57 protein-coding genes and 1 tRNA gene (2 of these 58 running past the window's edge) are annotated in these 55299 nt (G+C 64.3%); 37 read left to right on the top strand and 21 right to left on the bottom strand.

All coding sequences use genetic code 11. The features are described 5' to 3' along the window. Positions 1-487: the end of a 3-deoxy-7-phosphoheptulonate synthase gene (locus AC1DE1_RS14210; protein ID WP_477176328.1), read on the top strand. 611 nt of this gene lie to the left of the window's left edge; the window shows 487 of its 1098 coding nt (coding positions 612-1098); the start codon falls outside the window, past its left edge; the stop codon is at positions 485-487. 15 nt (positions 488-502) lie between these two features. Here AC1DE1_RS14210 and AC1DE1_RS14215 read toward each other — a convergent pair whose 3' ends face one another. After that, the gene (locus tag AC1DE1_RS14215) at positions 503-928 is read right to left on the bottom strand and encodes an OsmC family protein (RefSeq protein ID WP_477176329.1); all 426 of its coding nucleotides are present in this window, start codon (positions 926-928) and stop codon (positions 503-505) included. Between AC1DE1_RS14215 and AC1DE1_RS14220 the strand changes: the two genes are divergently transcribed. Beyond that, positions 927-1355 (top strand): GNAT family N-acetyltransferase, encoded by a 429-nt coding sequence (locus AC1DE1_RS14220; protein ID WP_441605099.1) that lies wholly within the window; start codon positions 927-929, stop codon positions 1353-1355. The genes AC1DE1_RS14215 and AC1DE1_RS14220 overlap by 2 nt on opposite strands. A gap of 122 nt (positions 1356-1477) precedes the next feature. After that, positions 1478-2167 carry a DUF1345 domain-containing protein gene (locus AC1DE1_RS14225; RefSeq protein ID WP_441605100.1) on the top strand — a complete coding sequence of 230 codons (690 nt, stop codon included), beginning with the start codon at positions 1478-1480 and terminating at the stop codon, positions 2165-2167. Between the two features lie 106 nt (positions 2168-2273). Here AC1DE1_RS14225 and AC1DE1_RS14230 read toward each other — a convergent pair whose 3' ends face one another. After that, entirely contained in the window at positions 2274-2756 is a 483-nt protein-coding gene (locus AC1DE1_RS14230; RefSeq protein ID WP_477176330.1) for a YajQ family cyclic di-GMP-binding protein, read from the bottom strand. A gap of 106 nt (positions 2757-2862) precedes the next feature. Between AC1DE1_RS14230 and AC1DE1_RS14235 the strand changes: the two genes are divergently transcribed. Together AC1DE1_RS14235 and AC1DE1_RS14240 are read left to right on the top strand one after the other, a co-directional pair. Next, complete coding sequence (locus AC1DE1_RS14235) at positions 2863-4041, top strand: BaiN/RdsA family NAD(P)/FAD-dependent oxidoreductase (RefSeq protein WP_477176331.1); 1179 nt, start codon at positions 2863-2865, stop codon at positions 4039-4041. 64 nt (positions 4042-4105) lie between these two features. After that, positions 4106-4993, top strand: a complete 888-nt coding sequence (locus AC1DE1_RS14240) for an NAD(P)-dependent oxidoreductase (RefSeq protein WP_441605103.1) — start codon at positions 4106-4108, stop codon at positions 4991-4993. A gap of 96 nt (positions 4994-5089) precedes the next feature. Here the strand turns inward: AC1DE1_RS14240 and AC1DE1_RS14245 are convergent, their stop codons facing one another. Beyond that, entirely contained in the window at positions 5090-5557 is a 468-nt protein-coding gene (locus AC1DE1_RS14245) for a YaiI/YqxD family protein (protein WP_477176332.1), read from the bottom strand. Beyond that, complete coding sequence (locus AC1DE1_RS14250; protein WP_477176333.1) at positions 5554-6435, bottom strand: PhzF family phenazine biosynthesis protein; 882 nt, start codon at positions 6433-6435, stop codon at positions 5554-5556. The genes AC1DE1_RS14245 and AC1DE1_RS14250 overlap by 4 nt, the downstream gene beginning before the upstream one ends. Before the next feature lie 163 nt (positions 6436-6598). Between AC1DE1_RS14250 and AC1DE1_RS14255 the strand changes: the two genes are divergently transcribed. The 4 genes from AC1DE1_RS14255 (at position 6599) to AC1DE1_RS14270 (ending at position 9758) form a co-directional block, all read left to right on the top strand. After that, positions 6599-7201, top strand: a complete 603-nt coding sequence (locus AC1DE1_RS14255; protein ID WP_441605106.1) for a rhomboid family intramembrane serine protease — start codon at positions 6599-6601, stop codon at positions 7199-7201. Between the two features lie 123 nt (positions 7202-7324). Then, positions 7325-8101: a hypothetical protein gene (locus AC1DE1_RS14260; protein WP_477176334.1), complete on the top strand. Its 777-nt coding sequence runs from the start codon at positions 7325-7327 to the stop codon at positions 8099-8101. Positions 8102-8232: 131 nt separating this feature from the next. Beyond that, positions 8233-8634: a hypothetical protein gene (locus AC1DE1_RS14265; RefSeq protein WP_441605108.1), complete on the top strand. Its 402-nt coding sequence runs from the start codon at positions 8233-8235 to the stop codon at positions 8632-8634. Positions 8635-8654: 20 nt separating this feature from the next. Next, entirely contained in the window at positions 8655-9758 is a 1104-nt protein-coding gene (locus AC1DE1_RS14270) for an aminopeptidase (protein ID WP_441605109.1), read from the top strand. On the opposite strand, the gene AC1DE1_RS14275 is transcribed toward AC1DE1_RS14270, so the two are convergent. Continuing rightward, complete coding sequence (locus AC1DE1_RS14275) at positions 9755-10570, bottom strand: cytochrome c (RefSeq protein ID WP_477176335.1); 816 nt, start codon at positions 10568-10570, stop codon at positions 9755-9757. The genes AC1DE1_RS14270 and AC1DE1_RS14275 overlap by 4 nt on opposite strands. Before the next feature lie 334 nt (positions 10571-10904). Between AC1DE1_RS14275 and pncB the strand changes: the two genes are divergently transcribed. Further along, the gene (gene pncB / locus AC1DE1_RS14280; protein WP_477176336.1) at positions 10905-12101 is read left to right on the top strand and encodes a nicotinate phosphoribosyltransferase; all 1197 of its coding nucleotides are present in this window, start codon (positions 10905-10907) and stop codon (positions 12099-12101) included. Positions 12102-12204: 103 nt separating this feature from the next. Here pncB and AC1DE1_RS14285 read toward each other — a convergent pair whose 3' ends face one another. The 3 genes from AC1DE1_RS14285 to AC1DE1_RS14295 form a co-directional block, all read right to left on the bottom strand. Further along, a complete protein-coding gene (locus AC1DE1_RS14285) occupies positions 12205-13008 on the bottom strand; it encodes a MetQ/NlpA family ABC transporter substrate-binding protein (RefSeq protein ID WP_477176337.1) in 804 nt (267 codons plus the stop codon). 76 nt (positions 13009-13084) lie between these two features. Next, entirely contained in the window at positions 13085-13768 is a 684-nt protein-coding gene (locus AC1DE1_RS14290; protein ID WP_477179117.1) for a methionine ABC transporter permease, read from the bottom strand. After that, on the bottom strand, positions 13765-14793 hold the full coding sequence (locus AC1DE1_RS14295; protein WP_477176339.1) for a methionine ABC transporter ATP-binding protein: 1029 nt from the start codon (positions 14791-14793) through the stop codon (positions 13765-13767). The genes AC1DE1_RS14290 and AC1DE1_RS14295 overlap by 4 nt, the downstream gene beginning before the upstream one ends. 132 nt (positions 14794-14925) lie before the next feature. Here AC1DE1_RS14295 and AC1DE1_RS14300 point away from each other — a divergent pair, with 132 nt between their 5' ends. Further along, the gene (locus tag AC1DE1_RS14300; protein ID WP_441605115.1) at positions 14926-15411 is read left to right on the top strand and encodes a glutathione peroxidase; all 486 of its coding nucleotides are present in this window, start codon (positions 14926-14928) and stop codon (positions 15409-15411) included. On the opposite strand, the gene dacB is transcribed toward AC1DE1_RS14300, so the two are convergent. Continuing rightward, entirely contained in the window at positions 15396-17006 is a 1611-nt protein-coding gene (dacB, locus tag AC1DE1_RS14305) for a D-alanyl-D-alanine carboxypeptidase/D-alanyl-D-alanine endopeptidase (protein WP_477176340.1), read from the bottom strand. The genes AC1DE1_RS14300 and dacB overlap by 16 nt on opposite strands. A gap of 118 nt (positions 17007-17124) precedes the next feature. Between dacB and AC1DE1_RS14310 the strand changes: the two genes are divergently transcribed. Beyond that, positions 17125-17607 carry an FKBP-type peptidyl-prolyl cis-trans isomerase gene (locus AC1DE1_RS14310; protein WP_441605117.1) on the top strand — a complete coding sequence of 161 codons (483 nt, stop codon included), beginning with the start codon at positions 17125-17127 and terminating at the stop codon, positions 17605-17607. A gap of 79 nt (positions 17608-17686) precedes the next feature. Here AC1DE1_RS14310 and AC1DE1_RS14315 read toward each other — a convergent pair whose 3' ends face one another. Further along, positions 17687-18829, bottom strand: coding sequence for a phospholipase A (locus tag AC1DE1_RS14315; RefSeq protein ID WP_477176341.1), 1143 nt, complete (start codon positions 18827-18829; stop codon positions 17687-17689). 136 nt (positions 18830-18965) lie between these two features. Then, positions 18966-19610, bottom strand: a complete 645-nt coding sequence (locus tag AC1DE1_RS14320; RefSeq protein WP_477179118.1) for a hypothetical protein — start codon at positions 19608-19610, stop codon at positions 18966-18968. 11 nt (positions 19611-19621) lie between these two features. Between AC1DE1_RS14320 and AC1DE1_RS14325 the strand changes: the two genes are divergently transcribed. Then, on the top strand, positions 19622-20851 hold the full coding sequence (locus tag AC1DE1_RS14325; RefSeq protein ID WP_477176343.1) for a winged helix-turn-helix domain-containing protein: 1230 nt from the start codon (positions 19622-19624) through the stop codon (positions 20849-20851). A 3-nt stretch (positions 20852-20854) separates the two neighbouring features. Here the strand turns inward: AC1DE1_RS14325 and AC1DE1_RS14330 are convergent, their stop codons facing one another. Continuing rightward, positions 20855-21334, bottom strand: coding sequence for a hypothetical protein (locus AC1DE1_RS14330; protein WP_477176344.1), 480 nt, complete (start codon positions 21332-21334; stop codon positions 20855-20857). Positions 21335-21672: 338 nt separating this feature from the next. Here AC1DE1_RS14330 and AC1DE1_RS14335 point away from each other — a divergent pair, with 338 nt between their 5' ends. The 6 genes from AC1DE1_RS14335 to AC1DE1_RS14360 all read left to right on the top strand — a co-directional run bounded on the left by AC1DE1_RS14335 (position 21673) and on the right by AC1DE1_RS14360 (position 25790). After that, positions 21673-21882, top strand: coding sequence for a cold-shock protein (locus tag AC1DE1_RS14335; RefSeq protein WP_038616297.1), 210 nt, complete (start codon positions 21673-21675; stop codon positions 21880-21882). 302 nt (positions 21883-22184) lie between these two features. Next, positions 22185-22394: a cold-shock protein gene (locus AC1DE1_RS14340; RefSeq protein ID WP_019465668.1), complete on the top strand. Its 210-nt coding sequence runs from the start codon at positions 22185-22187 to the stop codon at positions 22392-22394. Positions 22395-22517: 123 nt separating this feature from the next. Then, positions 22518-23414, top strand: a complete 897-nt coding sequence (locus AC1DE1_RS14345; protein WP_477176345.1) for an alpha/beta hydrolase family protein — start codon at positions 22518-22520, stop codon at positions 23412-23414. Positions 23415-23467: 53 nt separating this feature from the next. Further along, the gene (locus AC1DE1_RS14350; protein WP_477179119.1) at positions 23468-24526 is read left to right on the top strand and encodes an NADH:flavin oxidoreductase/NADH oxidase; all 1059 of its coding nucleotides are present in this window, start codon (positions 23468-23470) and stop codon (positions 24524-24526) included. 9 nt (positions 24527-24535) lie between these two features. Then, positions 24536-25408: a pirin family protein gene (locus AC1DE1_RS14355; RefSeq protein ID WP_477176346.1), complete on the top strand. Its 873-nt coding sequence runs from the start codon at positions 24536-24538 to the stop codon at positions 25406-25408. A 79-nt stretch (positions 25409-25487) separates the two neighbouring features. Then, a complete protein-coding gene (locus AC1DE1_RS14360; RefSeq protein WP_477176347.1) occupies positions 25488-25790 on the top strand; it encodes an Mpo1-like protein in 303 nt (100 codons plus the stop codon). 111 nt (positions 25791-25901) lie between these two features. Here the strand turns inward: AC1DE1_RS14360 and AC1DE1_RS14365 are convergent, their stop codons facing one another. After that, positions 25902-26291: a cytochrome c gene (locus tag AC1DE1_RS14365; RefSeq protein ID WP_477176348.1), complete on the bottom strand. Its 390-nt coding sequence runs from the start codon at positions 26289-26291 to the stop codon at positions 25902-25904. A 112-nt stretch (positions 26292-26403) separates the two neighbouring features. Between AC1DE1_RS14365 and AC1DE1_RS14370 the strand changes: the two genes are divergently transcribed. Continuing rightward, entirely contained in the window at positions 26404-27252 is an 849-nt protein-coding gene (locus AC1DE1_RS14370) for a tRNA threonylcarbamoyladenosine dehydratase (protein ID WP_441605130.1), read from the top strand. Between the two features lie 583 nt (positions 27253-27835). On the opposite strand, the gene phbB is transcribed toward AC1DE1_RS14370, so the two are convergent. Both phbB and gluQRS read right to left on the bottom strand, forming a co-directional pair. Continuing rightward, the gene (gene phbB, locus AC1DE1_RS14375; protein WP_441605131.1) at positions 27836-28576 is read right to left on the bottom strand and encodes an acetoacetyl-CoA reductase; all 741 of its coding nucleotides are present in this window, start codon (positions 28574-28576) and stop codon (positions 27836-27838) included. A gap of 155 nt (positions 28577-28731) precedes the next feature. Further along, the gene (gene gluQRS, locus AC1DE1_RS14380; RefSeq protein ID WP_477176349.1) at positions 28732-29592 is read right to left on the bottom strand and encodes a tRNA glutamyl-Q(34) synthetase GluQRS; all 861 of its coding nucleotides are present in this window, start codon (positions 29590-29592) and stop codon (positions 28732-28734) included. Positions 29593-29796: 204 nt separating this feature from the next. On the opposite strand from gluQRS, the gene htpX reads away from it, so the two are divergent. The 6 genes from htpX (at position 29797) to AC1DE1_RS14410 (ending at position 35482) form a co-directional block, all read left to right on the top strand. Further along, positions 29797-30696 carry a protease HtpX gene (htpX, locus tag AC1DE1_RS14385; protein WP_441605133.1) on the top strand — a complete coding sequence of 300 codons (900 nt, stop codon included), beginning with the start codon at positions 29797-29799 and terminating at the stop codon, positions 30694-30696. Positions 30697-30797: 101 nt separating this feature from the next. Further along, the gene (gene htpG / locus AC1DE1_RS14390) at positions 30798-32669 is read left to right on the top strand and encodes a molecular chaperone HtpG (RefSeq protein WP_477176350.1); all 1872 of its coding nucleotides are present in this window, start codon (positions 30798-30800) and stop codon (positions 32667-32669) included. A 126-nt stretch (positions 32670-32795) separates the two neighbouring features. Then, positions 32796-33698 (top strand): AEC family transporter, encoded by a 903-nt coding sequence (locus AC1DE1_RS14395; protein ID WP_477176351.1) that lies wholly within the window; start codon positions 32796-32798, stop codon positions 33696-33698. A gap of 9 nt (positions 33699-33707) precedes the next feature. Continuing rightward, positions 33708-34064 carry a nuclear transport factor 2 family protein gene (locus tag AC1DE1_RS14400; protein WP_477176352.1) on the top strand — a complete coding sequence of 119 codons (357 nt, stop codon included), beginning with the start codon at positions 33708-33710 and terminating at the stop codon, positions 34062-34064. A gap of 332 nt (positions 34065-34396) precedes the next feature. Beyond that, on the top strand, positions 34397-34795 hold the full coding sequence (locus AC1DE1_RS14405) for an RNA-binding S4 domain-containing protein (protein ID WP_441605192.1): 399 nt from the start codon (positions 34397-34399) through the stop codon (positions 34793-34795). Positions 34796-34909: 114 nt separating this feature from the next. Beyond that, positions 34910-35482 carry a response regulator gene (locus AC1DE1_RS14410; protein ID WP_477176353.1) on the top strand — a complete coding sequence of 191 codons (573 nt, stop codon included), beginning with the start codon at positions 34910-34912 and terminating at the stop codon, positions 35480-35482. 69 nt (positions 35483-35551) lie between these two features. Here the strand turns inward: AC1DE1_RS14410 and AC1DE1_RS14415 are convergent, their stop codons facing one another. After that, entirely contained in the window at positions 35552-36994 is a 1443-nt protein-coding gene (locus tag AC1DE1_RS14415) for a catalase (protein WP_477176354.1), read from the bottom strand. A gap of 245 nt (positions 36995-37239) precedes the next feature. On the opposite strand from AC1DE1_RS14415, the gene AC1DE1_RS14420 reads away from it, so the two are divergent. After that, a complete protein-coding gene (locus AC1DE1_RS14420) occupies positions 37240-37491 on the top strand; it encodes a hypothetical protein (protein WP_441605139.1) in 252 nt (83 codons plus the stop codon). Between the two features lie 53 nt (positions 37492-37544). On the opposite strand, the gene mutS is transcribed toward AC1DE1_RS14420, so the two are convergent. Continuing rightward, entirely contained in the window at positions 37545-40124 is a 2580-nt protein-coding gene (gene mutS, locus AC1DE1_RS14425) for a DNA mismatch repair protein MutS (protein WP_477176355.1), read from the bottom strand. A gap of 206 nt (positions 40125-40330) precedes the next feature. Between mutS and AC1DE1_RS14430 the strand changes: the two genes are divergently transcribed. From AC1DE1_RS14430 to AC1DE1_RS14475, 10 genes are all read left to right on the top strand, one after another. After that, positions 40331-41728, top strand: coding sequence for an amidohydrolase family protein (locus AC1DE1_RS14430; protein WP_477176356.1), 1398 nt, complete (start codon positions 40331-40333; stop codon positions 41726-41728). After that, positions 41715-42857: a dipeptidase gene (locus AC1DE1_RS14435; RefSeq protein WP_477179120.1), complete on the top strand. Its 1143-nt coding sequence runs from the start codon at positions 41715-41717 to the stop codon at positions 42855-42857. The genes AC1DE1_RS14430 and AC1DE1_RS14435 overlap by 14 nt, the downstream gene beginning before the upstream one ends. Positions 42858-42964: 107 nt before the next feature. Then, complete coding sequence (locus AC1DE1_RS14440; protein WP_441605143.1) at positions 42965-43471, top strand: CinA family protein; 507 nt, start codon at positions 42965-42967, stop codon at positions 43469-43471. Between the two features lie 122 nt (positions 43472-43593). Further along, positions 43594-44625 carry a recombinase RecA gene (gene recA, locus AC1DE1_RS14445; protein ID WP_441605144.1) on the top strand — a complete coding sequence of 344 codons (1032 nt, stop codon included), beginning with the start codon at positions 43594-43596 and terminating at the stop codon, positions 44623-44625. 116 nt (positions 44626-44741) lie between these two features. Beyond that, complete coding sequence (locus AC1DE1_RS14450) at positions 44742-45227, top strand: regulatory protein RecX (RefSeq protein ID WP_441605145.1); 486 nt, start codon at positions 44742-44744, stop codon at positions 45225-45227. 81 nt (positions 45228-45308) lie between these two features. Next, positions 45309-47945 (top strand): alanine--tRNA ligase, encoded by a 2637-nt coding sequence (gene alaS / locus AC1DE1_RS14455; protein ID WP_477176357.1) that lies wholly within the window; start codon positions 45309-45311, stop codon positions 47943-47945. 260 nt (positions 47946-48205) lie between these two features. Continuing rightward, the gene (gene csrA / locus AC1DE1_RS14460) at positions 48206-48412 is read left to right on the top strand and encodes a carbon storage regulator CsrA (RefSeq protein WP_046971859.1); all 207 of its coding nucleotides are present in this window, start codon (positions 48206-48208) and stop codon (positions 48410-48412) included. Between the two features lie 74 nt (positions 48413-48486). Next, positions 48487-48579: transfer RNA gene (locus AC1DE1_RS14465), tRNA-Ser, on the top strand. 369 nt (positions 48580-48948) lie between these two features. Next, the gene (locus AC1DE1_RS14470) at positions 48949-50058 is read left to right on the top strand and encodes a YXWGXW repeat-containing protein (RefSeq protein WP_477176358.1); all 1110 of its coding nucleotides are present in this window, start codon (positions 48949-48951) and stop codon (positions 50056-50058) included. 181 nt (positions 50059-50239) lie between these two features. Beyond that, positions 50240-50827 (top strand): hypothetical protein, encoded by a 588-nt coding sequence (locus AC1DE1_RS14475; RefSeq protein WP_477176359.1) that lies wholly within the window; start codon positions 50240-50242, stop codon positions 50825-50827. 51 nt (positions 50828-50878) lie between these two features. On the opposite strand, the gene AC1DE1_RS14480 is transcribed toward AC1DE1_RS14475, so the two are convergent. The 4 genes from AC1DE1_RS14480 to ppk1 form a co-directional block, all read right to left on the bottom strand. Beyond that, entirely contained in the window at positions 50879-51607 is a 729-nt protein-coding gene (locus tag AC1DE1_RS14480) for a UDP-2,3-diacylglucosamine diphosphatase (RefSeq protein ID WP_477176360.1), read from the bottom strand. 6 nt (positions 51608-51613) lie between these two features. Then, positions 51614-52303 carry a peptidylprolyl isomerase gene (locus tag AC1DE1_RS14485; RefSeq protein WP_477176361.1) on the bottom strand — a complete coding sequence of 230 codons (690 nt, stop codon included), beginning with the start codon at positions 52301-52303 and terminating at the stop codon, positions 51614-51616. Positions 52304-52392: 89 nt separating this feature from the next. After that, on the bottom strand, positions 52393-53910 hold the full coding sequence (locus AC1DE1_RS14490) for a Ppx/GppA phosphatase family protein (protein WP_441605151.1): 1518 nt from the start codon (positions 53908-53910) through the stop codon (positions 52393-52395). A gap of 76 nt (positions 53911-53986) precedes the next feature. After that, positions 53987-55299, bottom strand: the 3' portion of a protein-coding gene (gene ppk1, locus AC1DE1_RS14495; RefSeq protein ID WP_477176363.1) for a polyphosphate kinase 1. The gene runs 790 nt beyond the window's last position; the window shows 1313 of its 2103 coding nt (coding positions 791-2103); its start codon lies beyond the right edge, outside the window — the gene reads right to left on this strand; its stop codon occupies positions 53987-53989.

Below are 55299 nucleotides of genomic sequence, written 5' to 3' on the forward strand. Positions count from 1 at the left end.
GCAACCGCACCATTTCATGGCCGTGACAAAGGAAGGCCACACCGCCATCGCTGCCACCACCGGCAACGAGGACTGTCACGTGATTCTGCGCGGCGGCAAGACGCCCAACTACGACGCCGCAAGCGTAGACGCAGCGTGTGCGGCCATCGTCAAGGGCGGCCAGCCGGCGCGGGTGATGGTCGACGCCAGCCATGCCAACAGCCTCAAGCTACCGGAGAACCAGCCCCGCGTGATCGACGATCTTGCGACGCAGCTTTCTTCCGGCGAGCAGCGCATCGTCGGCGTGATGGTCGAAAGCCATCTCGTGGGCGGTCGCCAGGATCTGATCCAGGGCCAGCCGCTGCGTTACGGCCAGAGCATCACCGATGGCTGCATCGACTGGGAGGCCTCGCTGCAAGTGCTCGATCGTCTCGCCCAGGCCGTACGCGCTCGGCGCGCCGCGCTGGCGGCGACGCCGCGGCCAGCGCGCGCGAGTTGCGCGGGTTGACGTGCGCGACGGACCTCAGCTGGTGAGTTGGGCGTCGAGATTGATCGTCGCCTTGAGCACCTTCGACACGGGGCAGCCTTCCTTGGTGGCCTTGGCGATCTTGTCGAAGGTGGCGGCATCGATGCCGTCCACTTTCGCGCGGCAGGTGAGATCGACCGTGGTGATGGAAAAGCCGTCGCCATCCTTGTCCAGCGTCACCACCGCCTTGGTCTCGATATGCGTGGCCGCATGGCCGGCCTGTTCCAGGCCCAGCGCCAACGCCATCGTGTAGCAGCCGGCATGAGCCGCACCGAGCAATTCTTCGGGATTGGTGCCCGGTCCATCCGCGAATCGCGACTGGAAGCCGTAGCGCGCTTCATGCAGCACGCCTGAGGCGGTGGAGATGGTGCCGGTACCTTCCTTGAGCCCGCCCGACCAGACGGCGGATGCGTTTCGTTTCATGTTCAGCTCCCTGGAGCAGGCGATGGTGTCCGGGAAGCTTGCCGAAAGAGTCATGCACGAAATGCGAACGCTAGCGCCCGAGGTCTTCACGCGTGGTTCGCTGCCACTTGCTTTACTCTCCGCGCCGTTCACCCCGACGAGGGCGCGTTTCATGTTCGCCGAGATCAACCACAACGCCAGGACGCACCGCTTCGAAACAAAAGTGGACGGCGTGCCCTGCGTGCTCGACTACACGCTGGAAAATGGTGTGATGACCATCACCCACACCATCGTTCCGTCAGCGGTGGGTGGTCGCGGCATCGCGTCCCATCTGGTGCGCACGGCCCTGGACATGGCGCGGGAAGAACACTGGCGAGTGGATCCCGCCTGCTCGTATTCAGAGATCTGGATGACCCGCCATCCGGAGTATCAGGACCTGCACGTCTGAACTGCGGCATTGCGCCGGGCGTCGAGAACGCGTTGCACAAGCTCTAAGATGCGCCATGCCCGCCACCGGGTCATGGAGAGTGTGTTTGCGATGAAGAGCTGGCTGAGCGCAGGAACGTGCGCATGAGCACCGCGTCCGGAAAGACCCGTCCCCGCAAGAATGGCTTCGTCCCTTTCCGCATCCTGCGCGCCCGTCCGCGCCTGATGATCTCGGGCGCCGTCGCGCTCATCGTCGGCGTGGGGCTGTGGTACTGCCTCCGGCTGACGCCTGCGGAGGCGCTGCTGCTGGGCTTTGATCTGGGCGTTGCGGTTTACCTCACGGCCCTGACCATCCTGTTCTGCCGCACGACCTCGCCCGACCTCATGCGCGGGCAGGCGCGCAAGCAGGACACCGGCCGCTGGGGCGTGCTGTGGACCTCGCTGATCCTCACCGGCTTCGTGTCGCTGGCGCTGACCACGGAAATGGGTGGCGCCAAGGGTGGCGATGCGAAAGCGCTGATCGTCGCCGCCGCGAGCATCGTGCTGTCGTGGCTGTTCTTCAATGTGATGTTCGGCATGCATTACGCGCACGGCTTCTACGGCGATTTCGGCAAGAAGCATGAAGGGCTGGATTTCCCCGGCACCGAGCAACCCGATTACTGGGACTTCATGTATTTCGCCATCGTCATCGGCATGACCTTCCAGGTCTCCGATGTGCAGATCAGCAGCCGTTACCTGCGGCGCGTGGCCTTGCTGCACAGCGTGATCGCGTTCTTCTTCAATGTGTTCATCATTGCGATCAGCGTGAATATTGCGGCCGGGTTGGCGGGGTAACACCCCTGTGGGAGCGCACCCTGTGCGCGACTGCAACGTGCCATGACTTCGCATCCTGGGCGCCAGTCGCGCACAGGGTGCGCTCCCACAAGATCAAGGCATCGCCTTAATCGCGGAAATTATCGAACTGCAGCGGCAGCTCCACGTCGGCCTTGCGCAGCACGGCCATGGCCTCCTGCAGGTCGTCGCGTTTCTTGCCCGTCACGCGCAGCTTGTCGCCGTTGATCTGTGCCTCGACCTTGAGCTTGGCCGCCTTCAGCGAGGCCACCAGCTTCTTGGCAATCGGTTGCTCGATGCCTTGCTTGACGGTGACCTTCTGGCGCGAACCGCCAAGATTCGTCTCGGCATCGCCCACGTCCAACGCGCGGATATCGATTTTGCGCGAGGTGAGGCGGCCGCGCAGGATGTCCAGCATCTGCTCAAGCTGGAACTCGCTGGGGGCCGACTGGGTGATCACGAACTCGTCCAGCTCGAACTTCGCGTCGGTGCCCTTGAAGTCGAAACGGCTCGAGAGCTCCCGATTGGCCTGATCGACGGCATTGGTCAGTTCGTGCTTGTCGACTTCGGAAACGACGTCAAAAGAAGGCATGGTGGCGGTCCGGTCTGGGAAAAAGGCGAGTTTAAGCGATCTGGCGCATCCTGTCGGATAATGTCGGGTCAATGGATCGGGAGCAGGGCATGGCGGCGGTGCGCGCGTGAAAGTGGATGTACTGGTCATCGGCGGCGGCGCGGCCGGACTGATGTGCGCCATCGTGGCCGGCCAGCGTGGGCGCAGCGTGCTGGTGGTGGACCATGCCAACAAGGTCGGCAAGAAGATCCTCATGTCCGGCGGCGGGCGCTGCAATTTCACCAACCTGGGCGTGACGCCGAACGCTTACCTGTCCGCCAATCCGCACTTTCCTAAATCCGCCTTGGCTCGCTATACGCCGTGGGATTTCATCGCGATGGTGGAGAAACATCGCATCGCCTACCACGAGAAGGAACTGGGGCAGCTGTTCTGCGATGACTCCTCCAAGCTGATCGTGCGCATGTTGCTGGACGAGTGCGCCCAGGCCGGCGTTCGCATCGAAACCAGCTGCGGCGTGCAGCGCGTGCGCAAGACCGACGAGGGTTTCAACGTGGTCACCGCACACGGCGAAGTGCACGCGCAATCCTTGGTGATCGCCTCCGGCGGCTTGTCGATTCCCAGCATGGGCGCCACCGGTTTTGGCTACGAACTGGCGCGACAGTTCGGTCATGGGGTGTTGCCCACACGGGCCGGCCTGGTGCCGCTCACGTTGAGCGGCAAGCATCAGGAGCGTTATCAGGATCTTGCGGGCGTGGCCTTGCCATCGGTGGACGCAAGCGTGGGCAAGCGATCATTCCGCGCCGGCCTGTTGTTCACGCATCGCGGCATCAGCGGGCCATCCATCCTGCAGATTTCCTCGTACTGGCAGCCCGGTGACGACCTGCGCATCAACTTGCTGCCGGAGCTCGATCTTGGCCAGTGGCTGCAGGAACAGCGCACCGCGCGTCCCGCGGCGGAGCTGAAGAATGTGCTGGGCGATGTACTGCCTCGCCGCCTCGCGCAGCGCTTGTGCGAGCTGTGGTTCGAGAGCCGGCCGATGCGGCAATACCGCGAGGCCGAACTGAGCAAGATCGGCGAACAACTGCACGACTGGCCGATGGTTGCCAGCGGCACGGAAGGTTATCGCACAGCCGAAGTAACCCTGGGCGGTGTGGATACCGATGGACTTTCATCGACCACGATGCAATCGAAGCTAGTGCCGGGCCTGTACTTCATCGGCGAGGTTGTCGACGTGACCGGCTGGCTCGGCGGCTACAACTTCCAGTGGGCATGGGCTTCGGCGCACGCGGCCGGCGAAGTGGTGTGATTTCGCACAAGGTGAACATGCCGCGTGATCCACTACGCGGATTATTCTGTGTGGAGACCATCGCATGAAAGTGGGTTTTATCGGTCTCGGTGCCATGGGCAGCGCCATGGCGAGCAACCTGATCAAGGCCGGGCACGAGGTCACCGTATGGAATCGTTCGCCGGGCCCCACCGAGCCCCTGGCGTCGCTGGGCGCCAAAGTGGTGAAGACGGCCGACCGCGCGGCGCAGGGCGAGGTGCTCTTCAGCATGCTGGCCAACGACCAGGCCGTGCGCAGTGTGTTTGTCGACGGCCGCCTGCTCGATGGCATGGACCAGGGCACGGTGCACGTGAATCACGCCACGATTTCCGTCGCCTTGGCGCGCGAACTGGCGGAGGAACACACGCAGCGTGGCCTGGATTACCTGGCCGCTCCCGTGTTCGGTCGTCCTGATGTGGCAGCAGCGGGCAAGCTCAATATCCTGGTGGCCGGCAAGCCGCACGTGATCGAGCGCGTGCGCCCCTTGCTCGAGGTCATGGGCAGTCGCATCTGGCCGCTGGGCGAGTCGCCCGAGCGGGCGAACGTGGTGAAGATCGCCGGCAATTTCATGATCGGCGCCGCCATCGAAAGCATGGCCGAAGCTTCGGCGTTGACGCGGGCGCATGGCGTGAGCGCGGCGGATTTCCTCGAGGTGATGACCAACTCGCTGTTCGCCACGCCCGCTTACCAGGGCTACGCCAGGCTCATCGCCGAATCGCGCTATACGCCGGCCGGCTTTGCTCTGCCGCTCGGCTACAAGGACATCGGCCTTGCGCTGGCAGCAGCGGATGCGACGCGCGTGCCCTTGCCGCTGGCAGGCGTGCTGCGCGACAGCCTGCTCGAGGCCTTGTCCACCGGCGACGAAGACGTCGACTGGTCGATCATGGCGCAGGTGGCAGCGCGCCGTGCGCATCTGGATGAGCGCAAGCTCTGACTGTGGGAGCGCACCCTGTGCGCGACGGCCCAACGAAGAGGCGACCGTCCGCTCCGCGGTCGCGCACAGGGTGCGCTCCTACAAGGTGGGCGGTGCTCAACGCGTCTTGCGAAACTGCACCAGCCACCGATCCAGCTGATTGGCAAACGCCTGCTTGTCGCGCGCATGAAACGCCGCCGGTCCGCCAGTGTCGACGCCCGAGCCGCGCAACTCATCCATGAAATTGCGCATGGAAAGTCGCTGCGCAATCGTGTCGGGCGTATACAGCTCACCGCGCGGATGCACCGCAAGCGCGCCTTTTTCAATCACCAGGGCTGCCAGCGGAATATCCTGCGTCACCACCAGGTCGCCCGCGCTCACGCGCTCCACGATCTCCGCATCCGCCACATCGAAACCGCCCGGCACCTGGATGGCGCGCACGAAACGTGACGGCGGCGTGCGCAGCCATTGATTGGCGACCAGGGTCACCTGCACCTGCTCGCGTTCCGCCGCACGGAACAGCACTTCCTTGATCGGCGCAGGGCAGGCGTCGGCATCGACCCAGATCTGCGGCCGCGTGCTCACTCGTGGCCGCTCCAGTGCAACGCGCCATCGATGATGGTGTTGGTGTGACCGCCGATCCAGACGGTCTTGCCGTCGATGCGCACGCAGAGGCTGGCATCGTGGCCGATCTCGCGGCCCTGGCTTACCACGTAGCCGCGCGCCAGCAGGCCGTCGGGTTCGGCATGGGCGATATAGGCGGCGATCAGGCCGTTGGCGGCGCCCGAGGCCGGGTCTTCCACCAGGCCAACGCCGGCCGGCAGCGCACGCACCACCAGCTGATAGTCGGGGTGCGAGCTGCGCGCAAACACGCACAAGCCCATGCTGTCGGTGGCCTTGGCCAGGGCGCCGATGGCGGCGTGGTCGGGCTTCCACTGGCGCAGCGATGCTTCGTCGGCGCATTCGGCCAGCCACCAGTGGCGTCCGCCCGATACATAGGCCGGAGGCAGCGTGCCCGGATCGATGCCGGCCAGCGCGGCGTCGAGTAGCGGATGGGCGTCGCGGCCGGTTTTCTCGACAGTGGATGGCGGCGATTTCAACAGCAGCTGGCGTGAGCCGTCGCTGCCTTCCACGCGGATGGGCAAGACGCCCGCACCGCATTCCTGCCACAGCACACCGTCCACCGGCTCGGCCAGGCCGCACAGCAGGACGGCGTGCGCGCTGCCGATGCTTGGATGACCGGCAAAGGGAATTTCCTTGTGCGGCGTGAAAATGCGCACACGGTAGCTGGCGCCGGGCTGGCTGGGCGGCAACAGGAAAGTGGTTTCGACCAGATTGGTCCAGCGGGCGAAGGCTTGCATGCGGGCATCGCTCCAGCCGGTGGCGTCGGTGACGACGCCCAGGTGGTTGCCGCCGCCGGGCGCGGCGGCAAAGACGTCCAGATGCAGGTAACGGATCGACATGGGGAGTGCCTGGGGCGTGGGGAAACGCTTGAAGCCGGGCATGATAGTGCGGAATGCCGCTCTGCGCTTGGACTTTCCGGGGGCTGCAGTGTCGACAATCGCCCGCGCCGCCGCCAAGATGCGGATTCTTTGTCACCGCCTCCTGCCCGTCACGGAAGTACGCATGATCACCCTGATCATCATCGCCATCACCTCCATCGTGTCCTTCATGGCGTTCAAGAACGCCCGCCTGATGAATGATCTGATCCTGTGGCCGCCCGCCATCACCCGCAGCCGCGAATACCACCGGCTGGTGACCTACGGCCTGGTGCATGCCGATTTCGGCCACCTGCTGTTCAACATGATCACGCTGTACTTTTTCGGCCGCAGCATGGAAGGGTTTTTCACGGCGACGCTGGGCACGCTGGGTTTTGCGCTGTTCTACATCCTGGCGCTGCTGGTCTCGATCCTGCCCACCTATCTGAACAACAGGAACAACCCCAATTACCGCAGCCTTGGCGCGTCGGGCGCCGTATCGGCCGTGCTTTTTGCCTATGTCCTGCTGTCGCCGTGGTCGCGCATCATCGTATTCGTGATACCGCTGCCGGCGATCGTCTATGCCGTGCTCTACGTGGGCTACTCCATCTACATGGACCGGCGCGGGCAGGGCAACGTCAACCACAGCGCGCACCTGTGGGGCGCCGCGTTTGGCGTCGCGTTCACCGTGGTGGTTCGACCGGAAGTGATCTCGCATTTCCTGGCGGCACTCTCGCAGCCGAGGTTTTGATCACGGGCATGACTTCGAATTGCGGTTTTGCTCACCCCTGATACATGTTGTTGGTGTTACTTGTCGGTTAGTCCGGCGTGATGGGGCGTCGGGCATTCTCGACCACCGCAGGAGTGAAGACGCATGGCAACGAAGCGCAAGCCGGCCGCGAAGAAATCCTCGGCCAAGAAAGCAGCCACCCGCAAATCCACTGCCAAGAAAACCACCGCACGCAAGCGCGCCACCGTCAAGCGCGCCGTCCGCAAGACGGCAGCCAAGAAAGCGACACGCAAGACCGCCGCCAAGAAGGCAACGCGCAAGACCGTAGCGAAAAAGGCCACGCGCAAGACCGTAGCCAAGAAGGCAACCCGCAAGACGGCAGCCAAGAAGGCAGCGCGCAAATCACCCGCGCGCAAGACAGCGACACGCAAAGCCGCCGCGCGCAAATCGACGCGCAAGACCGCGACCAGGAAGGCCGCGCCGCGCAAGACCGCGGTAAAGAAGACCGCCGCCAAAAAGACCACCCGTAAACGCGCCACCGCCAAGAAGGCGGCCAAGAAAACCGCCACACGCAAGGCGGCGGCTCCCAAGCGCGCAGCACCTCGCAAGGCCGCCGCCGCACCGCGCAAGACAGCCGCCAAGGCCGCACCGGCGGCGGGACGCAGTCGCACCACGTCTACGACGCGGCCACGCCGTCCCGCACGCAAGCACCTGACCCCGCAAGAGGCCGCCGAGCATATCCAGGCACTGCTTGAGGCCAAGCAGGAGCGGGTACGCCAGGGGCCGACCTGGCCAGGCGCCGATGAACACCCTGGCGGCAACAACGGCCACCTGGATACGGGCACCAGCAACGGTGGCGTTTCCAGCGAGGCGGTTTACGGGCATATCCGCCAGCCGCCCGAGCGCAGCGGCAATAACTGAACCGACGACGCAAGGTCGGTCCCCGGCATGGCTGGCAGGTAAATATCTGCCAGTCATGTCGGAAGCGTTCAGTGCGCACTTACCAGCACAGGTTCAAAGTGAGGCTGTCTTCCCCCTGAAGGCCTTACGTCATGAAACGCGTGCTTGCCGGTCTCGCCTTGGCGGTTGCCACCGCAGCGCTATCCGGTTGTTACTACGATCCTGGCTACAGCTACACACGTCCAGTCGCTACCGGCGGCGGCGACGCCTACTACGGTACCGGCGTCACCTATAGCAACGGCTACTACCCCGGTTACTACTACCCGAGCTATGGCTACTACGGTTACGGCTGCTGTTATGGCCCGGCCGTGAGCATCGGCATTGGTGGCTACTACGGCGGCTACCGCGGAGGCTATTACCGCGGCGGTGGGTACTATCGCGGCGGCGGTTATTACCGCGGCGGCAACGGCTATTACCGCGGAGGCCGAGGCAACTGGAGCGGTGGCCACGGCAATGGCGGCCACGGCGGCTGGAACGGCGGTCACGGCCACTGAAATAGCGGCACAATCGCGGCATGACGTTGCCACGCTTCGTGCCGATCATCCCCGCCATCCTCAGGCCCATCGTCACCGTGACGATGGGCTTGTTGCTTTGTGCCTGCAGCACCGTCGATTACTACGCGCACGTGGCCAAGGGCCAGAGCGAGCTGGTGATGAGCCGCCGCGACGTGCGCGAGGTGCTGCGCGATCCCTCGACCGATGCCGAAATCCGCAAGCGTCTGCAGCTGGCCCAGCAGGCGCGCCAATTTGCTACCGATCGCCTGGATCTGCCGGATAACCGCAGCTACACCAGCTACGTGAAGCTCAACCGTTCCTATGTGGTCTGGAACGTGTTCGCGACGCCGCGCTTTTCCATCTCGCCGATCCAGCACTGCTTTCCCTTTGCCGGTTGCGTGGCCTATCGCGGCTATTTTTCCAAGGACAAGGCCAAGGCTGAATCGTTGCGACTGGAGGCACAGGGCGACGACGTCTACGTGGGCGGCGTGCCGGCGTATTCCACGCTGGGCTGGTTCTCCGATCCCATCCTCAGCAGCATGATGCGCTGGGATGACGACGAGCTGGCGGGCACCATCTTCCATGAGCTCGCGCACCAGCTGATCTACGTGAAGGACGACAGTTCGTTCAACGAGTCCTTTGCCAGCTTCGTGCAGGAGGAGGGCCTGCGCCAATGGCGCCAGTCACGCGGATTGCCCGCGCAGAACGCCCGCGAGAAGACCATGGACGACGGCTTCACCTGGCTGGTGATGGATCTGCGCGACCGCCTGAAGGCGCTCTACGCCAGCGGCGTGGACGAGAAGGCCATGGCGGCGGGCAAGCAGCAGACCATCGACGACTTCCGCGTGCGCTACGCGCAGTGGCGCGACCTGGACTGGCCGGGCGACCATCGCTACGACGCCTGGGTGAATGGCCCGATCAATAACGCGCGGCTGTTGCCGTTCGGCATTTACGATCGCTGGACGCCGGTGTTCCTCGCGCTGTTCCGTCATGCGGAAGGGCAGTGGCCGGCGTTCTACGCCAGCGTGCGCGAGTTTGCCCGGCAACCGTACCAACAGCGGCAACGTTCGCTGCAGCAGTGGCTGGATTCGACCGGGCAGCCATCGATTGCGCCTTCCCCTTAGGGGTGCGACTTGCGCCCAGCCATGTGTTGCAGATAGGCCAGCAAGTCGTCCAGATCCTGATCGGACAGCGCCTTGCGATCAAAACCGGGCATGCGCGCCTGCGGCCAGCGACGCAGCGATTGCGGGTCGCGGATATACGCGCGGAACAGATCCTCGCGCAGGTATTCCGTCGGGCTATGGGGAATATTGAGATCCGGCCCCAGCTTGGCATCGCCCTGGCCGTTGAGCGTGTGACATGCAAAGCAGGTGTGCTGGAACACCACGAAGCCGCGCTGTACCGGGCTGCCGGGCTTAAGGGCGGGATCGGGCCGGATCGCGGGGAAGCGTTCGGCCACGGGCGGCTGGCGGCGGATGGAGGCCAGCTGGAACGGCCACTGCTCCGGTCCGATCTTCATGGCGTCCGGATGGGTCCACACGACGTAGAAGGGTCCCGCATCGCCCTTGATCTCGGCCAGCGTCGGCCACGGGTGGGCGGGGTCCTCGACCGCCAGCCAGGCCTCCGAACCGTGGGCGCCGATGATCAGCGCCGCTGAGATTTGCGCGGCGAATCCGTCGGAGGCGGTGAATTGCAGGGTGTCGTCAGGCGATACGCCTTCCAGCAGCGCTTTCAGCGGTACGGCGCGATAGCGCATGGGGCGTTTGAAGGCGACATCAGCCGGAATGGCCACGTCGCGGGCATCGCTGCGCGCCAGCAGCTGGGCGGTGCTGTAGGTCTTGCTGCCATGGCCCAGGTCGACCGTGAGTTCGGCGGCATGTAGGGGCAGGGCGGCGGCCAGGGCAAGCAGGCACAGGCGTTGTAGCAGGCGAACCATCGGGCGATGCTCCCTCGGAATAAGCCGCCGATGGTAGGCGGGCGCGCCCAGCTTGCCAAAAGCTGAACGAAACTGACGAGGCGCTTGAACTAGCGCCGAGCCGGCCACACTAAGCATACGTATCGCCGTGACGGCGACAAGAAGTGGTGCAGCTGTATCGCGCCACTGAGGGGTCGGTCCTTTTCCCCTCTTTGTTATGGACCGGCCTGACAAAACCTCGGTAGCCCCTCCCCTGGCTACCGGGGTTTTTATTTGCCCGCGGTTCGCCGCCGACTCGCCGCGACCACCATCGGGCGAGGATAATCCAGCTCTCCCCGCGCCGCGTGAGCGACTGATGATCGTTTCCTCCCTGCTCGACACCGATCTGTACAAGTTCTCCATGATGCAGGTCGTGCTGCATCACTATCCCGCGGCGCAGGTCGAATACAAATTCAAGTGCCGCAACCCCGGCATCGACCTCACGCCTTATATCGACGAGATCCGCCAGGAGTTGGAAGCGCTGTGCTCGCTGCGCTTCACGCCGGCGGAACTGGAATACCTGCGCACCTGGCGTTTCATCAAGAGCGATTTCGTCGACTTCCTGGGGCTGTTCCAGCTCAATGCGAAGTATGTGGAGATCGTTCCGGCGCAGGACGGACCCGGCGAGATCGAGATCCATATCCGCGGCCCATGGCTGCACACCATCCTGTTCGAAGTGCCCTTGCTGGCGATCGTCAACGAAGTCTATTTCCGCCATACGCAGCCCGGCCTTTCGCTGGACGAAGGACGCCGCCGCCTGCGCGAAAAGATTGCGTTGTTGCGCGATACCGAAGGCTTTCAGGATTGCCGTATCGCCGACTACGGCACGCGTCGCCGCTTCTCACGCGCATGGCAGGAGGAAGTGGTCACTACCTTGCGCGATGGACTGGGGCGGCAGCTCACCGGCACCAGCAATGTGTGGCTCGCCTGGAAGCTCGGCCTGACGCCGCTGGGCACGCTGGCCCATGAATACCTGCAGGCCCACCAGGCGCTGGGTCCACGGCTGCGCGATTCGCAGGTGGCGGCGCTGGAAACCTGGGCGAGGGAGTATCGAGGCGATCTGGGCATCGCCCTGTCCGACGTCTACGGACTGAGCGCCTTCCTGCGCGACTTCGACATGTATTTCTGCAAGCTGTTCGACGGCACGCGCCACGACTCGGGTGATCCGTTTGCCTGGGGCGAGCGCGTGCTGGCGCACTACCGCGCCAATCGTGTCGACCCGCGCACCAAGGTGCTGGTCTTCAGCGATGGGCTGGATATCCCCAAGGTGATGCAGTTGTACGAGCACTTCCACGGCCGCTGCCAGCTGGCCTTCGGCGTGGGCACCAACCTGACCAACGATGTGGGACCTGAGCCGCTGCAGATCGTGATCAAGATGATCCGCTGCAACGGCCAGCCGGTGGCCAAGCTCAGCGATACGCCCGGCAAGAACATGTGCGAGGACAGCGCCTATGTAGCGTATCTGCGCAGGGTGTTTGAGATTCCGGCCGATCCGGAAGCAGTGACCTGCTAAAGGCCTTCCGTACTGTGTGGGAGCGCACCCTGTGCGCGACTGCCGCCACCCTTGTTCGGGCGAGGCCAGTCGCGCACAGGGTGCGCTCCCACAGGGGAGCTTTTCAGAACGCCGGCAACACCGCGCCCTGGTACTTCTGCTCAATAAACGCCTTGATCTCGGGGCTGGTGAGCGCCTTGGCCAGTGCCTGCACGCGCGGGTCGTCCTTGTTGTCCGGACGGGCGACCAGGTAGTTCACGTACGGCGAGTCCTTGTCCTCGATCAGCAACGCGTCCTTGGTCGGGTTGAGTCCCGCTGCGAGCGCGTAGTTGGTGTTGATCAGGGCGAGGTCCACTTCGTCCAACGTGCGCGGCAACATGGCGGCTTCCAGCTCGCGGAACTTCAGGTGCTTGGGATTGGCCGTGATGTCCTTCTGCGTGGACAGCTCGTTGCTCGGATCATTCAGCGTGATCAGGCCGTGCTTGGCGAGCAGCAGCAGCGCACGGCTATTGTTGCTGGGATCGTTGGGCAGGGTGACCGAGGCGCCATCAGGCAACTGGTCGATCGACTTGAGCTTGCGCGAATAAGCGCCAAACGGCTCGATGTGCACGCCCGTCACGATGGTGAGGTTGGTACCACGCTCGCGATTGAACGCATCCAGGTAGGGCTTGGTCTGGAAATAATTTGCATCGACCGACTTCTCCAGCACCTGCGTATTGGGCTGGACGTAATCGGCGAACACTTTGATTTCCAGGTCGATGCCTTGCTTGGCCAGGATCGGCTTGACCTGCTTGAGGATCTCGGCGTGCGGCACTGCCGTGGCGGCCACCACCAGCTTCTGGCTGGTCGAGGCGTCGCCGCCTGAATTGGGCGACGAGCAGCCCGCCAGCATGAGCAGGGCGGAAAGGACGGCTATGAGCTTATTCATCTTCGTTATATGGTGAGAACGCGTGATGCGGTGCAACACCATAGCCGTCCATACCGCCGAATGCAAAACCGCCCGATCAACGCCGCGTATAGCGCGCCACGATGCGGTCGCCGGCCATCTGCAACAGTTGTACCAGCACGATCAGCAGCACGACGGTGACCACCATATAGTCCGATTTGTAGCTGAGATAGCCGTAGCGGTAGGCCAGATCGCCCAGGCCACCCGCGCCGATGGCGCCGCCCATGGCCGTGTAACCGACCAGCGCAATCGCCGTCACGGTGATGCCGGCGATCAGTCCGCCGCGCGCTTCGGGCAGCAGCACATGCCGCACGATTTGCCAGGTGCTGGCGCCCATCGCCTGGCTCGCTTCGATCACGCCGCGCTGCACTTCACGCAGCGCCGTTTCCACCAGGCGCGCGAAGAACGGCGCCGCGCCAATCACCAGCGGCGGGATCGCGCCGCGGATGCCTAGCTTGGTGCCCACCAGCACATAGGTGAGCGGCATCAGCACGATCATCAGGATGATGAAGGGGATCGAACGCAGGATATTCACCAGCAGCGACAACACCGCATAGAGCTTGGGCATCGCGCGCAGCTGACCTTTGCCGGTGACATACAGCAGCACGCCCAGCGGCAATCCAACCGCGATCGTCAGCAGCAACGAGCCGCCAAGCATCAACAACGTATCGATGCAGGCATGACCGATTTCGCCCCAGTCGTCGATATGCGGAAACAGGGTTTGCAGCAGTGGAGCGCTCATGCGCGATTCTCCAGCGATGAGGTGATTTCTTCGATTTCGATGCCGGACTCGCGAAGAATGGCCAGTGCGTCATCCACGCGTTCGCCCTGCATGGCCAGCGTGAGCTGTCCGTAGGGCAGGTCTTTGATACGGTCGATGCGCCCGGCCAGGATATTGAAATCGACGCCGGTTTCGCGGGCGACGCGTCCCAGCGCCGGTGTCCAGGTCGCCTCGCCGCGGAACGACAGGCGCAGGATGCGGCCGGGCACATGCGCGAACGGCATCTGTTCGCCGGCGGCTTCCTCCGGCAAGGCCTCGTTGACGAAACGGCGCGTGGTGGCGTGTTGCGGATGCAGGAAGACATCGGCGACGGCGCCACTTTCCACGATGCGCCCGGCATCGAGTACGGCTACGCGATCGCAGACGCGACGCACCACGTCCATCTCGTGCGTGATCAGCACGATGGTGAGCTTGAGCTCGCGATTGATCTCGGCGAGCAACTCGAGCACGGAGGCCGTGGTCTGCGGATCGAGCGCACTAGTGGCCTCGTCGCACAGCAGGATGGACGGCCGGTTGGCCAAGGCGCGCGCAATGCCCACGCGCTGCTTCTGGCCGCCCGAAAGCTGCGAGGGATACTTGTCGGCATGCGCGGTCAGGCCCACGCGTGCCAGCAGTTCGTCCACGCGCTGGCGGATCGCCGCGATGTCGTGCTCGCCGGCCAGGCGCAGCGGGAAGGCCACGTTCTCGGCCACGGTCTGCGACGACAGCAGGTTGAAGTGCTGGAAGATCATGCCGATGCGCTGGCGTTGCTGACGCAGCTGCGATTCCGTTAGCGCTGTCATTTCCGTGTCGCCGATCTGGATGCGGCCGCCGCTGGGCCGCTCCAACAGGTTGATCAGACGTATAAGCGTCGATTTGCCCGCACCGGAGTGGCCGATGATGCCGAACACTTCGCCATCGGCGATGTCCAGACTGAAGGGTTGCAGCGCGGGAACGTCCCTTCCGTCGACACGGTAGGACTTATGGACATCCAGAAATCTGATCACGGAATACCTTCGGGGAAACCGGGGAGGCGAGAGCCTCGGGCAGCTGCCCGGGGGTCCCGGCGGTGGCAAGCATAAGGCACCGTGACGCTGCATGGGGCTAGACTGGCCTCCTTTCAACGAGGAAAGCCTGCCATGACCTCCGTCTATGACTTCTCCGCCCGCGATATCGACGGCAACGAGCGTTCGCTCGCCGACTATCGAGGCAAGACGCTGCTGATCGTCAACGTGGCGTCCAAGTGCGGATTCACCCCGCAATACACCGGGCTGGAAGCGCTGTGGCGCGCCGATCGCGAGAGGGGCCTGATGGTGCTGGGCTTTCCCTGCGACCAGTTCGGCCATCAGGAGCCGGGCGACGAAGCGGAAATCCGCAACTTCTGCTCCACCAGCTACGACGTGAGCTTCCCGCTGTTCGCCAAGGTCGAGGTCAATGGCGACGGCGCACATCCGCTCTACAAGTGGCTCAAGAGCGAGGGCAAGGGCATCCTGGGCAGCGAATCGATCAAGTGGAATTTCACCAAGTTCCTGGTCAACAGCGACGGACAGGTGGTAAAGCGCTACGCCCCCACCGATACGCCGGAGAAGATCGGCAAGGAACTCGAGCGTCAGTTGGCGGGCTGAGTCGCCACCGCCGGCGCAGAGCTGGCAGTGCTGGCCGGATGGCGCGAGCCGGCCAGCAGCACGGCGATCTGGTCGATGTCGCGGGTGGCATTGGGTGCCCCCGCCGGCGGATCGTAGTTGTTGAGCATGATGGCGAATGCCAGCCGTTCGCCATCGCCGCTGGTGACGTAGCCGGCCAGGCAATGCACAAAGCTCATGCTGCCGGTTTTCGCGTGCACGTTGTTTTCGGCTGGCGTGTTGCGCATGCGCCACTGCAAGGTGCCATCCACCCCGGCAATGGGCAGCGCTTCCACCAGCGCCGGTCCGTACGGCTGCCTGGCGAGGAAGGCCAGCAGATAGGCCATCGCATTGGGCGTGGCCAGATTGCGGCGGGACAGCCCGGTGCCTTCCTCGATCGAGCTCGCCGCTGGCGTGATGCCGATCTGCTCCAGCAGCTGATGCAACGCGCGTATGCCCCAGCGTTCGCTGGTGACGAAGCCCATGCTGCCCTCGCGCTGCTCCGTATCGGCCTGCGCCTTCACGCCCGCCAGCAGCAACAGGTTTTGCAGGTAGAGATTCTGCGAGCGCTTCAGGCCGCGCTCGAGGATCTCGCTGACGGGCGGCGACAGCACTTCGGCCAGCGTGCGAGGTTGCGCTGGCAGGAAGGTATCGCGGCGCGGCCAGTGCACCGTGAGCAACTTGCCATCGAGTTGGATGCCACGGCGCACCAGCGCCTCCTGCAGCAGCCGGCCCGCGTATTGGGCCGGGTCGGGCAGGGCGAGTTTGTAATTCTGCGCGGGCGATTTCGCCGCGATATTGCCGAACGCGTACAACACGCCATCGCCCGGCGCCCGATACAGATTCACGTCGTTGTGCGTGCGCTGGGCGCTGGTGATCACCTCGTTGGCCACGCTGGGAATCGCGTTGGCGGGATCGAAGCGCAGTTCGGCTGGCGCACCGGCGCCGATGCCTGCGGTCACCGTCACGTCGACCTGATTTTCGCCCACGCTCAGCGCAGTGGCTGGCACGGCGAACCAGCTCTGCAGGTCGATCGCTTCCCAGCCAGTGCCCATCATGGGGCTCGCGAAATAAGTCGAATCGGCGATCAGGTCGCCATGGACGTGACGCAGACCCTGCGCCGCCAGTTGCTCGGCGAGCTGATCGGCCCAGTGCAGCGTGGCGGCGTCGACACCGAGCGTGGGATCGCCCATGCCGTAGAGAATCAACGGCCCGTCCAATCGTCCGTTGCGGATCTCGCCGCCCGTCACCACGCGGGTGGGAATGCGATAGTCGGGCCCCAGCTCGCTCAGCGTCACGGCCGCCGTGAACAGCTTGGCGGTCGAGGCGGGCTGGAACAGTTGATCGGCGTGGTGGCTGTAGACGCTGCGGCCGTTGCTGAGCGAAATCACGGCGATGCCCCAGTCGGCGCCGGCAAAACGCGGCTGGCTGATCAGCCCATCGATCTGCTCGCTGAGCGTTGGCTGGACGGTGGCTGGCGCCGTGGGGGCGACCTGGTTTTGCACCGCGGCGAACACCGGGCTGGCCAGCGACAAGGCCGCCACGGTCAGCCCGAAAAGGGCAGACCAGCGGCCCGCAGCGTGTTTCTCGAAAACCATGGACGCAGTATCGCCAATCCGGTGGCCTTGCGCCTAGCCAGCATCGTCACAAGGGGTCTGTTAATCTTGCAGTTTCGTGCCGGTCTCTGCCGGCGCCACTCCCCACTCAGAGAACATCATGCAGATCGCCAACCATTCCGTCGTTTCCTTCCATTACACGCTGACCGACGACACCGGCCAGGTCCTCGACAGCTCGCAGGGTCGCGAGCCGCTCGTGTACCTCCAGGGCGTGGGCCAGATCGTCCCGGGCCTGGAAAAGGCGATGGAAGGCCGTCAGGTCGGCGATCAGTTCAAGGTCGACGTGGTGCCGGAAGAAGGCTACGGCGTGCACCACGCCGAGCTCGTGCAGGAAGTGCCGCGCGAGGCATTCCAGGGCGTGGACGATATCCAGCCGGGCATGCAGTTCCAGGGCCGCGGCCCGCAAGGCGCCATCAACGTCACCGTGACCAAGGTCGAGAACGACAAGGTGCACATCGACGGCAACCACCCGCTCGCCGGCCAGACGTTGCATTTCGACGTGGAAGTGACCGACGTGCGCGAAGCCAGCGAGGAAGAGCTCTCGCACGGCCACGTGCACGGTGAAGGTGGCCACCACCACTAAAACAGTGACATGGGGCGCTGTAGCGTCGCCCCATGGCATGCGGAAAGCCGCGCACCCACCGTGCGCGGCTTTTTTGTTTTTAGTACCAGTCCAGCAGCGATACGCCGATGCCGAGGTAAGTGGCATTGTGGTTGTAGTCGATCATGCTTTCGCCGTAGCCCTTGAACAGTTCCATGTAGCCGCGCAGATTGCCGGCCACCGGGAAGGACCAGGTGAACTGCGCCGCGCCGTGGCTCTCGCTGCCGGCGCGCAAGGAATGGCGCAGCATCAGGCCGAATTCCTGGCCCTGCCATTCGTGGATGATCTGCATATCCGCGCGACCCATGTAGTTGTCGATGTCCGGGTTGTTGTCGTCCGGACCGCCTTCGGGGATGCGCCACCATGGCCGGAACATGATGGTCCAGCCGGGCCGCTCGAATCCGGCGTAGCCCATCACGCGATTCCAGCTGCGCGACAGCGGATCGGATTGTCCGTTGGATTGATGATCGAGGCCGATGCCGAGCAGTCTGCCGTCCCACCCGGCGAGCTGGTAGTTCGTGTTGAACATCAGCATGACTTCGGGTTCGTAATCGGTCTCGCGGAAGGGGCGCGATTCCTTTTCGTTGTAGACCTGCCAACGCGAGGACTGGGTAAACGCGGCCCACACATCGCCTTGGTCACCGAACACACCCTGCCAGATCTTGGTCTTCAGGCTGATCTGGAACTTGCTCTCGATGTTGTCCACCTGCTGAGGCTCGGTGACCGTGTTGAGCGGATTGGGGCTGCTCGGTTCCCTGTTCTGGTTGCTGCTGGCGAAGAAGGGCAGCACCACGATTGGTTTGTAGCCGCGCAGATTGAAGGTGCCGAGCTTGCTCTCGGGCGACAGCTCCCAGCGGCTGTCGAGCAGCGAGAGCGGCTTTACGTCCGAGGCGGCCTGTGCGCTGTCGGCGCCCGCGGCCTGGGGATTAGTGCTCGCCACGCGCGCCGCTTCATGACCGAAAGCATTGTTCGAGGGGCTCGTCGACGTGGCCGGCGCCGGTGCCTGTGCAGCAGCGTCGCTCTTCTTCTGCGCGGCCGGAAGATTGTCGCGTCCGGTGGCGCGGTCGTAGCAAGCCAGTCGCTGTGCATCCGTCTCGATGGCGGTGCAGGCGCGGATGTCCATCGGACTGGGATTCTGCGCATGCGCAGCGAGGGAAGGCAGGCCAAGCGTGAGCGAGACGGCTGCCAGGGAAGTGAGTCGCATCGTGAGGCTCCATCCTGGGCGGGCATGCGATCAGGAGCGCAGCGCCGGGGGAGTGCCTGAATACCAGCGGCTTCCTGTATCGCATATGACGACGCGGGCCGCCGTTGCCGACGACCCGCGTCCGAACTGCCTCATCTTACCGGTTGTTGCTTAACCAAGCCTCGTACTGAGCTTTGCTCACGCGGCCGGCGTGGCCCTTGTCCACATAGATCCAGTCATTGGCCAGCAGCGGATAGGCCGAAGCATCGCTTTCGGAAATGTACTTCTTGCCATTGGCCAGCTGCTCAAAGCTCGGCGCCGGACCTGCGTTCACCGGCGGAACGCTGGAGTTGATTGTCACCGGCTGATTACCGCTGGCGGTCTGGGCCTGCGTACCGCCCGGCGGTGGCGGAGGCGTCGGCTGCGTTGCAGGTATGACCTGCGTCGGCGGCGGAGGCGTCGGTTGTGTGGGCATCGGTTGCGCAGGCATCGTTTGTGCCGGCGATGGCGGCGGGGGCGGAGGCGTCGGCATGGTCTGGTCTTGCGCCAACACCGTGCCCGCCAGCATCAGCGAACCGGCGGTAACAAGAGCGATCAGAGGTGTGCGGGATTTCATCGTCGTGACTCCATGCCAGAATGCGTGGCTCGTGAACGGATGCGCGCGATGGGGCAGTGATGGATTGCAATGTCGCGCTGCATGTCCTTCGCGCTGCATACAAACTAACAAAGCACGGCTAAATGCCGCCTCAACACAGGCATCGTGATCACGTGAAGTCATCGTTACCGTTGTCGGTTCCTTCATCCGCCTCACACATGGCGTTGAATCTGACGCAGGCAAGGCGTCTTCACCTGGCGGCGCAGGGTCTGCTCAGCAAGCCGAAATCGCGGGCCAAGCCCATGCATGTGGTCGATGCGATAACGCGCATGCGTCTGCTGCAGATCGACAGCATCCATGTCGTCGCTCGCAGTCCTTATCTCGTGCTGCATTCGCGCCTGGGTGACTACGACCCGCAATGGCTGGAAGATGCGCTCGATAACGGACGTATTGCCGAATGCTGGGCGCACGAAGCGTGCTTCGTGCCGTCGGCGGATCTCGCACTTCATCAGGCCTGGCGCAGGCAGCGCGCGATGCATTGGGCTTACAAGCACGCCGATCGCATGCATCGCGAACATCGCGAGGGCATGGATGCGCTGTTGGCGCGCATACGCGACAACGGTGCCGCGCGCGCGGCGGATTTCGAAAGCGAGACCAAGGGCGCTGGCGGCTGGTGGTCGTGGAAACCTGAAAAGCGCTGGCTGGAAGCGTGGTTTGCGCTGGGCGACTTGATGGTGACGCGACGGGAGCGTTTCCAGCGTGTCTATGATCTTGAGGAACGCGTGCTGGCGAAACTCGATCCGCCATTGGATCGCGCGCTGCTAGCACTCGATCACGAGGCCTTGCGTCGCCGCTTCATCCTCGACAGCGTGCGCGCGCTGGGCGTGACGCAGGCGCGCTGGATCGCGGATTACTACCGCTTGAAACCCGCGGTGACGGACAAGGAGCTTGCGCCGCTGGTGGCCGAAGGCGAGCTGTTGATGGTCCAGGTGGCCGATTGGAATGTGCCTGCCTACGTGCATCCCGATCATGCTGCCGCGCTCGCGCAGGCAGCGGCGGGCCAGCTGCGCGCGACGCACACGACGTTGCTGTCGCCGTTCGATCCGGTGGTATGGGATCGTGCGCGTGCCGAGGCCTTGTTCGGTTTCGAATACACCATCGAGTGTTATGTGCCGGCGCCCAAGCGGCGCTATGGCTACTACGTGCTGCCCATTCTTCATCGCGGCCAATTGATCGGCCGGCTGGATGCGAAGGCACATCGTCGCGAGGGCGTGTTCGAGGTCAAGGCCTTATTCCTTGAGCCCGATGTCGAGGCGACCCCACGCTTGCTTGAGGAAGTCGCCAACGCCATCCGGGCCATGGCCCAGTGGCACGCCACGCCCAAGGTAAAAATCGCACGCAGTCGGCCGGCTTCTGTCGCTGCCGCACTGCGTGCGCTTTTGCGCTAAAGCTCAGTGCGCGCTGCTGCCCGCCGCCGGAGAGACCGGTGCGCACGCCTTGCCTTGCAGCGTTTCGCGCAGCTGCTTGGCCAGCGCCGTGCACCGAGCGCCCAGTTGCGGACGCGTATTGGGGTCTACCGAATCCTGCAGCAGGCTGGTGCGCATGTCCTGATAGCGCGACTGCAACTGGTCGGGCGTATAGACGCCGGCGACGGCATGGCAGGAGACATAGCTGGCCAGGTAGTCGTCACAGGCAGGAATACCCGTGCTGTTGGGCAGCGGTTTGCCACCGGAGGTGGTCACAGTGCCAGTACGGGGTTTAGTCGTGCCCGTCGTCGCGCCAGCCGTTCCCGTTGCGTGGCTGGCCGGTTGGGCCGTCGTGGTGTGGGTGGAGGTCGTGGCGCGCGTCTGGGGCTTATCGGAACAGCCGCCGAGTATCACGCCGCCGGCGACAAGGGCGAGCAGGGCGAGGCGGTGGTGGCGAAACATCATGGAGCTACTCCTGCGCGAGGGATGCGGGTTGAGCGGGTCGCTCTGCCCATCCAAGGGACGAGATGAAATGCGAAGATGGCGTGAAAATCAAACACCGTTTTGTAAGACCTAACGGTTATTCATTCAGGTTTTGAGGCATGGAACCAGTCGCAATACAGCCTGGGAGCGGTTATGATGCACTCACTGTGTTTGCTGGGGTCACCAGAGTTTTGTGACCCGATGCCGCTGATCTCGATCTAGCCTCATCGCCTCACCCCTAGGGTTTCCTTGCACACCAGTAAGCCGGCCTGCACATGTCGTGCGGGCTGAGTCTGTTCAAATCCTACGGAGTGATTTACATGTCTGATCGTCAGATCGGTACCGTCAAGTGGTTCAACGACGCCAAGGGCTTCGGCTTCATCAGCCGTGACAACGGCCCGGACGTCTTCGTGCATTTCCGCGCGATCCAGGGCAATGGCTTCAAGAGCCTGCAGGAAGGCCAGAAGGTCTCCTTCAAGGTCGTGCAGGGTCAGAAGGGCCTGCAGGCCGACGAAGTGATCCCGCAGTAATAAGCTAGCGGTATTAGGCGGTTTCAAACGCCAAAGAAAAAGCCAGGCAGCAATGCCTGGCTTTTTTGTTTTATTCGCAAATGTCATTGAAATGTGAAAATCAAAAGCAGTGATTAAAGCCATTCACTTGCATTAAAGAAATCCGTTATGCTGGATTCACTGTGGTTGCTCGGTCACGTGCGTGCCCGATGCGCGACTCTTGATGAGTCCACATCGCTACACCCCGATCCCTGCATGCGCAGTAAGCCGTCGGCCAAAGGGGGGGCTGACTTGTCTCAGCATCGAGTTGATCGGAGTGAGTCATGTCGGATCGTGAAGTTGGCACTGTGAAATGGTTCAACGACGCCAAGGGCTTTGGTTTCATCAGCCGTGAAAGCGGCCCGGATGTCTTCGTGCATTTTCGGGCGATTAGCGGTTCAGGTTTCCGTAGCCTGAAAGAGGGGCAAAAGGTGAGTTTCAAGGTGGTGCAGGGGCAGAAAGGTCTGCAAGCCGATGAAGTGGCGCCCGCCTGAGTTCATCAAAGCATTACTGCATGAAGAAAAGGCCGGCGCTCGCCGGCCTTTTCTTTGCCGCGACTTTTTAGTCGCACGTGAATTGGCGTAGCCTTCATCGCTTCCCTGCGACGCGTGCCAAGAATGTCCGCCACTTCTTTCGTTTCCGCCGCACTGCCTCCCTGCGATGTGCTCCCCGTTATCTCGGCCGACGGTGCGCGATCGGAACTGCTATTGCAGCGTCCCGCCACTGAGGCGACCCAGGTGATCTACTGGCTGCCGGCCCTGGGCGTGGCGGCCAAGCATTACCTGCCACTGGCGCAGGGGCTGGCGGAGCGTGGTATAGCAGTGGCCATCCACGAATGGCGCGGCATCGGTTCCAGTAACAAGCGGGCCGATCGGCACGAGGACTGGGGCTATCGACAACTGCTGGAAGACGACCTGCCCGCCGGCATGGCCGTCCTGCGCGCCTCGCTGCCCTCGACGCGCCTGACGCTGGGCGGCCACAGCCTGGGCGGACAGATGGCCGCCCTCGACGCGAGCCTGCATCCGAAGGAGGTGGCAGGACTGCTGGTCGTGGCGAGCGGGGCGCCGTATTGGCGTCAGTTTCCTTTGGCGCCTCTGCTGTGGCTGGCCTATGCGTTGGCGCCGTGGCTGGCGCGCTTGGTCGGCCATTTGCCGGGACGTCGGATCGGCTTCGGCGGCAACGAGGCGCGGCAGCTGATCGACGACTGGGCGCGCACGGGTCGTACAGGCCGCTACGCCGCTGCGGGCATGCCGGTCGATTTCGAAGCGCTGTTGGGCAAGCTCGAGCTGCCGATACTGGGATTGCGCATGCATGACGACTGGCTGGTGCCGCAGGCCTCGCTGTCATGGTTGCTCGGGAAAATGCCGCGCAGTCCGAACACTCAGCAAGTAATCACGGCCGGCGACCTGGGCAACGACAAGGCCGATCACTTCGGCTGGATGAAGATGCCCGACGCCATCGCCGCACACATTGCTCAGTGGTTCCAGGCGCAACCTGGCGACTCGGGTACTTGAACCGGGCGTTGAGTGCCGGCATGTGTGGCAGATCCCTCTCCCAGAGCAGGCCGATGAAACTCTTCACCCCGTTCACCCAACGCAGCGTGTCGCTGCGCAACCGCCTCGTCATTGCACCGATGTGCGAATACTCCGCCACCGATGGCTTGCCCAACGATTGGCACTTCGTACATCTGGGCAGCCGCGCGGTGGGCGGCGCCGGTCTGCTGATCACCGAAGCTACCGCGATTTCACCCGAGGGCCGCATTTCTGCCGGCGATGTGGGCATCTGGAACGAAGCCCAGCAGCACGCTTGGCAGCCGATCATCGCCTTCATCAAGGCGCAAGGCGCCGTCGCCGGCGTGCAGCTGGCCCATGCGGGACGCAAGGCCAGTTCGATGCGTCCGTGGGAGGGTGGCGGTCCGCTGGCTGCCGATGCGGGTGCCTGGCAGACCGTGGCGCCATCGGCCATACCGTTCGATCAGCATTGGCACGTGCCGCTGGCGCTCGATCGTGCCGGCATTGCCAAGGTGATTGCCGACTTCCGCGCCGCGGCTGAGCGCGCGCCCGCGGCCGGCTTCCAGCTGATCGAGCTGCATGGCGCGCACGGCTATCTGCTGCATCAGTTCCTTTCGCCGCTGAGCAACCATCGCACCGACGAATACGGCGGCAGTTTCGAGAACCGCACGCGCCTGGTGCGCGAAGTGATCACGGCCGTGCGCGAAGTTTGGCCCGAACATCTGCCGCTGTGGCTGCGCGTTTCCGCCACGGACTGGAGCGAAGGCGGCTGGGATGTCGAGCAGACCGTGCAACTTGCGCGCGAGGTGAAGTCGATGGGCGTGGACCTGATCGATGTGTCCAGCGGCGGCCTGATCCCGCACGTGAAGATTCCGCTGTCGCCCGGTTACCAGGTTCCGTTTGCGGCGCGCGTGCGTCACGATGCGGGCATCGCGACGGGCGCCGTGGGTCTCATCACCGAATCCACACACGCGGCGCGCATCATCGACGAAGGATCGGCCGACGTGGTCTTGATTGCGCGCGAAAGCCTGCGCGATCCGTATTTCCCGCGTCGTGCCGCACAGGAACTGGGCGTGACGATCAGCGCGCCGGAACAATACCAGCGCGCCTGGTAAGGAGACACCATGGAACAGCAACCGATCTTGATCGAGGGACGCGTGCACGACCTGGGCGACGGCTTCAACGTGCGTCGCCTGCTGCCGGTCTTGCAGGCGCGCCACGTGGGCCCGTTCGTGTTTTTCGATTACATGGGCCCGGTGACCTTTCTCGACGACAAGGGCATGGACGTGCGGCCGCATCCGCATATCGGTCTGGCCACCGTGACGTGGTTGTTCGATGGCGTGATCCGCCACCGCGACAGCCTCGGCAGCATTGCCGATATCCGCCCGGGCGAAGTGAACTGGATGACCTCTGGCCGCGGCATCGTGCATTCCGAGCGCACCCCGCCGGAAGCACGCGGCGGCGGATTTCGCACGCATGGCATCCAGGTCTGGGTGGCGCTGCCGCAGAAGGACGCCGAGGTCGAGCCGGAGTTTCATCACCACGGCGCCGATGAACTGCCGCGCTTGTCTCTGCCCGGAGTTGAGTTGGTGCTGATTGCGGGCACCGGTTACGGCAAGGAGTCGCCCGTCAAAGTGTTTGCTCCGATGTTCTTCATCGAGGCGACGCTGGAAGAGGGCGCCGAACTGCCCTGGCCGGAACAGCACGTGGAACGCGGTGTCTGCGTGGTCGACGGCGAAGTGGAATGGGACGGCGTCAGCGTCGTGCCCATGCATGCCGCCGTGCAGACCGGCCCGGATTCGCCGCCGCTGCGTGCGCGCACCAAGAGTCGCGTGATGCTGTTTGGCGGTGCGCCGCTGGATGGCGAGCGCCACCTGTGGTGGAACTTCGTGGCCAGCACGCGCGAGCGCATCGAGCAGGCCAAGGCCGACTGGGCGGCACAGCGCATGGGCAAGGTGGTGGGCGACGAAGAGGAGTTCATCCCGCTGCCGGCGTGATGCGCCGCATGCTGCATGCGCGCATGCATCGGCTGGCAGGGCGGTTTACGCTGAGCAGGAATCATCCAGGGCGATCCGCATGGCCGGCTATTCCAGCTTCCGCGAGTTCTATCCGTTCTATCTCAACGAGCACAGCAATGTGCAGTGCCGCCGCATGCATTTCGTTGGCAGCACGCTGGTGCTGGCGGTGCTCGTCACCGCCATCGTCACCGGCAATGGTTGGTGGCTGCTACTGGCCCCGGTGGCAGGCTATGGCTTTGCGTGGATCGGTCACTACGTGTTCGAGAAGAACCGCCCGGCCACCTTCACCCACCCGCTGTACAGCCTGCTCGGCGATTGGGTGATGTACTGGCAGATCCTGCGCGGCAAGGTAAAGATCTGATCGGACGGAATCTTGTTCTTGTGGGAGCGCACCCTGTGCGCGACTGGAACGCACGCCATCGGTCAGGCTCAGTCGCGCACAGGGTGCGCTCCCACAGAAAACCGCCGCGATCTAGCGATACTGCTGATGGCACGACTGGCAGGTTTCACCAATGGGCTTGATCGCCTTCGCCAGCGCCGCGCAATCGGCAGGCGCCGCCTGCAGGGCCGCCTGAGTCTTCTCGCGCAGCTTGGCTTCCTCGTCCTTGAACGGTTGATCGACGCCCGGGAAGGCCTCATCCAGGTCGGACTGGGTTTCCAGCAGGCGGGAAAGATGCCGCTGCACCTGCGCGGCGTCGCACTTCTGCGTTTTCACGGCGGCGCTGAGCGCGCCGGCATGGTGGGACATCAGGGTCATCACCGTATGCGAGAACGGTTCGTGCTCGTGCAGCGCGTTCATGGCGAAAACGGTGCCGACGATGCCAATGACCAGGCCGAGCACGAGCAGTAGGGCGGAACGCATGGGGTGGATCCCTGTGGGCGCAGAGTGAAGCCGCCAGCATAACGGCAGCCCTGCAGCGGCGGACAGTTCCCGATAAAATGCGTCACTTCAAGGTGTTGTCATGGCTCCAACGATGCAGACCGAAATCGCCGCTCCGGTGGCAGACCCCATCACACCGCCCGCCGATGAGGCGGGTGTGGCGTTTCCGCGCGAGCGCTTCGCCGGCGTGGAGCGCCTGTATGGCGTGGGCAGCCTCGACCGGCTGATGCACAGTCACGTTTGCGTGATCGGCATCGGCGGCGTGGGCTCATGGGCCGCCGAGGCGCTGGCGCGCACGGGTGTGGGCCATCTCACGCTGATCGACGCGGACGAGATCTGTGTCTCCAACACCAATCGCCAGCTGCATGCGCTGGATGGCCAGTTCGGCAAGTCCAAAGTGAAGGTGATCGAGGAGCGCCTGCGTGCGATCAATCCGGCCATCAAGATCGACGCGATCGAACGTTTCCTCACGACGTCCACGCTCGATGAACTGCTCGATCGCGGCTACGACGTGGTGCTCGATGCCTGCGACGCCTTCCGCGTGAAGCTGGAGGCAATTGCGTGGTGTCGTCGCCGCAAGCTGCCGATGGTGACGGTGGGGTCCGCGGGTGGGCGCACTGATCCGACGCAGATCCGCGTGCGCGATCTGTCGCGTACGGAGCACGACGCGATGTTCAGTCTGATCCGCAAGAAGCTTCGGCAGGATTTCAATTTTCCCAAGAATCCAGATCGCTACTTTGGTGTGTCGGCGGTGTATTCGCTGCAGAACGTGCAGTATCCGCAGCCGGATGGGACGGTGTGTGGGACGCGGCCGCCGGTGGCGGATGGGACGGAGGCTTTGAATCTGGCGTGTGGTGGTGGGTTGGGTGCTGCTACGCATGTCACCGGCGCGTTCGCTTTTGCGGCGGTGGGGCGGGTGATGGAGAGGCTGCTGGGCAGCTAAGTCTTTATCGCTGCGCCTTTCTTTTTAGTTCGTCATCCCGGCGCAGGCCGGAGGCGCTTTTCAACAGCCGAAGGCTGGTCATCCAGAGCCTCGGTTTCTGGTTGTCGCGTTTGGGCCAGGGTGCCGCCTACGCGGCGGGCGTTTCGAACGGCTGCCGCCGCTCGAGTCACTTTTCTTTTGCTGGCCCAAGAGATCCCACGGGACTAGCTTCGCGTCGAAAGTAACCCAAAGAAAATGGCCTGATAACGCCCGCAGCATCGTGCTGGGATAAGCCCGAACGCTCGAGGCGCGCCGTCGTGGGACAACCTCCGAGGGTACACAGGGGATACTTCAAAGCGTTGCGCAACGCGCCCGAATCCCTGAGGACTTAAAGCGGGGCCACGCTGCGCATCGGCTATCGGCTATCGGGTTTCGCGGTGCACGCCACTTCTCCCTCTCCCCTGCGGGGAGAGGGCTGGGGTGAGGGGCGGGTGCTCGCGGGGAGGCATCGACTGAGCGAGCTTTGATCTGGTTCTTCAAACCAACCTTCTCAGCACGGGCGTTTATCTTCAATCCGCCCGTGGGGAAGATGGTGTGGGGCTAATCACCACCCCATGTAATGCCCACCATTGATCGACAAATTCGCGCCCGTAATCCACGCCGCCTCTTCGCCGGTCAGAAACGCCACGGCATGCGCAATTTCCTCAGGCTTGCCGAGGCGCCCGACGGGAATCTGCGCGACGATCTTTTCGCGCACCTCTTCAGGCACGGCCATCACCATGTCGGTGCCTACATAACCCGGCGAGACGGTGTTGACGGTGATGCCGAATTTGGCATTTTCCTGCGCCAGCGAAATGGTGAAGCCGTGCATGCCTGCCTTGGCGGCGGCGTAGTTGGCCTGGCCGTACTGGCCCTTCTGGCCGTTGATGGAGCTGATCTGGACGATGCGGCCCCACTTGTTGTGGCGCATGCTTTCGATCACCGGGCGGGTGACGTTGAAGCAGGCGTTGAGGTTGGTGTTGACCACTTCCATCCACTGCGGATAGGTCATCTTGTGGAAGGTGGTGTCACGCGTGATGCCGGCGTTGTTGACCAGGATTTCCACCGGGCCCATCGCGCTCTCGATGATGCGCACCATCGCTTCGCAGGAATCGGGATCTTTCACGTCGCCCGGCACCAGCAGTACTTCGATGCCTTCCTTCGCCATCATTTCCTTCATGGCTTCGGCTTTGGACTGGTCACGATAGTTGGTGGCGACCCGGTGTCCCTGGCGCCCGAGGTAGCGAATGATGGCCGTACCGATACCGCCCGTGCCGCCAGTGACCAATGCCGTGCGTTGCGTCATGCCTGTTCTCCAAGGATGCGAGTGACCATTCAACCCCGATCGTGCAACCGGGACGCTGCCATGTCTACCACGCCATACGTGGCAAATCGTCTACGCAGAGTACGCCGACTTGCGCTTCTGTGTGGCAGTTGGACGATGAATGCGTCGACGGCCGTTTAAGCTGCCGCGCGTTCGCTGCAGTGCGGTAGTCGATCTGGCGTGAAACTGGCGAGGGCATGGGCAAGCAGGGCCGAAGGCTCACGTGCCGCCGGCGCCACCGGCAGATCCAGAAAAGCCAGCGCGCGGCGCAGTGCGGGCAGCGGGTCGGTAGGGTCCACTGGATGGGCGCGCTCGGACTTGGACAGCTTGCGGCCGTCGTCATCCAGGGCCAGCGGCAGATGCAGGTATCCGGGCGTCGGAAGCTTCAGGCAGCCCTGCAGGAAGATCTGCCGCGGCGTCGAGTCCAGCAAATCGTTGCCGCGCACCACCTGGGTGATGCCCTGGTGAGCGTCATCGACCACGCAGGCGAGCTGGTAGGCGTAGTAGCCCTCCACTCTGCGTATCACGAAGTCGCCTGCGGCCAGGCGGAGATTCTGGGACTGCGGGCCCTGCAAGGCATCGACAAAATCGAGCTCGATATCCGGCACGCGCAGACGCCAGGCCGGGGTTCGGCCTTCCATGGGCGGCGCCAGGCAGTGGCCGTCCAGATGCAGGCCGCCCGCGAGATCGTTGCGGCTGCACCAGCAAGGGAAGACGAGATCGGCCGCCTTGAGCCGCTCGAACGCTGCGTCATAGGCCGCCTGGCGGTGGGACTGGAACAGGGCGGGCGCGTCGGCCACCAGCCCGAAGGCGGGCAGGGCCGCCAGGATGCTTTCGGCCGAACCGGGCATCTCCCGCGGCGGATCGATGTCTTCCACCCGCAGCAACCACGCGCCACCGGCGTGGCGGGCGCACAACCAGCTGCCCACGGCAGCCACGAGGGAACCGAAATGCATGTGGCCGGTCGGAGAAGGGGCGAATCGTCCGCGGTAGTTCATCGGGCCATTTTACGGGCCGTCGATGGCCCGCAGGAACGCTTGGCGCGCGGTCGGCGAGTGGGTCCTTAGCTGACGCGCAGTTGAAAGCTGGACGACTGATATGAAGATTCCCGACTCACGGCCCTTGAAACCGCAAGAATTCGCCACGATCCTTTCACAGCGGCGAAAGTCGCATCCCCTTTCATGACTGCCCGAGAGACAGCCATGCGTCGCATCGCATTGTTCCTGCTTACCAATATCGCCGTCCTTTTCCTGCTGAGCATCGTCTGCCGCCTGTTCGGCATCGATCAGTGGGCTGCCGCCCGTGGTTACGGTGGCATGGGTGGATTGCTGCTCTACGCCGCGGTCTTCGGCATGGGCGGCGCTTTCATCTCGCTGGCCATGTCCAAGTGGATGGCGAAGATGTCCACCGGCGCCCGCGTGATCGAGCAGCCGCAGAACGAAGCCGAGCGCTGGCTGCTGGACACCGTGCGCCGCCACGCCCAGGCGGCCGGCATCGGCATGCCCGAGGTGGCGATCTACGACGCACCGGAAATGAACGCGTTCGCCACCGGCATGACCAAAAACAGCTCGCTGGTGGCGGTGAGCACCGGCCTGCTGCAGCAGATGGACCGCGAGCAGGTCTCCGCCGTACTCGGTCACGAGATCGGCCATGTGGCCAACGGCGACATGGTCACGCTTACCCTCATCCAGGGCGTGGTGAACACCCTGGTGATCGTCGCGGCTCGGGTAGTCGGCCGCCTGGTGGACAGCTGGATGTCCGGCGGTCGCGACCGCGAGGGTGGCGGCGGCATCGGCTACTTCGTGTCGGTGCTGGTGCTGCAACTGGTGTTCGGCCTGTTCGCCTCGATGATCGTGGCGGCCTTCTCGCGCTGGCGCGAATTCCGCGCCGACGCCGCCGGCGCCAAGTTTGCAGGCCGCGGCGCGATGATTTCCGCCCTGCAGCGCCTGCAGGTGCAGCACGGCGAGAGCACGCTGCCGCAGACGATTGCCGCGTTCGGCATCTCCGGTCCCCTGGCGATGGGCTTCAAGCGGCTGTTCATGAGCCACCCGCCGCTGGAAGAGCGCATTGCCGCCTTGCAGAATCCTTCGGCCAACGCCTGAATTCACCCGCTTTCCCACGCAGAGCGGGCATCATAAGGGGCCGATTCGTCGGCCCCTTCGCTTGTTACTCCTTCGACTGACCTTTGCATGAGTCTCTCCGCATGACCACTACCGCGCCCGAAACCCGCAAATTCGAAGCCGAAGTGGCCCAGGTCCTGCACCTGGTCACGCATTCGCTCTATTCGCACAAGGAGATCTTCCTGCGCGAATTGATCTCCAACGCCTCCGATGCCTGCGACAAGCTGCGCTTCGAATCGATCGCCAATCCTGACCTGCTCAGCGGTGACGGCGAGCTGCAGATCCATGTGAGCTGGGACCCGCAGGCACGCACCGTGACCGTGCGCGACAACGGCGTCGGCATGAGCCGCGATGAAGTGGTGGCCAACATCGGCACCATCGCCAGCTCGGGCACGCGCCGTTTCCTGGAGGCGATGAGCGCCGAGCATAAGACCGACGCCCGCCTGATCGGCCAGTTCGGCGTGGGCTTTTACTCCTCGTTCGTGGTGGCCGATCGCGTCACCGTGCTGAGTCGCCGCGCCGACCTGCCGGCAAGCGAAGGCGTGAAGTGGGAGAGCGACGGCAAGGGCGAATACAGCCTGGCCCAGGTCGATCTGCCCGAGCGCGGCACCGCGGTGATCCTGCATCTGAAGGCCGACGAGGACGAGTTCCTCAAGGGCTGGGAGCTGCGTTCGCTGATTCGCAAATATTCCGACCACGTGGCTTTCCCGATCCGCTGCCCCAAGGACGAGGACGGCAAGCCGGGCGACGAATGGGAGACCGTCAACGACGCCTCGGCGCTGTGGGCCAAGCCACGCAACGAGATTTCCGACGAGGATTACCAGAGCTTCTACAAGTCGCTCGGCCACGATTTCAACGATGCGCTGGCCTGGACGCACAACCGCGTCGAGGGCAGCCAGAGCTTCACCACGCTGTTGTACATCCCCGAGCAACCTCCGTTTGATCTGATGATGGGCGGCCGCGACGAGCGCAAGGGCCTCAAGCTCTACATCAAGCGCGTCTTCATCATGGATGCGGCCGAAGAACTGCTGCCCAACTACCTGCGCTTCGTGCGAGGCGTGGTGGATGCAGACGACCTGCCGCTCAACGTCAGCCGCGAAATTCTCCAGCACAATCGCCAGCTGGAGCGTATCCGTGCGGCCTGCGTGAAGCGCGTGCTCGACTTGCTGGAAAAGCTCTCGCGCGATGAGCCGGAGAAGTTCGCCACCTTCTACAAGGCCTTCGGCAATACGCTGAAGGAAGGCATTGCCGAAGATCCCGCCAATCGCGAACGCATCGCCAAATTGCTGCGCTTTGCCTCCACCAAGGGTGATGGCGCCGCGCAGACCGTATCGCTCGACGACTATATCGGCCGCATGCCGCTCACCCAGGACACCATCTGGTACATCACCGCCGATAGCTACACCGCCGCCATCGGCAGCCCGCAGCTGGAAGCATTCAAGGCCAAGGGCATCGAAGTGCTGCTGATGTCCGACCGCATCGACGAATGGATGCTCAACAGCCTCACCGAATACAGCGGCAAGAAGCTGCGCAACGTGGCCAAGGGCGAACTGCCGCTGGACGAGGCGGACAAGAAGCAGCAGGAAGAGGCGAGCAAGGCAGCCGAGCCGCTGGTGCTCAAGCTGAAGGAGTTGCTGGGCGACCGCGTCGGCGACGTGCGCGTGTCGGCGCGCCTCACCGATTCGCCCTCGTGTCTGGCCTTGTCCGACTACGAGATGGCACCGCATCTGGCACGCCTGCTGCGCGAGGCGGGTCACGACGTGCCGCTGGCCAAGCCGACGCTGGAAGTGAATCCGCACCATCCCTTGCTCAAGCGCGTGGAGAACGAGAGCGATCCGGCCAAGTCCGCCGATCTCGCCAACCTGCTGCTTGACCAGGCCGAGATTTCTGCGGGCGCGCAGTTGCCGGATCCGGCAGCGTTTGTGCAGCGTTTGAATCGCCTGATCGCGGGGTGACGATCTAGGGCTCGTCATGCCGGCCTGGGCCGGCATGACGATGGGGTGGCGTGGCGTTGTTCGACTTCACCAAGCCTCCCAACAAACGGCCGCTATACTGCGGCCGTTTCGTTTTCCAGGAAGCCCATGGGCGCGTTGCTACTGTTGTTCACCTGCCTTTTGCTTGGCGTACTGGTCGCGCGTTTCGCCCGAACGCCGGCCGGCCTCGTCCATGGCATCAACTGGTGGGTGATCAATATCGCGCTGCCGGCGCTGGTACTGGCGCTGGTGCCCAAGGTGAAGGTGGACACGCAGCTATGGTTTCCCGTGGCGTCCATGTGGGTGACCTTCTTTGGCGCGTGGCTGCTGTTCGCCGTGCTCGGGAAAATCCTGGGCTGGTCGCGCGAACGCATCGGCGCCCTCACGCTGGTTTGCGGCCTGGGCAATACCTCGTTCATGGGCTATCCGATGATGCAGGCCTTGCACGGCAAGGAGGGCCTGGCACTCGCCGTGGTGGCCGATCAGCTCGGTTGTTTTCCTTTGCTGGCCTCGGTCGGCGTGGCGGTGGCGTCGCTGTATGCGGGCCGATCGCCGCAGCCGGCCGTGATTGCGCGTCGCATCCTCACCTTCCCGTCTTTCCTGGCCCTGGTGCTCGCCGCGATCGTCGGCGCGCTGGGTGGCTGGCCGCCGATCGTCGATGAGGTCCTGCTGCCCGTAGGCGCCACGCTGACGCCGCTGGCGCTGTTCTCGGTGGGTTTGCAGATCAAGTTCCACCTGGGCGAGCGCCAGCTGCCGCCGTTGCTGCTGGGTCTGGGTTGGAAGCTGCTGCTCGCGCCCATCGCAGCCTTGTTGCTGGGCATGACGGCGGGCGTCGGTGGCCTTACGCTGACCGTGGGCGTGTTGCAGGCGGGCATGGCGCCGATGATTTCCGCGGCGATTCTTGCCGACGAGTACAAGCTGGAACCGTCGCTCGCCAACACCTTGCTGGGTGCCGGCATCGTGTTGTCGCTGATCACCATACCGCTGGGCAATCTGCTGCTGGGCAGCTGAGGAACGCGCATGGATCTCGCCGCGCATTTGCTGGATCTGGAGACACAGCTGCATCGACAGGACGTGCGTGCCGATGAGGCGGCGCTGCGGCAGCTGATCGCCGAAGACTTCTTCGAGTTCGGTGTCTCGGGCACGGTGTGGACACGTGATGCGGTCGTAGAAGCGCTGCGCGGTGAATCGTTTTCGCCGCGTGAGGTCAGCGATTTTCGGCTGACGATGCTGGCTGCGGATGTGGCCTTGGTGACCTACCGTGGGCATCGCTTCGCCACGCCGCAGCGCCCGGCGTCGGATTCGCTGCGCAGCTCGATCTGGCGCCTGCGTGATGGCCAGTGGCAGATGCTCTTCCACCAAGGCACCCCCTTGTAGGAGCGCACTTGTGCGCGACCGCAGCGTTTCGGTGTAGCTCAGTCCTGAAGGCTTTCGCGAAAGGCTGTCGCGCACAGGGTGCGCTCCCACAGAGGGCGCGGGTGATTGGGGGCGCCCGGTGCGCGACCGCGGCGCTTCGGTTTACCTCAGTCCTTGATGTCCGCGCGAAAGGCTGTCGCGCACTACAAAAAAGGCTGCGTGGCTGGTTGTAGGAGCGCACTTGGGCGCGACCGCAGCGCTTCGGTTTAGCTCAGTCCTGGATGTCCGCGCGAAAGGCTGTCGCGCACAAGGTGCGCTCCTACAAGGGGACCGGATGCGCGATAATTGAGGGCATGTCACGGCCCGAATCTTCTTCTGCAGCCCCTCTACGCGCCGATGTGTGGCTCTGGGCGGCGCGCTTCTACAAGACCCGCAGCCTTGCCAAGCAGGCCATCGAAGGTGGCAGGATCGACCTCAACGACGGCAGCTGCAAACCCGCCAAGGCGGTGCATGTGGGCGACGTGTTCCGCATCAATCGGGGCGAGGAGCGGCTGGAAGTGGAAGTTCTGGCGCTCTCCGAGAAACGAGGCCCCGCTCTGGTCGCGCAGGCGCTCTATCGCGAAAGCGAGGCCAGCATCGCCGCGCGCGAGGCGGCGAAGGCTCAGCGTAAGTTACTGGGCACCATGGCTCCTCCAGGGCGTCCGGATAAGCAGGCACGTCGAGAATTGCGACGGCTTAAGGATTCCATGTGAGTCACCCATCTCAGAACGCAGCGCCGTTCTGGGTAAGCATGTCCTCCAAGGAAAGCTGCGCGGGCGCGTGGTTTTCTCTTAGAAATAAGCAGTGGGAGGGCGACAATGGCGGGCATGGGATTCCTGAAGCGACTGCTTTCGAGCGCAACGCCGGGGCAGGTCGAGCAGACGTGGCGCAAGACCACGCATGGGGCACGAATACTGGTGGTGGACGATTCGGCGACGATACGCGCCGTGCTCGGCCGCATGCTGGAGGTGGAAGGTTACGAGGTGGTGCGTGCGGCCGACGGCGAAACTGCGCTGGAGATGGCGCGTGCCGAGCCACCGGCGATGATCTTTCTGGATATCGTGCTGCCGGGCATGAATGGCTTTGCCGTGTTGCGCGCGCTGCGCCACGACCCGGCCACGCAGCACGTGCCGATCGTGATGATCAGCGGCAACCAGCAGGCGACCGAGCAGTTCTACGTGCAGCGCTTTGGCGCGGACGATTTCATCAGCAAGCCGTTCGGTCAGGCGGAAGTCGCGCGCAGCATCGATCGCCTGGTGGGCTTCGGGCGGCTGTCCGCACGCGAAGCGGCCAAGGTGGTGTCCTTGCCGGTGTCGGTGCCGGTGGAAACCATTCCAGCCTTGCTGGCCAATGCCACGGACGAACCGGTCCTGGTGACGGTGCCCGAAATGGCGGCCTGAGCGTTCTCTTCGTAGGCGAAACAGAGGGCGGCGCTCGCAAGAGACGCCGCCTTCGTTTTTTCCAGCAGCTTAGAGCGTGATGCCAACCGCCTTGGCGACGCCTTCGCCATAGGCCGGATCGGCCTTGCTGAAGTGGGCGATCTGACGACGGATGATTACCTCCGGCACACCGCGCATCGACGCGGCGATATTGCCGAATAGTTGTTTCTTTTGATCCGGACTCATCAAGCGGAACAGATCGCCCGGCTGCGTATAGTCGTCAATGCCGTCGCGATCGATGTAGCGATCCGCATCGCCGGAGATGGCCAGCGGCGGCTCCTGCACCGACTTGTCTTCGACCGGGCCATGGAACGAGTTCGGCTCGTAATTCACGCTGCCGCCACCGTTGCCGCCGAAGCGCATCTGGCCGTCGCGGTAGTAGTTGTGCACCGGGCAGCGCGGGCGATTGATTTCCAGCGCTTCGTGATTGGTGCCCAGGCGATGACGTGCCGTATCCGCGTAAGAGAAGATGCGAAATTGCAGCATCTTGTCCGGGCTAAAGCCGATGCCGGGAATCACATTGGCCGGCGAGAAGCTCGATTGCTCCACTTCGGCGAAGTAGTTGTCCGGATTGCGATTGAGCTCGAGCACGCCCACTTCGATCAGCGGATAGTCCTTGTGCGGCCATACCTTGGTGAGGTCGAACGGGTTGTACGGCGTGTTCTGCGCCTCGGCTTCGGGCATCACCTGCACGTACATCGTCCACTTCGGGAAGTCCTTGCGCTCGATCGCTTCGTAAAGGTCGCGCTGGTGCGACTCGCGATCGCGTCCGATCACGCCGGCTGCCTTGTCGTTGGTCCAGTTCTCGATGCCTTGCTGGGTCTTGAAGTGGAACTTCACCCAAAAGCGCTCGCCCAGGTCGTTCCAGAAACTAAAGCTGTGGCTGCCGAAGCCATGCATATGACGCAGCGTCGCCGGCAGGCCGCGATCGCTCATCAGGATGGTGACCTGGTGCAGCGACTCGGGCGACAGCGACCAGAAATCCCACATGGCGGTGGGGCTGCGCAAATTGGTCCGCGGGTGGCGTTTCTGGGTATGGATGAAATCGGGAAACTTGTATGGATCGCGCACGAAGAATATCGGCGTGTTGTTGCCAACCAGATCCCAGTTGCCTTCTTCGGTGTAGAACTTGATGGCGAAACCACGCACGTCGCGCTCGGCATCCGCGGCGCCGCGCTCGCCTGCCACGGTGGAGAAGCGCAGGAACAACGGCGTCTTCGTGCCGGGCTTGAACAACTTGGCGCGGGTGTACTTGGTGATGTCGTGCGTGATGGTCAGCGTGCCGTGCGCTGCGGAGCCGACGGCGTGCACCACGCGTTCGGGAATGCGCTCGCGATTGAACTGCGCGTGCTTCTCGAACAGCTGGTGGTCCTGCACCAGCAGCGGGCCGCGGGGACCGGCGGTCAAGGCGTTCTGGTTATCGGGGACGGCTGCACCGGATGAGGTGGTGAGGGTCTTGCGGCGGTCGGTCATGCGTGGCTCCTTGCACGTGGGTGAATGGCTGCGTGCACCCGACTCTAGGTAGCTGCTCCCATTTGTGGAATTCGATAGTTTTGATGTCGCCCATAGCTGCGGCCTATGGAGAGAGGCTCGTGCCGTGTACCCGCTGGCTTGGACATTGAAGCAGGGCGACCGATGACGTTGCATCACGGCTTTCACGCACACACCACCATGCCTGTCTGACGATGCCTGCCTCTTGATCCCAGCGGAGAGTCGTCGTGGCAGAGCACATCCAGGAAGGCGACATGGTTTTCGTGGCCGACGGCGAAGATGGCATCGGCTCGGTACGCCGGCTGCTGGCAGGCGGCCATGCACTGCTGGTCTATATCGAGAACGGCGGCGACTTCGAGATACCGGTGAGCGCCGTGCGCGCCGTGCATTCAGGCAAGGTCGTGCTCGACCTCGATCATTTGCCGACGCCGGTGCTCGAAGCGATCGGCAACGCCCGCAAGTCGGAATATCCGCACTAGATCCGGCTGTGTGATATCGACTCGCTCTCCTGCGAGCCGATGTCCGCTGCCTCTCAGGCCAGCGACTTGAGCCGATAAAGCGCTTCCAGCGCCTCGCGCGGCGTCATCGCATCGGGATCGATGCCTTCCAGCGCACGTTCAACCACCGACGGCGCCGCGGCGAACAAGCCCATCTGTGGCGACTCCTGAGCAGGCGTCTTGGTTTCCGTCGCCGAGGCGTGCTGATACATGCCGCGTTCCAGCTCAGCCAGCGTGCGCCGCGCGTCGGCGATCACCGACTTGGGCAGGCCGGCGAGCGCGGCCACCTGCAAGCCGAAGCTGCGATTGGCAGGGCCTTCCTTCACCGCGTGCATGAACACCAGCTGCTCGCCGTATTCCACCGCGTCCAGATGCACGTTGGCGATCGTGGCGTATTCGTTGGCCAGCTCGGTCAACTCGAAATAGTGCGTGGCGAACAGCGTGTACGAGCGGCTGCTGGCGGCCAGATGCACTGCCGCCGCGCGTGCGAGCGCCAGGCCGTCATACGTGCTGGTGCCGCGGCCCACTTCATCCATCAGTACCAGGCTGTGCTCGGTGGCATTGTGCAGGATGTTGGCGGTTTCGCTCATTTCCACCATGAAAGTGGACTGGCCGCGTGACAAGTCGTCGCCCGCGCCGATACGCGTGAACACACGATCGATAGTGCCGATCACCGCACGCGACGCAGGCACGTAGCTGCCGATATGCGCCAGCAGCACGATCAGCGCGTTCTGGCGCATATAGGTCGACTTACCGCCCATGTTCGGGCCGGTGATCACCAGCATGCGACGGCTGTCGTCCAGCATCAGGTCGTTCGGTTCGAACGGTTCTTCGCGTACTTTCTCCACCACCGGATGGCGGCCGCGCTCGATCGCGATGCCGGGCTCGTCGGTGAGTTCGGGCGCGCTCCAGTCCAGTGCCATGGCGCGCTCGGCGAGCGTGGCCACCACGTCCAGTTCGGCCATGGCGGAGGCGGCGCTCTTGAGTGGCTCCAGTTGCGCGGTCAAGGTATCGAGCAGCGCTTCGTACAGCGCGCGCTCGCGCATCAGCGAGCGTTCCTTGGCCGAGAGCACCTTGTCCTCGAAGTTCTTCAGTTCTTCGGTGATATAGCGCTCGGCGTTCTTGGTGGTCTGGCGACGCGTGTAATGCGTGGGCGCTTTGTCGGACTGGCCCTTGCTGATCTCGATGTAGTAGCCGTGCACACGGTTGTAGCCCACCTTCAGCGTGGTGATGCCGCTGGCGGCTTTCTCGCGTTCCTCCAGCTCGACCAGGTATTGGTCGGCATGGGTGGCTAGGCGCCGCAGTTCGTCGAGCTCCGCGTCGTAACCATCGGCGATGACGCCGCCGTCGCGCTGCAGGACGGGCGGTTGTTCCACCACGGCCCGGCCGAGCAGCGCTGCCGCGTCGGCGTGATCGCCGATGCGCTCGACCAGCGCATGCAGCAGCGGGCTGTCGAGCGGCGCGATCAACGCACGCAGCAAAGGTGCAGCGGCCAGGCCATCGCGCAGGGTGGACAGATCGCGCGGACGCGCCGAACGCAGCGCCACACGCGCCAGGATGCGTTCCAGGTCGCCGATGCCGCGCAACTGCTCGCGCAAGGGCTCGTGCTGGCGTTGATCGATCAGGCTGCCGATGGCCTGATGGCGTGCGCGCAACAGCTCGCGCGAACGCAGCGGGCGATTGAGCCAGCGGCGCATCAGGCGCGCGCCCATCGGGGTGACAGTTTCGTCGAGTACACCGAGCAAGGTGTGCTCGGTGCGCCCGCTGGGATGCGTATCCAGTTCCAGATTGCGGCGCGTGGCGGCGTCCAGCGCAATGGTGTCGCTGGCACGTTCCACCGACATGCCGGAGAGATGCGGCAGCGCGCTCTTCTGCGTTTCTTCCACATAGCCGAGCAGGCAGCCTGCGGCGGCAATCGCGAGCGGGAGCCGATCGACGCCGAAGCCGCCGAGATCGCGTGTGCCGAAGAAGCGGTTGAGTTCGCGCCTGGCGGCATCGCCGTCGAAGTGCCACGGCGGACGCTTGCGCAGGCCGGGCAGGGTGCTGACCAGTTTCGGCCACGCCACGTCCTCTCCGACCAGGGTTTCCGCCGGCTGCAGGCGCGCCAGTTCGGAAGCGAGCGCTTCGGCGCTGGGTACTTCGCTGAGCAGGAAACGGCCGCTGGCCAGATCCACCCAGGCCAGGCCATAGGCGCCGTGCGCGCCGGCGGCGATGGACATCAGCAGGTTGTCGCGGCGTTCTTCCAGCAGCGCGGCATCTGTCACCGTACCCGGCGTGACGATGCGCACCACCTTGCGTTCCACCGGACCCTTGGAGGTGGCCGGGTCGCCGATCTGCTCGCAGATCGCCACCGACTCGCCCAGCCGCACCAGGCGCGCCAGGTAATTCTCGGCCGCGTGGTAAGGCACACCAGCCATGGGGATCGGCTGGCCGCCGGACTGGCCGCGCTGGGTCAGCGTGATGTCCAGCAGCCGCGCGGCTTTGCGCGCGTCGTCATAGAACAGCTCGTAGAAATCGCCCATGCGAAAGAACAGCAGCACATCCGGGTGCGCCGCCTTGGCGCCCAGGTATTGGCGCATGAAGGGAGTGTGGCTTTCGAAATCCTGGGCGACCATAACGTGCTGTTCTGTCGGGCCTTAAGGTGAAACCGGCCGTGGAGGGAGGGCGCTGCGCGCCATATGAAAAATGCCCGCCAAGATAACCGAATTGGCCCGGCAAGTATCCCGCGAGACGCAGCGCGACTCCTGGGCTTGGCCGGCCGCCGACGCTTGCCGCGGGCGTCCTTGTGATGTGCGGAATCGGCTGTGTAGGATCGACCGCCATGCATAGACGCCCACGATCCGCGACTTCACTGGTGACAGCGCTGCTGGTCGCGCTGTCTGCGTCCACCGCGTTTGCCACCGACAAGCAGGCCAAGCCGTCGCCTGCCGATGCGCTGACGCTCTACGCCGGCGCCACCGTCATCGATGGCACGGGAGCGGCGCCACGTGCCGATCAGGACATCCTGGTGCGCGGCGAACGCATCCTGGCGGTGGGGCCGCACGGGTCGCTGGCGGAGGCGAAGGGCGCTACGGTGAAAACCGTCGACCTGCACGGCCGCTACGTGATCCCCGGCCTGATCGACAGCCACGTGCATATGGCCACGCCGCCCGATGCCAAGCGTGCACAGGCCATCCTGCGGCGCAATCTCTACGCCGGCGTCACCGCTGTGCGCGACATGGCAGACGATCTGCGCTCGGTCGGCGAGCTGGCCCGTCAGGCGCGTGCCGGCGAGATTCCCTCGCCCGACATCTACTACGCCGCCGTGATGGCCGGCCCGGAGTTCTTTGCCGATCCACGCGTGGCCGCCGCCAGCTACGGCGTCAAGCCGGGCACGAGCCCATGGATGCAGGCCATCGACGAGAAGACCGATCTGCGCGAAGCGGTGACGCTGGCGCGCGGTACATCGGCGACCGCCCTCAAGGTCTATGCCGACCTGCCGCCCGACCTGGTGAAGGCAATCACGGCTGAGGCGCATCGCCAGCACATGATGGTGTGGGCGCACAGCGCCGTGTTTCCCACGAGGCCGGTGGATGTGATCGACGCTGGTGTGGACGTGGTCAGCCACGCCTGCTACCAGGCATATCAACTCGAACCGGTGATGCTCAAGGCCTATGAGGATCACACGCCGTTCCACGAAAACCTGCTGGCCAAGGACGGCGACGATCCGGTGATGGCCGGTCTTTACCAGGACATGCTCAAGCACGGCACCATCCTCGACGCCACCGGCAGCCTGTTCGTGCGCTACGACGCCGAACGCAAGACGCATCCCGAGCGCAAGCCACTTCGCTGCACCGGACCGACCACCATCCGATTGGTCCGCCAGGCGTGGCAGGCGGGCGTGCCGATCTCGACCGGCACAGACAGCGACCCGGGTTTCAAAGACGTTTGGCCGTCCGTTTACGAGGAGATCTTTTTCCTCACCCACGACGTGGGCATGCCGCCGCTGCAGGCCATTCGTTCCGCGACGCTGATCGGCGCCGAAGCGGCCGGGCAGGCAAACGACATGGGTTCGATCGAGGCAGGCAAGCTGGCGAACTTCGCCGTGTTGTCAGCCGATCCGCTGAAGGACATCGGCAACCTGCGCAGCATCCGCATGACGGTAAAACGCGGCCATGTGTATCCGCGTGCCGACTATCGACCAGTGACCAAGGAAGAAATGGGCAATGACGACGATTGATCGGCGAACCTTCCTGACCGGCCTGAGCTGGGCTGCCGCCGCTTCCATGCTGCCGTGGGATGCGCGCGGCGCAGAGGCACCGCGTGCAACCGCGGCCGATGGCGGCATCATCATCAACGCGCTGGGTGGCCTGGGAGATCCCAATCGCGCGTCCGACGCATTGGTGCCCGAGCTCACCCCGCGCGTGCTGGCCGAAGCGCATGCATCAGGGCTGACGGCGGTCAACATCACCTTGGGTTATGTCTCGGGCCCCGACGATCCATTCGAGGCCAGCGTGCGCGATATCGCCGCCACCGATGCTCTGGTGCGCAAGCACGAGCGCGACGTGCTGAAGATACTCACTGCCGCCGACATTCGCCGCGCCAGGGCCGAGCACAAGATCGGCCTGATTTACGGCTTCCAGAACGGCGCCATGATGGGCAAGGACGCCACACGCGTCGACATCTTTTCGGACCTTGGCGTGCGCGTGTTCCAGCTCACCTATAACCCGGCCAACCAGCTGGGTGATGGCTCGATGGCGAAGGAAAACCGTGGACTGACGCCCTTCGGTCGCGAGGTAGTGGCGCGGCTCAATGCGTGTCATGTGATGGTCGATCTGTCGCACAGCGGCGAGCAGACCTGCCTCGAGGCCGCCCGCGTATCCACCGCGCCGATCTCGATCAATCACACCGGTTGCCGCGCGGTGACCGACCTGCCGCGCAACAAGACCGACGCTGAACTGAAACTGGTGGCGGAGCGGGGCGGCTTCATCGGCATCTATTTCATGCCCTTCGTCAACGCCTCGGGACACGCGCATGCCGAGGACGTGGTCGCCCATATCGACCACGCGGTGAACATCTGCGGCGAAGATCATGTGGGCATCGGCACCGACGGCTCGGTGACCCAGATCGATGATCTGCATGCCTATCAGGCGACGCTGGCCAAGGAGATCGCGCAGCGTCAGGCGGCCGGCATCAGCGCGGCGGGCGAGCGGCCGGATACTTATCCCTTCGTGGTCGACCTGCGCGGGCCGCAACAGTTCCACAAACTGGCGCAGCTGCTTGCCCAGAAGGGCTATTCGACGGGGCGCATCGAGAAGATCCTGGGCCTGAATTTCCTGCGCTACGCCGAGTTGGTCTGGGGCAGCTGAGCGCCTCCATCCTCCCGGACGGGCCAGCCCATCGATCCTTGGACTCTTGGCGCGGTGCCCCCATCGCGGTAGAAGAGTCCACTTCCGCCTGTCCCCCCGGAATCCCCATGAGCTTGTCTGTTCCCACTGATGCCGATCTCTATGCCCTGGCCGAACAGGTGGCCGCTGCGGCCCTCCAGCGGCGTCTGATGCTGGTCACCGCCGAGTCCTGCACCGGCGGCTGGGTCGCCAAGGCGCTCACCGACCTGTCGGGCAGCTCTGCCTGGTTCGACGCGGGTGTAGTCACCTATAGCTATGGGGCGAAGGAGGCCTTGCTCGGCGTCAATCCGCGCACGCTGGAGCGCACTGGCGCGGTCAGCGAGGAAACCGCGCTGGAAATGGTCTCGGGCGCGCTGGCCCGATTTGGCGCCGGCATGGCCGTAGCCGTCACCGGCATTGCCGGACCTACCGGCGGAACTCCGGAGAAACCCGTCGGCACCGTCTGGATCAGCTGGAAACGGCGCGGCGGCTACGCCCACGCCAGCCTCTTCCAGTTCGCCGGCGACCGCGAAGCGGTGCGCCGTCAGACCGTGGCCGCGGCGCTCAATGGCGTCATCAAGGCGCTGACGGACTGAGTCGAAAGCCGGCCACTGGGTCGCTTGACCGGTGTGGGATACTCGTCAGTCACAGATCGCAGCCCGTGAGACAAACCGCGGGCATCATGTCTTCATTCACTGCCACTCCGGGATTCAAGACGATGGATGACAACAAGCGCAAGGCGCTCACTTCCGCCCTCGGCCAGATCGAGAAGCAATTTGGCAAGGGCGCCGTCATGCGCCTGGGCGATCGCGTCGACGACGCCATCGACACCGTGTCCACCGGCTCGCTGGGCCTGGATATCGCGCTGGGCATCGGTGGCCTGCCGCGCGGCCGCGTCGTCGAGATCTACGGTCCGGAGTCCTCGGGCAAGACCACGCTGACCCTGCAGGTCATCGCCAACTGCCAGAAGAACGGCGGCACCGCGGCGTTCGTGGACGCCGAGCACGCGCTCGATCCCACCTACGCCGCCAAGCTGGGCGTCAACGTGGAGGACCTGCTGGTCTCCCAGCCCGACACCGGCGAACAGGCGCTGGAAATCGCCGACATGCTGGTGCGCTCCGGCGCGGTGGACGTGGTGGTGGTCGACTCGGTTGCCGCGCTCACGCCCAAGGCTGAAATCGAAGGCGAAATGGGCGACTCGCACGTCGGCCTGCACGCCCGCCTGATGAGCCAGGCGCTGCGCAAGCTCACCGCCAACATCAAGAAGTCCAACTGCCTGGTGATCTTCATCAACCAGATCCGCATGAAGATCGGCGTGATGTTCGGCAGCCCGGAAACCACCACCGGCGGCAACGCGTTGAAGTTCTACGCCTCGGTGCGCCTGGATATCCGCCGCATCGGCGCGGTGAAGAAGGGCGAAGAGGTGATCGGCTCGGAAACCCGCGTCAAGGTGGTCAAGAACAAGGTGGCGCCGCCGTTCCGACAGGCTGAATTCGAAATCCTTTATGGCGAGGGCACCTCGCGCGAAGGCGAAATCATCGAGCTGGGTGTGGCGCAGAACCTGATCGACAAGTCCGGCGCCTGGTACAGCTACAAGGGCGACCGCATCGGCCAGGGCAAGGAGAACGTGCGCCAGTTCCTGCGCGACAATCCGGCCATCGCCAATGAAGTCGATGCCGAACTGCGCAAGCGTCTGCTGGTGTCGAACGGCACTTCGCCGCTGCCGGCGGTGGAAACCGAGGAAGCCTGATCGGACATCAGGCACCCGCTGGGCCGCAACCATGCGCGCTCTAGCGGGTACCCGTTCCAGATCAGCCGGAAGGGCGGCGCGCGTCGCCCTTCTGATGGCAAGACCATAGGTCACGCATGCCGCGAGAACCCGGTGACAAACCCAAAACCTCAGCCTATGACCGGGCGTTGGGGTTGCTTGCGCGCCGTGAGCATTCCCGGCGTGAGCTGAAGCTCAAGCTGCGGCAGAAGGGCTACGAGGGCGACGAAGCCGGCGAGGCCATCGACCGGCTGGGCGAGCAGCACTACCAGGACGACGAACGATTCGCCGGGTCGCTGGTGCGCAGCAGAGCGTCCCAGGGTTACGGACCCATGCGCGTGCGTGCCGAACTCAAGAGTCACGGTTTGTCCGACGCCCGCATCCGGGCCGTTCTGGACGAAGCAGGCGTGGATTGGGACGCCAACGCCCTGAACGTGCTGCGGCGGCGTTTTGGCGGCAAATCGCCGCCGGATCACGCAGAAAAGGCACGTCGGGCGCAATTCCTCTTGCGCCGGGGCTTTCCCGCCGCCACAGTACGGAGTGTTACCCACGCCGACGTGGACGACGCAGCCGACGACGCCTGACCTCCCCACTGCTGGGACGGGAGAGTGTCGCTTCGGCGGTGCTTCCCGGCGTGACCCATCCGCCAGGTCCTCCCCAGCCGCATGAAAACCGCCGAAATCCGCTCGACCTTCCTCGACTATTTCCGTTCGAAAGGGCACACCATCGTGCCGTCCAGCTCGCTGGTGCCGGCCAGCGATCCGACGCTGCTGTTCACCAACTCGGGCATGGTGCAGTTCAAGAACGTGTTCCTGGGCAGCGAAAAGCTGCCGTACGTGCGCGCCGCCGATGTGCAGCGCTGCCTGCGTGCGGGCGGCAAGCACAACGACCTCGATTCGGTGGGCTATACCGCGCGTCACCACACCTTCTTCGAAATGCTGGGCAACTGGTCGTTCGGCGACTATTTCAAGCGCGATGCCATTGCCTATGCGTGGGAGCTGCTGACCGACGTCCTCAAGCTGTCCAAGGACAAGCTGTGGGTCACCGTCTATCACACCGATGACGAAGCCTTCGACATCTGGAACAAGGAAGTGGGCGTGCCGGCCGAGCGCATCGTGCGCATCGGCGACAACAAAGGCGCGCCTTACGCTTCGGACAATTTCTGGCAGATGGCCGACACCGGTCCCTGCGGTCCGTGCACGGAAATCTTCTACGACCACGGCGAAGACATCGCCGGTGGCCCGCCGGGCTCGCCCGATGAAGACGGCGATCGCTACATCGAGATCTGGAACCTGGTGTTCATGCAGTTCGACCGCGCGCCCGACGGCACGCTGTCGCCGCTGCCGGCGCCGTGCGTCGATACCGGCATGGGCCTGGAACGCCTGGCGGCCGTGCTGCAGCACGTGCATTCCAACTACGAGATCGACCTGTTCCAGCACCTGATCAAGGTCGCTGCCGAACTCACCCGCACCAAGGATCTGGCCAACAAGTCGCTGCGCGTGATCGCCGATCACATCCGCGCGTGCTCGTTCCTGATTGTCGATGGCGTGCTGCCGTCCAATGAAGGTCGTGGTTACGTGCTACGCCGCATCATCCGTCGCGCATTGCGCCACGGCTGGATGCTCGGCGTGCGCGGCGATTTCTTCTGGAAGATGGTGCAGCCGCTGGTCGAGGAAATGGGCGAGGCCTATCCGGAACTGGCCCAGAAGCAGGCCTTCGTGGAAGACGCTCTGCGCACCGAAGAGCGCCGCTTCGGCGAAACGCTGGAAAACGGCATGCGTCTGTTCGATGCGGTCGCAGCGAAGTCCAACGGCAGCATTCCCGGTGCCGATGCTTTCCGTCTGTACGATACCTACGGTTTCCCGGTCGACCTCACCGCCGACATCGCGCGCGAGCGCGGCCTCACGGTGGACATGGATGGCTTCGAGCAGTCCATGAAGGAACAGCAGGAACGCAGCCGCGAAGGCGGCAAATTTGAAGCCAAGGGCCAGATGCCGGCCGAGCTGGCCAGCCAGCTGCCGCCGACCGCTTTCCTGGGCTACGACGCGCTGATGAGCCAGGGCAGCAAGGTGGTCGGCATCGTGCGCGGCGGCAAGCAGTACGACCAGCTGGGCGAGGGCGAAGAAGCCCTCGTCATGCTCGACCGCACGCCGTTCTACGCCGAGTCCGGCGGCCAGGTGGGCGATACCGGCGTGCTGGTGAACACGACGGGCTCGTTCGCGGTGGCCGACACGCTCAAGATGGGCGGCGTGTTCTTCGGTCATGCCGGCCGTTGGAACGGCAAGCAGGCGCTGCGCGTCGGCGACGTGGTCGATGCCAATGTCGACGGCTCGCGTCGTCAGGCCATCGTGCTCAACCACTCGGCCACGCACTTGCTGCACGCAGCGCTGCGCAAGGTATTGGGCGAGCATGTGACGCAGAAGGGTTCGCTGGTCGCACCCGAGCGCCTGCGTTTTGACTTCTCGCATTTCAAGCCGATGAGCGCGGACGAACTGCGCCAGATCGAGACGCAGGTGAACGCCGAAGTGCGCCGCAACGCGGCTGCCGAAGTGCATCACATGGGCTACAACGAGGCGATCGAGTTCGGCGCAATGGCGCTGTTCGGCGAGAAGTACGGCGACGAAGTGCGCGTGCTCAAGATGGGCGAGTTCTCCACCGAGCTCTGCGGCGGCACGCATGTCGGTCGCACCGGTGACATCGGCTTGTTCAAGATCGTCAGCGAAGCGGGCGTAGCCTCCGGCGTGCGCCGTATCGAAGCTGTTACAGGTGCGGGCGCGTTGGCTTATGTGGCCGACGAGGAGCGTCGCCTGGGCGAGTTTGCGCAGCTGTTGTCGTCCAATGGTGACGATGCCGTGGAGAAGCTGCGCCAGCTGTTCGACAAGCAGAAAAAACTCGAGCGCGAATTGGAGTCGCTGCGCGCCAAGGCCGCCGGTTCGGCGACGGCGGATCTCGCCTCCACGGCGAAGGACGTGGCCGGCATCAAGGTCATCGCCGCACGCCTGGAGGGCCTGGACGCCAAGGCACTGCGCGACAGCATGGATCAGCTCAAGCAGCAGCTGAACGATTGCGTGGTGCTGCTGGCCGGTGCCGCTGACGGCCGCGTTTCTCTGGTCGCAGGCGTCGGCGGTACGGCGCTGGGTCGGGTCAAGGCCGGCGACGTGGTGGCGCATGTCGCCAGCCAGATCGACGGCAAGGGCGGCGGTCGTCCCGACATGGCCCAGGGCGGTGGCAACGACACTGCCGAATTGCCCGGCATTTTGGAGGGCTTGGCCGACTGGATCGGTCAGCGCCTGGCGTCCTGAGCGGGTCAACCACCGGGAGTCCGTTGCCGTTTACGCATTGCGCTGCCATCGGACGCTCGGCTAGTATCCAAATACTGCTGACACCGATGGTTGCGCCGGTGTCGCTTGACATGGCATCACAGGGGATGCCTCGTCTGTGTAACCGGGAAGGCGGTAGGGCCTTCGGCGGTAGCATCGTCGAAATGTCCAGATGGTGAAGCTCAGGGGTGAGGCATAACCGTCTGTTGGCCTGTGACCAAAGTATTCATGGAGTGGCAAACATGTTGATTCTGACCCGCAGGGTCGGTGAAACCTTGATGATCGGTGACGAGGTGACCGTTACCGTTCTCGGCGTCAAGGGCAACCAGGTGCGCATTGGTATTAATGCGCCGAAGAACGTTGCCGTGCATCGCGAAGAGATCTATCAGCGGATCAAGAACGAGCACGAGCCGGACGGCACAGCCTCCGGCGGCACTGGCGAACACTGACAGGCAAGAAACGCTTTACCTCGAGCGCGCCGGTTAGTATCCTTGCCGGCTCCGCAGAGATGCGGACGAAAAACGGAGAGATGCCCGAGAGGCCGAAGGGGCTCCCCTGCTAAGGGAGTATAGGGTCAAAAGCCTTATCGAGGGTTCGAATCCCTCTCTCTCCGCCAGATACGCAAAAAGCCCCGCGAGGGGCTTTTTGCGTATCTGGCGGAGAGAGAGGGATTCGAACCCGCCGGTTCGACAAAATTGTCAGGAACAATTTTGGACAGCCGAAGGCTGGCCCCGTAGCGCGGAAGCGCGAAGGGGTGAGGCCCGTCGATGCGCCGAGCATTCCCACCCCCAACGTCACCGCGCCCTGCAACGAAGGCACAAGCTTTTCGAGCATCCAGCCACACCGCTTGAGACGCCCACTCAAGATCGCATTCATCTCCCGTCTCACCTTCTGAACCCTAACGAACCCACCCCTCACCACCGCGTATAACCTCGCCCCATCTCCCGCGTTATGGTCAGCAGGTCCCCGCACTGGGAGTGGCGTTATGGAATGGCTCAAACCCCGCCGACGCGCAGCGCCGCAACGCTGCCTATTCCTCGCCGCCCTGGCACTCGCCACCGCCGCAGCCCTCCCTCTGAATGCGAGCGCCGAAGTCTCCGTCGGCGTCTCCGTCGGCATCGCACCACCACCCCTGCCGATCTACGTGCAACCAGACATTCCCGCACCCGGTTACATCTGGGTGCCGGGCTATTGGGCTTGGGATGGCGACGGCTATTACTGGGTGCCTGGCACCTGGGTCTATCCGCCCTACGTCGGCGCGCTATGGACCCCGGGTTACTGGGGCTGGGGCGGTGGCGTGTACGTGTTCCACCGCGGCTACTGGGGCCCGCACGTGGGCTTCTACGGCGGCATCAACTATGGCTATGGCTACACGGGCGTCGGCTACGCCGGCGGCTATTGGCGAGGCCGCGCGTTCTACTACAACCGCTCGGTGAACCACATCGACAACGTGCACATCACCAACGTTTACAGCCGCACGGTGGTGAACAACAACTTCAATCGGGCCAGCTTCAATGGCGGTCAGGGCGGCATCGCCGCGCGACCTTCATCTCGGGAGTTGGGCTACGCGCATGAGCAACACGTCGCTCCGGTTGCCGCGCAGGAGCAGCAGCGGACGCTGGCTAGCCAGAACCAGGGCATGCGTGCCTCCTTCAACCACGGTGCGCCTGCAGTAGCCGCCACGCCGCGCGCGGGCGCCTTCAATGCGGCGAGCGGAGCGGCTCATGCGCCGGCAGTCCAGGCGGCGCCGGCTGCTGCCCATGCAGCGCGCGTTGCTGCGCCGGCGGCCGCATCGAACAATCCCATGGCGCTGCACTCGGCGGGCTTCGCGCCGCATGGCAGCAGGGGGACGACAGCAGCTGGCGGCGCGCCTGCCTACCATCCATCAGCGACGACGAGCCACGCGGCGTATACGCGTGGGCCTTCCAATCCTCCGGCGGGCTATCACGCAAGCAGTCGCCCCCAGCCGGCCTACGCAGCGCATGCGTCGCCGATGCCGGCCTATCACCCGCAGGCAGCTCGTCCGGTCGCCGCACCGCATCCCCAGGGGCGTGCGCCGGCAGGGGCGCCCCATGGTGGGCCGGAACATCGCTGACCGGCCGGCCGCGGGAACAATCTGAAAAAAGCCAGCTGCTTCTTTTAGCCGGCGTCCTACGTCGCAAACAGCGAGGAATGATGGCCTCCTGCCCCTAGAATGGCGTGCGGTTCTCCAGGACCGCGAACGGATACGGGAGTAGCCGTTCCACAAAACCATCGAAACAAGGAGAGGGGAGTCGATGTTCAAACGTATCGTATTTGCAGCGCTGCTGGTGGCGTCAGGCAGCGCCATGGCGTCGAAGGATCTGAGCAATATTCCGCTGGTGTGGTCGCCCACGCAGAGCTTTGCGGAATTTGGTGCGGTGGACTTGAACGGCATCGGCAAGGTGAAGGTGCAGTTCAACGGCTTCACCGACGTGCGCAAGAATCCGCCACTGATCGCCGAGAACCATGAGAAGGAACCGGCGCGCCAGGTCACCACGAAGGACAACGTGGCGGCGTTCGTTACCGACCACGTGAAAGATACTTTCAGCAAGGCCGGCATCAACGTGGTCGATAGCGGTGGTGACGTGATCGTGTCGGGCGAGATCCGCGACTTCTTCGTCAACGAGACCGAGCAGTACGTGGGCAATGTCACCGTCTACGTCACGATGACGAACCAGTCTGGCAAGGTGCTGTGGCAGGGCGTGGCTGGCGGCGGCGCGAACAACTTTGGTCGTTCGTACAAGGCGGACAATTACTACGAGACCTTGTCCAACGCCGTACTGAAGCTCAGCAACAGCATGCTCAACAGCCAGGGTTTCCGGAGCGCGATGCAAGCGCCCTGATGGCGGGAGAGGGACGATCACTCGCCGCGCGCGGCGGGTGATCGTTCGACGTCAGGAGAGCGCGAGTCCCCGCAACTCCACGCCTTCAGGCGAGACACGCAGCACCGAGCCGTGCTCGTACCAGTCGCCCAGCACGATGCGTTCCGCCGTTTGGCCGTCCAGATCGAATCGATGGATGGCGGGGCGATGGGTATGCCCGTGGATCAGCCGCGAGACGCCGGCCTTGCGCATGGTGTCCGCCGTCGCATCGGCATTGACGTCCATGATGGTTTCCATGGTGGCGCCCGTATGCGCCTTGCTGTCGGCACGTGCCTTGGCGGCAAACGCGCGGCGCGCTTCCAGCGGCATCGCCAGGATCTGCGCCTGCCACTCCGGCGTGCGCACCTGCTTGCGTACCGCCTGGTAGGCGAGGTCGTCGGTGCACAACACATCGCCATGCATCAGCAAGGTGGGACGACCATAGAGCTCGTGAACGGTACCGTCTTCGAGCAGCGTCATGCCAGCGCGTTCGGCAAAGGTCTGGCCGAGCAGGAAGTCGCGGTTGCCCACGATGAAATATACGGGCACGCCATGGTCGCGCAGCGCCTTGGTGGCGCGGGCGATGCGGCTGGGGAGTTCGGCATCGTCGTCGTCGCCGATCCACGCTTCGACCAGATCGCCGAGGATATAGACGGCGTCGGCGGAGCGCGCCTCGTCGCTGGCGAGAAAATCTTCGAACAGGCGAGTGATCTGCGGACGGCTATCGTCCAGATGCAGATCCGCGATGAACAGTGTTGCCATGTTGCGTCAGCCCTTCTTGCTGCCCGGCTTCTTGGCCGGCTCGGTGGCGGGCGCGGCGGGCTTGGGCGGGGTGGCCGGAGCGGCGGCCGCTTCTTCGCCAACCACGTTGGCGCTGTCGATCACCACCAGCGGATTGGGCACGTCGCCGGCAAACGGGCCGAGCCCGCGCGTCGGCAGCGCAGCCATCTTGTCGACCACGTCCATGCCCTTGATGACCTTGCCGAACACGGCATAGCCCCAGGTCAGGCCGCTCTGGTTGCCGACGAAATCGAGACGGCGGTTGTCGACCAGGTTGAAGAAGAATTGCGCCGTGCCCGAATTCGGATCGGCGCCGCGCGCCACTGAAACCGTGCCGCGCACATTGGACAGGCCGTTGTCCGCTTCGCTTGGGATCGCCGAGTGGGTGCGCTTGGCCTGCAGGTCGCGCGTATACAGGCCGCCCTGCACCAGGTAACCGGGGATGGCGCGATGGAACACCGTGCCGCTGTAGAAACCGTCGCGGACGTACTGCAGGAAGTTCGCCACGCTCTTGGGCGACTTGTCGGGGTAGAGCTCCAGCGTGATGTCGCCCTGCGAGGTATGCAGCACCACTTCCGGATGCGTGACGGCAGGTGCGGCCGCGGCAGGCTTGTTGGCCTGGGCGAGCAGCAGGGACGAGGGCAGCAGCAGGAGCGCGGCGAGCAGGAGTCGGGTCATGGCAGGTCGGGCGGCGTGTGGCATCAGGACATCATACGCGGCGAAGAGGCTCCATGGCCGGGCCGACCGGCGGCCCGTACCAGCAGAGCTCAGGATGGATGGACTTCGAGCAGCAGACCGAGCTCGTTCAACGGAGCCTGTTCCTGGTCCAGGTCGGCCTCGCTCAGTGGATGCTGGTCGATCCAGGCGGCCGGCACGGTGAGGCGCAGGCGTTGCGTGGTGGCCGCCAGCTGCATCTGGGGCAGCGATTCGGCCCGGCGTGCGCGCCGGAACAGCACGCCCAGGCGGAGCAGGGCGGTGATATAGCGCGCCAGCTGCCGGTAGCGCTGCGGCAGCGCCGAGAAGGTGGCCTTGTCCGGCTTGCGGCGGTGCGACTCAACGATGGCCGCAAGGAGTTGCTGCTCCTGTCGCGAGAAACCGGCGAGATCGGCGTTGCGCAAAATATACGCGCCGTGATGGTGATGCTGGCTGTGCGCGATGGCGAGGCCGATTTCGTGCACGCGTGCCGACCACGACAGCCACTCGCGCGCTTCGGCGTCGAGCTTCCAGATGCGTGCGATCTGGTCGAAGAACATCAAGGCCGTCGATTCCACGCGACGCGCCTGCGCGCGATCGACGCCGTAGCGGTTGGCCAGCGCGTCGATGCTCGCCGTGCGCGGATCGCTGCCGCCGGCGCGGCCGAGCAGATCCCACAGCAGGCCTTCGCGCATCGAACTTTCGCAGACGCGCAGGCGCTCGATGCCGAGGGCTTCAAAGGCCGCTTCGAAAATCACCACGCCGCCGGCGATGACGGGAGCGCGATCGTCCGCCAGGCCCGGCAACTTGAGTGTTTCGATCTGACCCTGGGCGAGCAAGGCGTCGCGCAGCTGGGCCAGCGACGCCGGCGTGATGCCGTCATCGGAAAAGCGCATGGTCTGCACCACCGAGCCAATCGCCTTGGCGGTGCCCGACGAGCCGAACGCCTCGACCCAGCCGGACTCGCGGTAATCCTCGGCGAACTGCTGCAGCAACACGCCGATTTCATTGTTGGCGCGCTGCCAGCGCTTGCGGTTGAGCTTGCCGCCAGGAAAGAAGCGCAGGGTCGAGGCAATGCAGCCCGCCTGCACGCTTTCGGTGTGCATGGGCGCGAAGCCACGACCGATGATGAATTCCGTACTGCCGCCGCCCACGTCGATCACCAGTCGGCTTTCGCGCGAAGCGGGCAGGTCGTGCGATGCGCCGAGAAAGATCAGGCGGCCTTCTTCGCGTCCGGAGACGATTTCCACCGGATGGCCCAGCGAGGCCTCGGCGGCGGTGAGGAAAGTTTGCGGCGAGGCGAGCCGGCGCACGGTATTGGTGGCCACCGCACGTACGCGGCTGGACGGCACGCCGGCAATGCGCTGGCCGAAGCGGGCAAGGCAATTGAGCGCCCGGGCGCGATGCTCGGCATCCAGGGTGCCGTCAGCGCGCAGGCCGGCGGCCATGCGCACGGTTTCACGCAGGCGATCGATCACACGGGGCTCGCCGTGTTCCACGCGCGCCACCACCATGTGGTAGCTGTTGGAGCCCATGTCGACGGCAGCGATCAGTTCGCCGTCCTTGATCTGGATCTGATCGCCTTGACTCATGCGGGGCTCGTTCCGGGCTGCAGAGTGTGAATTCTCTCACGCGGGAACCGGGGCGAGTAGCGCAAATTACGTTGGGCTACACCGTGCCGGGCGTCAGCTTCTCCAGCAGCGACTGCTGCGCGCTGTGCGGCGGCTGGTCGCCGGGCTGCGCGCGGGTGTAGCGGCCGTCGCCATCGAGCAACCATGCCTCGGTATTGTCAGCGAGGTAGTTGGCCAGGGTTTCGTCGTAGACGCGCGCGGCGTGCACCGGGTCGAGTATGGGGAAGGCCACTTCGATGCGACGCTTGAGGTTGCGTTCCATCCAGTCGGCGCTGGCGCAATAAATCTCGGGCGCACCATCGTTGCCGAACCAGTAGACGCGGCTGTGCTCGAGGAAGCGACCCACGATCGAGCGCACGCGAATGCGTTCGGACACACCGGGGATGCCCGGCCGCAAGGTGCACGCGCCGCGCACGATCAGGTCGATCTCCACCCCTGCCTGCGAGGCGCGATAAAGCGCCGAAATGACATGGGCTTCGTTGAGCGCATTGAGCTTGGCCACGATGCGCGCCGGCCGCCCCGCTTCGGCGTGTGCCGTCTCGCGCTCGATCTTGGCCAGGACGCAGCGGTAGAGCGTGAAAGGCGAATGCAGCAGGTGCTTGAGCTCGATCATCGGGCCCAGGCCCGAGAGCTGCTGGAACACCTTGTGCAAATCCTCGCCGATGCCCGGATGCGAGGTCATCAGGCCGATGTCGGTGTAGCTGCGGCTATTGCCCTGGTGATAGTTGCCGGTGGAAAGATGCACGTAACGGCGCAGCACTTCTTCTTCGCGGCGCACGATCAACAGCATCTTGGCGTGCGTCTTGTAGCCCACCACGCCGTAGACCACTTGCACGCCGGCTTCCTGCAGGCGCGTGGCGAGGCGGATGTTCGCCTCTTCGTCAAAACGCGCGCGCAGTTCGATCACCACGGTCACGTCTTTGCCGTTGCGCGCCGCTTCCACGAGCAGGTCCACCAGTGGCGTGTCGGCGCCTGCGCGATAGAGCGTCTGCTTGATGGCCAGCACAGCGGGGTCCTGCGACGCCTGGCGCAACAGGTCGACCACGGTGGCGAACGATTCGTACGGGTGATGCAGCAGCACATCGCGCTGGCGCAGCACTTCGAACTTGCAGCGGCTGCCGTTGAAGGCGGCCGGCAGCTGTGGGATGAAACGCGGGAACTTCAGATCCGGGCGATCCAGGCCGTCATAGATGGTGCCGGCGCGGATGATGTTGACCGGACCGTCGCAGCGATAGACGTCGGTTTCTTCCAGCTCGAAGTTGGCGATCAGCATGGCCACGATCGCCTTGGGACAGTCGTTGCCGATCTCCAGCCGCACCGGTCGCGCATAGCCGCGGCCGATCAGTTCTT

The sequence above is a fragment of the Dyella sp. 05T440 genome (genome assembly GCF_056395965.1).

Coding starts and splice junctions, on each gene's coding strand:
- AC1DE1_RS14405 (WP_441605192.1), top strand. CDS start 34,397: ATGTCACGGCCCGAATCTTCTTCTGCAGCCCCTCTACGCGCCGATGTG.
- AC1DE1_RS14435 (WP_477179120.1), top strand. CDS start 41,715: ATGACGACGATTGATCGGCGAACCTTCCTGACCGGCCTGAGCTGGGCT.
- AC1DE1_RS14315 (WP_477176341.1), bottom strand. CDS start 18,829: ATGCGACTCACTTCCCTGGCAGCCGTCTCGCTCACGCTTGGCCTGCCT.
- AC1DE1_RS14400 (WP_477176352.1), top strand. CDS start 33,708: ATGGATCTCGCCGCGCATTTGCTGGATCTGGAGACACAGCTGCATCGA.
- pncB (WP_477176336.1), top strand. CDS start 10,905: ATGATCGTTTCCTCCCTGCTCGACACCGATCTGTACAAGTTCTCCATG.
- AC1DE1_RS14440 (WP_441605143.1), top strand. CDS start 42,965: ATGAGCTTGTCTGTTCCCACTGATGCCGATCTCTATGCCCTGGCCGAA.
- AC1DE1_RS14480 (WP_477176360.1), bottom strand. CDS start 51,607: ATGGCAACACTGTTCATCGCGGATCTGCATCTGGACGATAGCCGTCCG.
- AC1DE1_RS14260 (WP_477176334.1), top strand. CDS start 7,325: ATGGCAACGAAGCGCAAGCCGGCCGCGAAGAAATCCTCGGCCAAGAAA.
- recA (WP_441605144.1), top strand. CDS start 43,594: ATGGATGACAACAAGCGCAAGGCGCTCACTTCCGCCCTCGGCCAGATC.
- phbB (WP_441605131.1), bottom strand. CDS start 28,576: ATGACGCAACGCACGGCATTGGTCACTGGCGGCACGGGCGGTATCGGT.
- AC1DE1_RS14395 (WP_477176351.1), top strand. CDS start 32,796: ATGGGCGCGTTGCTACTGTTGTTCACCTGCCTTTTGCTTGGCGTACTG.
- AC1DE1_RS14340 (WP_019465668.1), top strand. CDS start 22,185: ATGTCGGATCGTGAAGTTGGCACTGTGAAATGGTTCAACGACGCCAAG.
- AC1DE1_RS14355 (WP_477176346.1), top strand. CDS start 24,536: ATGGAACAGCAACCGATCTTGATCGAGGGACGCGTGCACGACCTGGGC.
- htpX (WP_441605133.1), top strand. CDS start 29,797: ATGCGTCGCATCGCATTGTTCCTGCTTACCAATATCGCCGTCCTTTTC.
- AC1DE1_RS14450 (WP_441605145.1), top strand. CDS start 44,742: ATGCCGCGAGAACCCGGTGACAAACCCAAAACCTCAGCCTATGACCGG.
- AC1DE1_RS14350 (WP_477179119.1), top strand. CDS start 23,468: ATGAAACTCTTCACCCCGTTCACCCAACGCAGCGTGTCGCTGCGCAAC.
- AC1DE1_RS14230 (WP_477176330.1), bottom strand. CDS start 2,756: ATGCCTTCTTTTGACGTCGTTTCCGAAGTCGACAAGCACGAACTGACC.
- AC1DE1_RS14275 (WP_477176335.1), bottom strand. CDS start 10,570: ATGGTTCGCCTGCTACAACGCCTGTGCCTGCTTGCCCTGGCCGCCGCC.
- AC1DE1_RS14485 (WP_477176361.1), bottom strand. CDS start 52,303: ATGACCCGACTCCTGCTCGCCGCGCTCCTGCTGCTGCCCTCGTCCCTG.
- AC1DE1_RS14255 (WP_441605106.1), top strand. CDS start 6,599: ATGATCACCCTGATCATCATCGCCATCACCTCCATCGTGTCCTTCATG.
- AC1DE1_RS14325 (WP_477176343.1), top strand. CDS start 19,622: ATGGCGTTGAATCTGACGCAGGCAAGGCGTCTTCACCTGGCGGCGCAG.
- AC1DE1_RS14240 (WP_441605103.1), top strand. CDS start 4,106: ATGAAAGTGGGTTTTATCGGTCTCGGTGCCATGGGCAGCGCCATGGCG.
- AC1DE1_RS14365 (WP_477176348.1), bottom strand. CDS start 26,291: ATGCGTTCCGCCCTACTGCTCGTGCTCGGCCTGGTCATTGGCATCGTC.
- AC1DE1_RS14270 (WP_441605109.1), top strand. CDS start 8,655: ATGACGTTGCCACGCTTCGTGCCGATCATCCCCGCCATCCTCAGGCCC.
- AC1DE1_RS14250 (WP_477176333.1), bottom strand. CDS start 6,435: ATGTCGATCCGTTACCTGCATCTGGACGTCTTTGCCGCCGCGCCCGGC.
- AC1DE1_RS14320 (WP_477179118.1), bottom strand. CDS start 19,610: ATGAAGGAACCGACAACGGTAACGATGACTTCACGTGATCACGATGCC.
- gluQRS (WP_477176349.1), bottom strand. CDS start 29,592: ATGAACTACCGCGGACGATTCGCCCCTTCTCCGACCGGCCACATGCAT.
- AC1DE1_RS14360 (WP_477176347.1), top strand. CDS start 25,488: ATGGCCGGCTATTCCAGCTTCCGCGAGTTCTATCCGTTCTATCTCAAC.
- AC1DE1_RS14215 (WP_477176329.1), bottom strand. CDS start 928: ATGAAACGAAACGCATCCGCCGTCTGGTCGGGCGGGCTCAAGGAAGGT.
- AC1DE1_RS14300 (WP_441605115.1), top strand. CDS start 14,926: ATGACCTCCGTCTATGACTTCTCCGCCCGCGATATCGACGGCAACGAG.
- AC1DE1_RS14285 (WP_477176337.1), bottom strand. CDS start 13,008: ATGAATAAGCTCATAGCCGTCCTTTCCGCCCTGCTCATGCTGGCGGGC.
- AC1DE1_RS14430 (WP_477176356.1), top strand. CDS start 40,331: ATGCATAGACGCCCACGATCCGCGACTTCACTGGTGACAGCGCTGCTG.
- AC1DE1_RS14415 (WP_477176354.1), bottom strand. CDS start 36,994: ATGACCGACCGCCGCAAGACCCTCACCACCTCATCCGGTGCAGCCGTC.
- AC1DE1_RS14330 (WP_477176344.1), bottom strand. CDS start 21,334: ATGATGTTTCGCCACCACCGCCTCGCCCTGCTCGCCCTTGTCGCCGGC.
- AC1DE1_RS14345 (WP_477176345.1), top strand. CDS start 22,518: ATGTCCGCCACTTCTTTCGTTTCCGCCGCACTGCCTCCCTGCGATGTG.
- AC1DE1_RS14335 (WP_038616297.1), top strand. CDS start 21,673: ATGTCTGATCGTCAGATCGGTACCGTCAAGTGGTTCAACGACGCCAAG.
- AC1DE1_RS14475 (WP_477176359.1), top strand. CDS start 50,240: ATGTTCAAACGTATCGTATTTGCAGCGCTGCTGGTGGCGTCAGGCAGC.
- AC1DE1_RS14490 (WP_441605151.1), bottom strand. CDS start 53,910: ATGAGTCAAGGCGATCAGATCCAGATCAAGGACGGCGAACTGATCGCT.
- AC1DE1_RS14225 (WP_441605100.1), top strand. CDS start 1,478: ATGAGCACCGCGTCCGGAAAGACCCGTCCCCGCAAGAATGGCTTCGTC.
- AC1DE1_RS14220 (WP_441605099.1), top strand. CDS start 927: ATGTTCAGCTCCCTGGAGCAGGCGATGGTGTCCGGGAAGCTTGCCGAA.
- csrA (WP_046971859.1), top strand. CDS start 48,206: ATGTTGATTCTGACCCGCAGGGTCGGTGAAACCTTGATGATCGGTGAC.
- AC1DE1_RS14470 (WP_477176358.1), top strand. CDS start 48,949: ATGGAATGGCTCAAACCCCGCCGACGCGCAGCGCCGCAACGCTGCCTA.
- dacB (WP_477176340.1), bottom strand. CDS start 17,006: ATGGTTTTCGAGAAACACGCTGCGGGCCGCTGGTCTGCCCTTTTCGGG.
- mutS (WP_477176355.1), bottom strand. CDS start 40,124: ATGGTCGCCCAGGATTTCGAAAGCCACACTCCCTTCATGCGCCAATAC.
- AC1DE1_RS14310 (WP_441605117.1), top strand. CDS start 17,125: ATGCAGATCGCCAACCATTCCGTCGTTTCCTTCCATTACACGCTGACC.
- AC1DE1_RS14290 (WP_477179117.1), bottom strand. CDS start 13,768: ATGAGCGCTCCACTGCTGCAAACCCTGTTTCCGCATATCGACGACTGG.
- AC1DE1_RS14410 (WP_477176353.1), top strand. CDS start 34,910: ATGGGATTCCTGAAGCGACTGCTTTCGAGCGCAACGCCGGGGCAGGTC.
- htpG (WP_477176350.1), top strand. CDS start 30,798: ATGACCACTACCGCGCCCGAAACCCGCAAATTCGAAGCCGAAGTGGCC.
- AC1DE1_RS14370 (WP_441605130.1), top strand. CDS start 26,404: ATGCAGACCGAAATCGCCGCTCCGGTGGCAGACCCCATCACACCGCCC.
- AC1DE1_RS14265 (WP_441605108.1), top strand. CDS start 8,233: ATGAAACGCGTGCTTGCCGGTCTCGCCTTGGCGGTTGCCACCGCAGCG.
- alaS (WP_477176357.1), top strand. CDS start 45,309: ATGAAAACCGCCGAAATCCGCTCGACCTTCCTCGACTATTTCCGTTCG.